This window comes from Aureibaculum koreense (assembly GCF_034296135.1).
Lineage (GTDB): Bacteria > Bacteroidota > Bacteroidia > Flavobacteriales > Flavobacteriaceae > Aureibaculum.
This window is the reverse complement of sequence record NZ_JAXKVV010000019.1, coordinates 1-57,671: the sequence shown is the minus strand read 5'-3', so window position 1 is coordinate 57,671 and position 57,671 is coordinate 1. Positions and strand designations below refer to the sequence as shown.

Here is a 57,671-nt window from a genome sequence, read left to right as displayed (position 1 = left end):
GTTTAGAATAAATGAACCCGTTACTATAATGGAAATGCCACTTCCACATTCTTCTCCAAAATCGTAGGAATTATTATTTCTTCCTTGAGCATAGATGTTTAAGTGTGGATGGATTCTGTTGATTTCAAGAGTTTCCGCAGTTGCAGTTGTTTTTCCATTTTCTACCATGGCTGTGACCTCATTTATGGCATTAGTGTGCTTACATTCAGTAAAACAAAATGTTAGCATTAAAATAAACAATATGTTCTTTTTACACATTTAAGTCTTGATTATCTGAGGAATATTAATTTGTCTCACTAAATTTCCTAGTACCATTATTAGTTCTAATTTCACTTAATAACAATTTTAGCTCTTGAACTCTTTCAGGATACTGTTCTGCCAAATTATTTTTCTCGCCAATATCTTTTGAAAGGTCATATAGTTGAGGGTTGCCCGATACGCCCGGATTAATTCCTTTTTCATAGACCCAATTTGGAAATCTACCTTTTAGTGGAGGTATATATTTCCAGTTATTTTTACGAAGTGCCAATACAAAGGATTCTTCAAGCAATAGTTCCCTGCCTTCTCTCGATTTGCCCAAAATTACTTCTGACATATCCCAGCTATCTAATGCTTCTGTATCTGTCAATTGGTAGTTTACTATTTTTGCCAAGGAGGCATAGATGTCTACCTGAGACCACAATGCTTCAGATACTCCCGATTGTATTACAGAAGGCCAATAAGCTATTGTGGGCATACGGGTGCCCGCTTCTAAGACACTGTATTTTCCACCGTTAAAAGGGCCACCAGGTTTGTGGTCCCCTAATTTTTCGACCGCCTCATCTTCGTAACCGTCATTTAAAACAGGCCCATTATCACTAGAAAACAATACTAAGGTGTTTTTATCTAGTCCCAGCTTTTCCAGATGCTTTATAATTTCACCAGTACACCAATCCATTTGTGCAATTGCATCACCACGAACCCCCATAGCACTTTTGCCCGCAAAACGGTTATTTGGAACTCTTGGTACGTGAATATCATGGTAGGATAGATACAAAAAAAACGACCGAGTTTTATTCTGCACAATGAATGACTTTGCTTTATGTACCAAAACATTAGGTAGTTCTTCGTCTACCCACCAAGCCTCTTTACCGCCACTCATAGAACCTATTCTACTTATTCCATTGATAATTGTTCCGCTATGATGCAGGTCAGCTTTTTGTTTTAATAGTTCAGGAGCGTTTTTTCCAGTTGGTAAGACACCTAAATCTTCTATATAACTTACCTTAATAGGGTTATTAGGATTCAGGTTTACCACTTTTTGATTTTCTACAAATACAGCGGGAACTCTATCACCAGTGGCGGGAATTAAAAAACTGTAATCAAAGCCTACCTCTTTTGGGCCAGGCTCTATGGCTTCGTTCCAATTGATATTGCCATCTCCCAAGCCCAGATGCCATTTGCCCACGACCCCAGTCTTAAAACCTGCCTTTCGCAACATGCCTGGTAAGGTTTGCTTCCCTTGTGCAATTAATAAGGGGGCATCGCCAGCCAAAACCTGTGCTTTATTCCGAAAGGCATAACTTCCTGTCAATAAGGAATACCTAGATGGTGTACAGGTGGCTGCCGTAGAATGGGCATCTGTAAATCTAATGCCTTTTTTTGCTAACCTATCAATATTGGGGGTCTCAACACCCTTGGCTCCATAACACCCTAAATCACCATACCCTAAATCGTCTGCATAAATAATGATGATATTGGGTTTTGAAATTACTTCTTCTTCGTGTTTTGATTCTCTTTTATTGTGCTTACAACCAATACTGAATAAAACAATTATTATGATTAAAATGTGTCTCATCTTAATACCTTACGTATTTATCAAACACTGTAATTGCAGGCATTACATCTCCTTCAGGGGAAAAAAAGGTTCTTGTTGAGAATCCTTTATTGGGTGCTGCAGGTTCCCACCAGAACAGACCTTTTCCTCTGCCATCGGACACATTTAAAATTATTTTATTTACAGCTTCCAAAAATTCTTTTTGCCCTTGTGGTGTTTCAGGAAAAGGTGCTTTTTTGTCCTTATACTCCTGCCGCGCATAATTATAAGCTACCTCCACAACAACAATATCTTTTTGATATGTATTGGCTGTAAAATTTAGGCATTCCCTAAAGTCCAGTAAACTACCATGCCACCATGGATAGTAAGACTGACCTATCACATCGAACTTTATACCATAAGTTTCAATCTTGTCAAAAAAGTATTTAGTAAAGTCCTTATCGCCCCCTTTGTCAATATGAATCATGATTTCTGGGCAAGGGTTGTTACCGCAACTAGCATAAACGCCGTTAATTCCCGATTGCAGCAAGGCTGCAAAACCATCCCAGTTTTCCGGTAATTTACCAAATGGCCATAACATCCCATTACTGATTTCGTTACCAACCTGCACCATATCAGGAAACACACCTGCATCGCGAAAAGCGAGCATCGTAGTTTTTGTATACTCAAAAACTTCTTTTACTAGCTCCTCACCTGTTTTTCCTTCCCAAGCTTTAGGTGTATACTGCTTTGCCAGGTCTGCCCAAGTATCTGAATAATGATAATCCAATAAAAATTTAAAGCCCTGCTTTTTTGCTTCTTTTGCCAGTTGAATGGTATAATCTAGATCATTAGGCAAATTATATTGACCTATATTAGGGTTGTGAAATAATCGTAATCTGATCCAGTTATATCCATGTTCCTTAAAGATTTCTAGAAAAGGTTTCTCTGCGCCATCTTCTTTAAATTCAAATCCATTCTCTTTAGCTTGTTTTGCAAAAGATAAATCTGCACCAAAAACGTAGTTTTGTGTATAGCAGGCTTGAGTGACCAAGAGAAATAGGATGCCTCCAAATAATAGATTTTTGTTCCTCAAATGACTTGATTTTTTGACTGTATTTGTTTTCATTGTGGTTTTATTTATTTTTGAACCTTCCTTGATTACATCCTCTTTTCTGTGACCAGGAAAAATATCCATTTTATTAATATTCTTGTAATAGTTTGCGCTCACAACCGTATTATGAGGTGCATATAATTTAAAATCGACTTGCCATTCTTCGGGCCATGCGGGTAGTACCCGTATGTCGTTACCATCAGTCTGCAGTACCATTTCCTGTAAGCCAATCATACCTGAGCCGCCCCAGTTATGGTCTGGGACTCAATCGCGCCCTGAACCCCAAAATAGGGCCAATTTTGAATCGCTTTCCAAAAGCAAATAAGTGGCGTTTTTGCAATGGGTTATTCGAACTGTGCGTTTCTTTCGATCATCTATAAACTAGCCAGGCTGTTGCCTTGCAATCTTTATCTGCTTTCAACTGAATCCAATGGGCACTAAACCCTTCAGGGAATTCATAACTCACAGGTTCATTAGCTTTTACATCGAAAGTTTTCCATATCATAGGTTCCCGTAAGTAGTGATTAACATGAATAAGCAAGGTAAATTGTACATCCTTGTCAGTCTCTAGTCGCAACGATTTTTTATGATAGCCTGTCATCAAATATCTATCTGATAATTCATTGCCCTTTATTTGTGTATCTTTCCACGGGCCTCCTTCTCCTACTGGTTTCCCAAAATTCCATATATCGTCAATACCTCCAAACCATAAACTTGTATTTCCATCTTCTGAGCTATAAATATGTTCAGATGCCGGTGTATGGCGTTTTACACCGCTTAAAACCAGTAATCCGTTCCATGTATTGTAGTCTGAAATTTGCTTGTTGTGCGTGGAAATGGGCCGCATCATATCATACAAGGGCTCTTCGCCTACTTTAAAGAGCGGTAATTCATAAAAAGTACCTGCTATATTGGCCAGTTCTCTTTCGGATTCCACCTCTCTTACACTTCGCACGGCACTGGATGGAAATTTTGAAGTATAATTGCTGTGCCCTTTAGGCAATCTCAATCTACCCATTTTGGTTTCCAACACCACGGAAGCCTTGTCTTCGAACCAAATAGATTTTAAGTTAAGAGCTCTTTTTGAGGTACTGTCCTTTATACCTTCTACAAATTCGAAATCAAACTTGGTAAATTCTTGTCCTTTGGTTGTTTTGAACGACTTGTTTGCTATTTCTCTCGAATAGACACTTAAATTGAAATCCGTCTTATTACTGTATAGCATGGCATGGTTTACTTCGCCTTCATAAGTAATATCTGCCAAGCCTGAAAACAAATCTCTTTCTTCTGATGAATGTTTTGAATCATCATCTGTAAAATGAAATGCCGCGGTTAGTTTTGAAGCTGTATTTGAAGATAGTCGAATCCATTCCGCTTTTAAATCTTTATCAAAAATATAGTACCGGTAAGCTCCTGGTTTTATTTGGATAGTTTTATATGTTTCCCAATTATTATTGCCTTTCGAGTCGATTTCAAAGGTGATTGTTATAGCATTTTTACCATGGTTTTTTAGGTGTACCATTCGGTTGTCAAAATCCGCTATTAAAAACGGTTTGGACGAATCATCCGCTTTCACTTCCTCATTCAGCCATATAGCTCCGTATGCACTTGAAGGCCCCCAATTGGAAAGTTCTTCGTAACTGCCAAACCACAGATTGGATTGTGGTTGTCCTGCCAAGGGGTTTCCTTGTATACTGGTCTCATCGGTTGCCAATACGATTTGATTATTCCAAAATAAAAAGTCGGGAATATACCTTAAATGTGAACCTATAGGTTTGATTCCCGAAGTATTGGATGCAGAAAATGTGTTGGGGAAATCATAGAACATTCCGTGCATGTCCATAAGCATTCTATCGTTTCCTACCTCCCTTATTCTAGGCCATTCTGTAAACCAACCATGTGGCGGATCGTTATTATATGTGGCTTTAGGCAATAAGTAGGTGTGCCATTTACCCTTATCCAATACTTTTAATTGAACTGCTTTTTTGTCCCAACCCATGGCCCATAATGGCGAGGTATCATTTGGTACCGCATTAATGCCGTTCTTGGTAGTGACATCTGTAAATTGTTTTCGTTCTATCAGTTTAAAATTATCCCCATCAAATTCAGCTAAAGCTCCCAGATTTTCTGGTCCAAAGACCCCCTCCTTGCCTATTTTCCATGTGTCCACCCATTGGTAATGTTCGCTATCCCAATCGTCCGTATCGGTAGTTACCCTTCCTTCGTTGGCGTGCTCGCCGTTGTTGGCAAGTACCAGTTTTCCTTGACTGGTATATGCTCCTTTTCCGTGCCAACCTGGCAAAGGATCTTGAAATAGTTTTTTAACGGCTAGTGAATATACATTGACTTCATACAACATCCCTTCCATATCATAATAATAGACTAGATTTTCAGGGTCTTTTAGATGACGTGCAATGGCCGTTAAACGCCCTTCCATATTTTTTATGGGAATGACTCTTATATTTCCCGTACCGTCAATAACATATGGCCCAATGAGTAGTTGGTTCGATTCTTTATGCACCATTCTGCACGCTGGGGTGCCACCAATGCTACCCTCAAAAACCTCCATATTCTTGTCCTTATCAATGATATAGAGTTTGTGCTCACTGCCCTGTGGCCTGTGTGCCGCATAATTGACCACATACAATTTGTTGTTCCAAATAGCCATGGCTCCAATGCCACATTCTTCTCCAGAGCCATAGGTGCCATCTGCTCTTGCGTGGGCATAGGTTGTTAGGTGCGGATAGATGCCACTGATTTTTCGGGTTCCGGTTATCGAAGTCATTTCTCCGTTTTCAACCTTCACTATTGTTTTGTTTTGTTTTGGCTCTGAATCACAGGAAACCATCAATACTATTGAAATGATGGCACTCATTTTTTTTAGTTCTCTTGTAATAGTTTTCTTCATATACTTAATCTTTATACTTTATTTCTTTTATTTGATTTAATGATTGTTTTAATTCCAAATTTATCACTATTGGGGTTTCTACACCAACAGCACTGTAACGACCTAAATCTCCATAGCCCAAATCATCGGCATAAATGATGATGATAATGTTGGGTTTTGAAATTACTTTTTCATCGTGCTCTGATTCTCTTTTTTCGAGTTTACCAGCAGCTATGAACAAAACAATTATTATGATTAAAATATTTCTCATGCTAATGCCTCACATACTTATCAAACACTGTAATTACGGGCATTACATTGCCGTCTGAATCAAAAAAGGTTCTGGTTGAAAACCCCTTAGAGGGCGCAGCTGGCTCCCACCAGAACACCCCTTTGCCTCTGCCATCAGGCACATTTAGAATAATCTTGTTCACTTCTTCTAAAAATTCTTTTTGCCCTTCAGGGCTTTCTGGAAACGGTGCTTGCTTATCTCTATACTCTTGGGGGGCATAATTATAAGCTACCTCTACAACAATGATATCTTTTTGGTATGTCTTAGCAGCAAAATTTAGACATGCTCGTAAATTCAATAAGTTACCAAGCCACCATGGATAGTAGGATTGTCCAATAACATCGTATTTAATTCCATAGCTGGCAATCTTATCAAAAAAGTATTTTGTAAACTCCTTATCCCCACCTTTGTCTATGTGAATCATAATTTCCGGACAGGGATTATTACCGCAACTTGCATACACACCGTTAATTCCTGCTTGTAACAAGGAAGCGAAATTATCCCAGTTTTCGGGCAATTTGCCAACAGGCCATAGCATGCCATTGCTAATCTCATTTCCTACTTGAACCATATCTGGATATACATCTGCTTCGCGAAAAGCAATCATAGTTGCTTTTGTATACTCAAAAATTTCGTGTACCAATTCTGCTGGTGTTTTTCCTTCCCATACTTTTGGTACTGATTGTTTTGCTGGATCCGCCCAGGTATCTGAATAATGATAATCAAGTAAAAATTTAAACCCTTGTTTTTTTGCTTCTTTTGCTAATGTAATAGTATATTCAAGGTTATTAGGCAATCTTGTCGGTGTGTGAAATAGTCTTAATTGAACCCAATTGTATCCATGTTCTTTGAATATTTGAATGCAAGGTTTTGACTCTCCATCTTCTTTGAATTGAAACCTATTATCTTCCGCTTCTTTGACGAAGGATAAATCGGCCCCTATCATATAATTTTGGGCATAGGATGCTTGGAAGCTTAGTTGAAAAAGACAACTTATTAGAAATAGAATTTTGTTGAATGAATTGTTTTGCATTTTGCACATGTCTTTTAATTTTTATTCACTTTTTTTGCTCGTATTAATTCCGCTTTTCTTGCTTCCCATGGCTTTCTAATAAAACTCAAATCTCCCTGTAGAAATCTTTTATGTTGCCAAACATCTTCATCTGGGTGTTGGCGTCTGAATTGGTCAACTTCTAGTTGCTTTTTTGTAAAATAACTATCCAACTTATTAAAAGTATTTTTATCCGATAATGGGTCTGCCGTGGTTTGCATCCACTTTGTCAATGTGCTTTGCAACTCTGTAAGTTTTTGTTGGTATTCTGGTGTCATTGCCAGATTTACTTTCTCGTAAGGGTCGTTTTCCAAATTATATAATTCATATTCCGGTGGGGTATTGAACCGTTTATAAATGGTATGGGTATCTTCGCCAGCTCTACTTTTGACGGCCGTATATACATCAGGGCTTCCTTCGGCGTGTACACCTCCTTTTAAATTTGTATTTGCTTTTAAATTCCATATCAACTTGTAATTACCCTTTCTCACCATTCTGGAAGGCCAGTAGTCGTCTATGGTGGTATGGGCGAAGTATTCTCCAAAAACGGCTTCGGGCCAATCATTGTCATCTTGAAATGTTTTTAACAGTGAATTTCCGGGCAAGTACTCTGGTTGTGGAATGTTTGCCACATCCAGAATGGTAGGGAACAAATCCACAAAGGATACCAGGTTCTCTTTTACTGTTCCCTTAGGGAGCAGGTTTTTCCCAGCTAAAATAAGGGGTACACGCATTCCCAACTCATACACAGAGCATTTGCCCCTGCCATAGGGTGGGCCGTGGTCTGCAGTGAGTATGATAAATGTATTGTCTAAATCGACGCCTTCCTCCTCCAGGACTTCAAGAAAGAGGCCTACAGCCCTGTCTGCCCTCTGTATGGCGTTGTAGTAAGCGGATACATCGTCCATTAACACATCGGTTTGGGCAATAGCTTCCCCGAAGGATGGTATGGGTTTTACGTCCTCTTTAGTCAGTATTTTATAAGGACTTCCCTCATAATCAAGCCTTATTCTGTGCTTATTCAGACCTTCGTCGTTGTCGTATAAAAAGGGGCGGTGCGTATCATCTGTTTGTGCCTGAAAGAAAAACGGTTTGTCCTTTGGTCTTGTTCTTAAAAAACGCCTTAAAAACTCGGCGCCTTTCACACCGTCTTTTGGGTGGCTATTCTCACGCTTAAAGCTTTCCTTACCATAATGTTGGTCAAAAGGCATTGCATTTTCAGGGTTGACATGTATTTTATAGTTAAGCCCTGTGTAATAGCCTTTTTCTTTTAATATGGATATGATAGAGGGTGTGCCTTCGTGCAAGTGCCCACCGTAGGAATCTGCCAGTAACATATGTCCGTTTTGATGCGGGTAGAGGCCTGTAAAAAAGCTTGACCTTGACGGACTGCAAGTTGCCTGAGCCGCATAGGCGTTTTTATATATGGCACCTCGGCTTGCCAACGCATCTATGTTTGGAGTAGCTACGGTACGGTCTCCATAGGCGGGTATTTGAACACTCATGTCTTCTATCATAAAAACGATGATATCGGGTTTCGTTTTTTCTTTTGATGCTTGTGGCGAACATGATACTTCAAGTAATAAAAGCAATACGAAAAATGTATAATTCAATATGTGTTTCATTCCTATTCTGATTTATTTCTAATGGCTATGATGTTTTCTTTTCTTTGGGAAGGAAAAACATCTATATATTCAGTTTCTCCATTGAAGCGTCCATTAACGACAGTATTATAAGGTGCATGCAATTTAAAGTTCACATCCCATTCTTTTGGCCAAGCAGGCAACACTTGTATTTCCTTGCCATCAGTCTGTAAAAGCATTTCTTGTAAACCGATCATTCCTGAGCCGCCCCAGTTATGGTCAGGTACCCAATCGTGGCCCGGGCCCCAAAATGTGGGAAACCGTCTTTCTGAATCTTGCATTTTTTTAATGGTCAGTTCTTTGGCTTCTTCCACCAATCCCAAACGGGCACAGAAGATATTGTCTTGATGCCAGCTCACATAGTTTTTTTGTATGGGGTCGTCCATACCATATATCCAAGTATCGACCGCCACCTGTAAATCTGGTTTTGCAATGCCATAGATTGGGTATGGGAATACAGGATACAGCTGTGGGATTTCCTGATTTGAAAAGTATTCCCATGATTCTGCCGGGGCGATGGTTTTATGCCCATTCATTTCACGAAATGAAATTGAAGGGATTTGTTTTAAAAATTTCTCATAGTGTGCTTTTTTTTCCTTTGATAAATAAGAATCGGGCAACTCAAGTAGTCGTTCTGTAACTGTTTTTAAACCAGCTAGGGTTTGGACAGGATTTTTGGCGACTTTATAGGTTTCGCAGGCCGTACCGGGGTAAATGACCAAATGCCCGTTTTCGTCCAATTCCTTCCCATTCAATCTTTTGTTCCAGTAACGGTAGTGTTCATCAAAAAAGGTGAGCGAGCTTTCTATAAGGGGCATATATTGGCTTATATCTTGTCCTGTAAATTGTTCTGCATCCAGAATCATCAAACAGAATTCCAGCACGGTATCGTATTGGTCCGATACCCACGGGTTGTTCAAATAGCCTACATCTTCAATTTTAAGGGAATCACCATTCTGTTTTTTTAGATAGCGTTCACTGTACTTTTCCTTTCTAGGCCCTAAACCTTCTTTTCCCCATTCGTATTGGTAAATACCTGCATAGGGCAACCCGAATGTTTGAGGATGTTCGGGAAAGGCTGCTCCTTTATGCCCCCAGTAATGCTCCGTTTTTAATTCTACATTTTTCAGAATGTCCTTATAAAAATCGAATTGGGTTTGCATCATCTCAAAATCCCCTGATTTTAGCATGGGCCAATACACCAAACGTTGGTTCTGAGCTGTAAAACTACCGCCGCCCCATTGTCTAAAATCCGGGGTGGCATTGGGGTAATAGTCCAATACCAAATGGGGGTCGTAGGTAAACAGTCCTCCATTAAATTTTGTTGGATATTTGCCATAGGCATTACAACCCAACATATAGCGGAACAGTTGATAGTTTCTACCTACTTGCCAACCGTTGTTTTCTTCTTTGTTTTTTACATTGGCATTGATAACGATATGACTTCTGTCCCAAAATTGTTGCCACCAATCTAGGTTTTTTTGCCACTTTTTTGATTTTGACTTACTTTCTTTTACCAATGCTTCCAGTTCATTCTCCCAATCTTCAACGGTTTCTGCATTTGCCGTATGGAATTGAACGGTTATGGCCTGTTTGGTTTGTGGTGTATCGCTTTCTAATGTCCACCCCGTAAAATCGGTATTCAGGTAACGTCCCGATACGGTTTTTGAAAAGGACATATTTTCTCCTTGCATACTACCTCCAAAGGTCAAATTTTTTTGTGGGTTCCATAACTGGTCCTTAATCGAGTCAAGATGTTGTTGGTTCACTTCTTTATCGAATACCAAATCATCATCTCTGTTGCGATGGTACCAAATCACTTCATTGTCGGAATGCCTTATAGAATCTCTATGGGTGATAGCGGTAACTTGTTCGGGCGTGGATGCATTAAAACTCATACACTGCATGCGTTCGTTGGCCTCTAGATGGTGGTCTTCCGTTCTCCAGGTTTCATAGGTGCTTTTCACGGTAACGGGTACAGAACTTTCTATATCTACATGAATTTCTGGACGAAACACTTCTACCCATAATTTTAGGGTGGCTTCCAGCTCATTGTTTTTTCCAGTGATATATACACAACCTTCACGAAGGTTGAGTTCTTGTTTAAAAACCACTTCTTCTCCTGTAAAAGGGTTGGGGTCTAATTGAATTCTGGTACGTCCTAACTTGAGCATGGTATTATTCTCATCAAAAGTCCCACTTCGGGACATATAAAAAAGAACATCCCCATTTTCAACCCATACGTTGCAACCTATATCGCCACCGCCCAACGGCATGGATTCTGAGGAGTTTTTGCTTTGGCTGTTCCAAACGACATTATATTGGTCTACGTAATCGATGTTGACTTTGGCCGATTGTTTTTGGCACGATGTATATAAGAAAAGTAATATAATAATGAGTATTCTTTCCATATTATTATTTCTATAATGTTATTCCTTATTATTTTTCAATGCTATTCCTTTCTTCTAATAATTCGCTTGTACGTTGTGCCCGAGCTGCATTTATGGGGTAAAAATACACGGCAACAATGGCCAGTACTGCCGTAAGCGTTGGTGCTCCTGCTAAAAATAAACGCATTCTTGTAAATGTTTCCGGGGTTTGGTCACCTCCCAAATCAGGGTTAAAGGCGGCGAATGACAATGCCAATCCTGTACCCAAGTAAGCTAGGGATACCATCATTTTTTCCAACCATGAAAAAACAGCTCCAAAAATGCCCTCTCTTCGTTGCCCATGCTGCAGTTCGTCTTCATCACAAATATCGGCCATCATTGAACCGAGCATAATTTTAACCGCCACCCACATGGGGCCACATAACAAAGGGTCTATTAGAATAATAGGGTCCAATTTTAGAATGGTAAAACCAAGGTTGATATCGTAAATGGTATGCCCCGGTGTGAATATGAACCACTTCATGATACCTCCAAAAGCCATTAGCGAATATACAAAAAACAAGGCTCCTTTTTTATCGAACTTTTTAGCCAAAAACGAAATGACCGGAATAGAGATAAAGCCTATTACCCCATAACCTGTGGTGAGCAATGCTTTTTGTACCAATCCGTCGCCCAAATTACCATCGTTCATAAAATAGATAAGAATATACTGGTCAATCCCCATGGCTAAAACTCCAGAAAGTACGTTGAGCACCACAATGATGACCAATAACAAAAATGGTTTACTGGAAAAGGCTCCTTTAATACTGTCCCAAAGTTTTACCTCTTGTTTTTTCTTTGCTTTGGGTTTAAATCGTTCTTTAACGAATATTCCCGGCAAAGCTCCAGCCAGAGCCATAAAAACAACGCCTACGATTAGTGCCATAGCAATGACACCTTCCATATTCAAATCGGTTGCCCCAACGACAAGTACAAGACCTATTGAAGTGGCCAAGGGCAACATCCAACCTCCCAATAATTCCCCAAGTTTGTGAAAAAACGCCATAAAAGACATGACCCGTGTACGCTCGTGGTAATCTGGTGTCATTTCATACGACAAGGCAGTTAGGGGAACTGAGAAAATAGTATAAGCTGTAAAAAACAACAATTGAAATACAATAAAATAGGCCAGTTTTTCGCCCTCACTCCAATGCTGTGGCGCCAACCAAAGCAATGCAAAAAGAATACCCATTGTGATGGCCCCTAATATGATAAAAGGTTTTCTACGGCCCCATTTTGATTGGAAATTATCGGATATTTTTCCCATAATGGGATCGGTAATGGAATCCCAGATTCTAGGCACCATAAGTGCTATACCTATCCAAGCCGCATTAACCCCCAGAAGAATATTGTACACGGGATACGCCAAAATACTAATAGAGGCATAGCCGAAGAACATGGATAAAGCCCCAATACCCAAAGCAGTTTTTTCATAGAAAGGAACTTTTTCTATTTTTTTTGAAATATCAATTTTTTGCTGTTTTTTCATAAAAATTGCTATTTAATTTCTACCTCTAAACTTTGGACTGTAAAGTTTTCAGATTTAGCAAAAACTTTTATTTTGCCTTTAGTTTTTCCAGCTTTTAAAAGTATAGTCGCTATACCTGCCTCTGCTATACTTGGATTACCTCCTATTAATTCGACGTCTCCCTCTACAGTAAATGTTATTTTATTTTTAGCGGTTGGCACATAATTTCTTTCAATGTCTAATATTTTAGCATAGATAAATACAACATCATTACAGTTAGTCTCTAGTGGTTTACCGGATTCATCTACAGTTAATTCAATTTTTGCAGGTTTTCCTGGTGTACTCACACTAGTTTCAGCTATCTGCTTTCCGTTTACAAAACCTTTTGCTATTAAAGTTCCCTTTTGATAAGGCACTTCTTCAAAAGTAAATGGAGGGTGTTTTAGATTACTGGAATTTCGGTCGTCATCCGGTTGCTTGCGTTCGATCACTTTGTCATTCAACCAAAGCTCTACTTCATCACAGTTACTGTAAATCTTGACATCGTTAAACTTAGGGTCGTTCCAATAGTTGGCTATAAATAGTACGGGACTTTCTTCATCCAACGCTTGCTGGCTACTATAAAAATAGTACACAAATTTGGGCAGTCGAAAAATATCCATGATACCAGAACTCTCCAAGTCCGGAGCATAGCCCCTATTGTAATCGTACATTAACCAATTGGCATCGCCCGCGGCCGAGTTGTAGAGGTTATCGTTATGAGACTCTTGGTAATTCAAGGCTTGTTGTGCTAATCTTTTCTGTCCATCTCCTCTTAATTGACGAGAGGTTCGCTCATTTTCTTTTAAATCACTAAAATCTCCTTGATTAAATCCTGCATTTTGTGCGTAATATTCCCAATCTCCATATTCAGCGATAAATAGAGGTCTGTTTTTATCATAATTTTTCCAGTAATATGGTGCTTCTGCGTGTTGACGTGCGGGTATAAATACATCGTAGGCATGGTCCAACCAACCGCAAGAATAGGCTTGGTCTCCAGGGTATTCTTCATGAACAATTGCATGGGCTTTTTCCATAAAGGCTTCGGTCATTTCAGATTCGTTTAAAGAGGCTTCCCATAAAATAACGGAGGGGTGATTCCTGTCCCTACGAACCATTTGACGTATGTCCTTATAACAATTTTCCTGAAAGGTTTCTTCTCCAAAAAATTGCCATCCAGGAATGGCATCCATTACTAAAACCCCTAACTCGTCGCAAGCATTCATAAAAGATTCTGCCTGTGGGTAGTGCGATAATCGTACAAAATTAAAACCTGCTTGTTTTATTTTATAGGCATCGCGGTACTGGGCATTGTCTGATAAGGCGTAACCTATATATGGGTATTCTTGATGGCGGTTGGTACCAATTAAGTTGTACTTTTCTCCGTTTAGATAAAAGCCTTTGTTATCGAATTTTATGGTACGGATTCCAAAAGATGTTTCTACTTCATCTACTAGATTTCCTCCTTTTAACAGCTCAATTTTTATCATATAAAGAGAAGGAGATTCAGGAGACCATAATTTAGGGTTCTTTATTATTATTTCTTCAGAAAAGCTTCCTGTTTCCATTATACCTACTCGTTTTGGTTGGCTTACGGCAGATGCTACCAGATTTTGTAAAGCATCATAAATAGAAATTTTTGTTTTTAACAATTCCCCTGTATCAGATTCATTCAAAATATCTGTTCGTATTTTAAGTAGGGATTCTTCTGTGTTTGCGTTTAGGATTTGTACAAAAACGCCTCCTCCTGCTACTATATCAGCTTGAATAGGGTTGGTAATATGGATTTTGTTTTTTATGATGAGATGTACATTTCGGTACAGGCCACTAAACCAGTTAAAGTCTAAATTTTCAATAGGTCTCCCAGGTGGGACTTGCGAGTTGTTTTCATTGTTTAATTTTACGACCACTGTGTTTTCTTTTTCAAAGAAAACTTTGTTAGTTAAGTTGACATAAAAGGGCAAATAACCGCCTTTGTGATGTGCTATTTTTTTTCCATTCAACCATACGTCTGCCACTTGCATAGCACCTTCAAAATACAGGGCTATGTGTTTTTCTTTATTTTCGGGAGCTATAGTAAAGTTTTTTCGGTACCAACAGGTTCCCAGCCATTGTTGCTCTTTAATTACCAAAGGTTCTATATGTGCTGTATGGGGAAGCGATACATTTTTCCATTTGGTATCGTTAATAGCATACGCATAAAGTTTTGCATCAACAACACCTTCTTGTTTTTTAAATTTCCAATTGTAATTAAAATTAGTAAGTATTCTTTTTTCGCTTTCTTGAGTTTTAGTTATACAGTTAAAAACCAGTAATCCCATGAGTAATAGTAATATTTGTTTGTTAATTGAATTGTTATACATAAAATTTGATGCCTTCTTTCATTGTGCCCTTTTTATTTTAAAACCACTTTTTCAAGCACAATCCCTAATTTTCGATTACGTTTATTTTCAGGAATTGCTTCCCCAAAAGAAATTTGAATGGATTCTATTTGATTGCTATCAAATGAATCCTTTTTACCTCCTATATTTTTCCAGTAGCAATGTATGCTGGATGTGGCCTAGGTAATAAGGCTACCTCGCTTTTTTTTAAGTTCAGCCATATTTCCGCCACTTGCATGGCAGCTTCAAAATATAAATCTACACACCTATTTTTGTGCTCTTGACCAACTTTAAAGATTTTCGAACACCAACAATCACCTTGACATGGCCCTTTTGTTATTTGAGGTTCGATATATAGAGTTTTGGAGAGGGATATATTTTCGTAACCAATGTCAGAGAATGAAAAATGTTCAGTGGGCGTTTCTTTCGTAAACTTCAAAACGTAGTTAAAGTTAAGTACAGTTCTACACTCTTTTTCGTTTCTACTTTCATTTGCTATAGGAGAATTGAAGGAACAGGAACTACTCGCGAGTTCTGAAATGATTTGGTTTTTCATTTTTGTACAAATATTAAGGTTGATGAGTTATTGGTTAATAGCTTTAAGGAGTCATTATTCCGAGCGATAAGTATTGCATTATATCCATTCTTCTTGCGACCGATTCTTATGATTTCGGCATTTCTTACATCACCTTTTATATAGAGCCCAGATTTTTGTGCTGGAATAGTTTTGAAACCGCCCTTTCCATCACCTTTCATATAATGTCCATAACTTGCGTCATTCCTTGGTGTTTCTACTTCTGAAGCATAGAGATTTCCTAACAATACCAAATCTTTATTGCCATCTTTATCAAAGTCTTCTACTAAAATTTTATTAATAGAAGATATTTGTACTTCATTTTCAAAAGGCGTGAATTGAAACTGTGTATTGTCATTATTTTTAAAAATACCACTTGCAAAATTGGTGGCTTCGTATTGTATAGATTTACTCAAAGCCTCTCCGTAAACGTCTTTTAATTCGGCTTTTCCGAAGGCATCGTAGGTTTTAAATTTTTCTTTGATAAAGGGCATTTGTTGGGAAGAACATTGTCTTCCTCTTAATGGAAATACTTTTTTATCTTCATGATATGCCAATACAATATCTTCTGAATTGTTTTTATCAAAATCATTCAAATACATATAGAAAGGAGCTTCTTTCGAGGCTTTGTATTTATAGTTTAAACCTAAATTACCTGCGATAAAATCGGTATCTCCGTCATTATCAATATCATCTGCCACAATACTATACCACCAACCTTTGTTGGATGCTATTCCTAATTGTGCTGTTTTTTTAACAAATCTGTTGTCTTCATTTTTAAAGAAATCTACCGTTCCCCATTCATTGGCTACTAGAAGGTCTAATATGGAATCTTTGTCATAATCTATCCACAAAGCATCTGTTACCATGGTATAATTAACCAAATCTGGAGCTATATTTTCCGTTTTATCCACAAACTTTATTTTCCCATTTTTACTTTGGTTTTCCAAAATGAAGCTTTTAGCATACTGCCCGTAGTGCATTGGTTTTACTCGGCTACCCACAAATAAATCTAAATCGCCATCGTTATCATAATCACCCACTGTTACTTTTAATCCACTTGTTGTAATTTTTGGAATTGTATTTAACGTTTTTACGAAATGCCCATTCCCTTTGTTTTCATAGAAACGGTCTTCGTAGTATTTTGAATTTGGAGTTGCTTCATTTCCACCGCTTACTACATATAAATCTTGGTCTCCATCGTTATCTGCATCAAAAAACAAAGCTCCTGTATCTTCGTGTTTTTTATCTTTTTCAAAAACTGTAGTTATAAATTTTTTAAATGCCCCGTTTGTAGTTTGCACATATAAAACTCCCTCTTGGTCTTTCGGGCCTCCAATGTAAAAATCATCCAAACCATCATTGTTTACATCGGCAACACTCAGTCCAGGCCCCATTTGAGACATTTTGTGCGGTATTAAAGATTCTGCAGCAAAATCGTTATAGATATTCTCTTGATGTTTAAATTTGATTCTCGAAATTTCTGTAATATCTTTAAACAAATAATTTTGTTCATTTAAGTTATGTTTAGTTAATTTTTCTGTTGGATTGTAAGAAATTTCTAGGGTTTGATTTGCTTTTATTTTGTATTGATACTGTAAACTACCATCGGGCCACCTTATAATAAGGGTATCAATTTTTTCATCTGTTCCTAATCCAAAATGTAAATTATCTGCCATTGCAGACTGAAATCCTCTGGAAAAATAGTTTTCTACTATTTGTGATACATTATTGGTTTTGATTTCTACCCTTGCCCCAATGGCATCTTTATTATGTTTTGTACCTTCTAATTTTATTTTTATGAAGTTATTAAACCCTTCTGAATTATTTCTATAAATAAGTGCTTCATCATCTGAATTGTTGACTACAATATCGATATCGCCATCATTATCAAAATCCGCATAGGCCGCCCCATTTGAACTTGTTGTAGGCTGTTTAAATTGAATGTCTTGAAAAGTTAGATCTTTATTATTCAACATAAAGACATTTTTTTGTTTTCTAGACGGTAGTTTATCAAACATATCCTTCATATAGGCTTCTTTATCCAGTTTTCCTTTTTTGATAGCTTCTTCTTGTTTCTTTTTTTTATAAATGGCAAAATCGTTATTTCTAAAATCTCTCTTAATACCATTGGAAATAAACAAATCTCGATAACCATCATTATTCATATCAATAAATAAAGGAGACCAACTCCAATCTGTACTGCTCACGCCTGCTAATTGGGCTATGTCAGAAAACAAAGGCGTTTTAGTTTCATAACTTACTCCATTATTTATTTGCAAAGCATTATACATATATTGATGGTGTAGCCCTAGCTCGACAATATTTTCAAACTTTTTGGTGTTCATGCCACTCATACTGGTTTTTTGAGAATAGTTGTCTTGTGCCATCATATCCAAAGACATAATATCTAAGAACCCATCGTTGTTGACATCTGCCATATCACTCCCCATAGAAAAATTAGAAATATGGCCAAAAGCTTGTAAAGACACTTCTTTAAAGGTTCCATCTTGATTGTTTAAATAAAGATGATCCTTTTCTGAATAGTCATGCGATATATATATGTCTGGCCAACCATCATTGTTAACATCTCCTATTGAACAACCCAAGGCAAACCCCAATCTATTATTAGTAATATTAGCTTCTAGAGTAGCTTCTTTAAAAATTCCATTGTCATTTTTATACAATTTCTCTCCAGTGTCTTTTGATTTCTGTGAAATCAAAAAAGGAATCTGTTTATCATTATAAACATCTAGTCCATGATTTATTAAAAAAAGATCCAAATCTCCATCTAAATCATAATCAAAAAAGTTGGCTTGACTGGATTGTGAAGAAATATCCAAACCGTATTCTTTTGCTTTTTCTTGAAAATGTGGGAGGCTTTTTTCGTCTATTCCAAGGTTAATTAGCAATTCATTCTTTCTATGCTCAGGATTTGAAATTCTTCCTGATTTAGAGATGTAAATATCCATTAAGCCATCATTGTTAATGTCCAAAACGGTTACTCCTGTTGGCCAACCAAAACCCCCTTTGGTATTCGATTTATTAGTTATATTTTGAAATTCCAAATCACCTTTATTAAGATACAGTTGATTTGCTCTTTTGTTACTTACAAAATAAATATCCTGAAGGCCATCATTATTAAAATCAGCCGTGGCAACTCCGGCTCCGTTGTAATAATACTCATAGAAAAAACCATTCATATATGTAGTCTCGTCCAATAAGTTATTAAATTTAATACCGGTATCATTTTCTGTTAGCACAGAAAACAATTGATGCATATCGTTATGTCTGGAAGATTTATTATCCAGATTACAAGAAACTAAACAGAAAAAAAAGAATATGTACAGAACGTATTTATTCATATTACATAATTACATTTAGAGAGTTAAAGTGATTACTTATGTAAAATTAGAGGGTTCATCCATTACTGTAATGAAAAAACCCTCTAATCTTAAATTATAAAATTTAGAAAAAAACTTATTAATAGGTATTTTGGTCTAATCCTTCAATTTGTAATACTTCAGTTGCTGGCTTAGGCAACCAACCATAATTTTGATTGATATGAGGATACTCATCACCCTTTACTTCTACCAACATCTCTTTTCGTACCAAATCGAACCATCGCTTATCCTCAAAAGCCAACTCCCAAGCTCTTTCTTCAATAACCGCTGTGTCAAAATCTGCGGGCCCAACTGATGGCCAATCTACAGAAGGATTTGCAGTATTAATAGGTAAATTATTAGCTCTTCTCCTTACTTGATTTAGAGCCTCTGCACCTAATGCACTACCTGTCGCTTCCGCATAAATTAACAACACCTCGGCAAAACGCATATGCACATAAGATGCTGTACCAGAATTAGCTGCACCAGCCAAATTAGTATCATCAAAACCAATTATACCAGCTCCACCATCTCTAAATTTAGCTACATAAGGTACTGAAACATCTGCTGGAAAAGAAGTGCCATCTGGCCAGCTTGTAGTAAAAGACACATCTTTTCTATAACTTACTGGAAATTTATTAAAAAAAGCTGCTTCACTATGCCAATTACCCCAACCCCCTTCTTTTGGGTGACGTGTTGAATGATGAAAATGACTTCCAAAATCTGTAGGCCATGCTCCTGGAACTCCTTTGAAAAAGAAAATATATTCTGAATTTGTCAAGTTATTAGCCTCCAACCATAAATCTTTAAAATCACCTTCTAAAGTATATATACCAGAATCTATTACCTCTTTTGCAGCTGCCGCTGCCAACGGTAAAGTAGAGGCATCTTTTAATGGCCAACCAGCCATTGTTAAATACACTTTTGCTAGTAAGGATTTTGCAGCCCACTTGGTAGGTTTAATTCTCTCAGGAAAACTTGCTGGCAAACCTGCTTCAGCATCTTTTAAATCTTGAACTATTACTGCATAAATATCTGCTATAGGAGACTGCCCTACTTTATCTGCATTGCTCACATTCTCAGTTGTAATAATAGGTACTTCTCCAAAGTATTGTGTTAGTTGGAAATAAGCGAAAGCTCTCCAAAATTTTGCTTGTCCTACCAATTCCCCTAATTTTTCTGCAGGGATTCCATCTGCATTATCTGCATTACTAATTAATGCATTCGCATTTCCTATCATAGCATAATGTATTCGCCAAGCACCTGCAACCAAACCACTATTTGGATCTGGGTTAAATCTTTCGTAAGGAGAAAAATCCGTCGCTGTACTTCCTACATCATCAGCCCCTCCGCCAAGAGTCGCCATCATTCCAAAATCAAATGTATAGCCAGACCAAGCTTGCCATGCGGGTGCTGTTATTCCAATCAAAGCAGCATCAAAATCAGCTTCTGTCTTGAAAAAACTCTCTGGAGCTAATGCTCCCTCTGGAATTTCATCTAAATCAACACAGGCACTAAGAATAATTAGTGAAAATGTTGTCAATAATGCGTATTTAAAACTTTTTTTCATCTTTTTATTTTTTAAAATTTAATATCTAAACCTAATGTATATATCTTTTGAGATGGAAATGAAGCTAAATCAATTCCCGCAAATCTATCTACACCTGTACTTGCTTCTGGGTCATATCCAGTATAATCTGTAAATGTAAATAAGTTAGTTCCTGTAAAATAAATTTTAGCAGAATCAATTCCTAGTTTAGAAGTAGCATCGTTAGAGAGGTTATAACCTAATGTAATATTCTTCACTCTAATATACGAAGCATCTTCAACCCATCTACTTGAATTACGAATTGGAAAAGCATTAAATCCTTCAAACGATGGCACATCTGTATTATCATTAGTTGCCGACCATCTATTAAGAATTCGAGTACTCGTTGCATCGGAATCATTTGATGTAGTTTCCACTCTTAAACGTGCCACATTAAAGTTCTCTTTTCCTTGCACCCCTTGAATAAATACATTTAAATCGAAATTCTTATAACTAAATGAATTCGTCCAACCAAATGAATAGTCTGCTTGAGCGTTACCTATATTTACAATATCTTTCGCATCAATTATATTATCTCCATTTTGATCTACAAATTTAGGTGCACCTGGGAAAAATGGAGTACCTCCAGATGAAAAAGTAGCAGCTTCAGTAGCTTCAGACGTTGACCAAACCCCTGCGTATTGATAACCTCTAAACAATCCTAATGGTTGTCCTTCTTCTAACCATATAGAATTATCAAATCCTGGTACACCAGCACCTCCAACTACAAGTTCTGTAACCTCTCCTAAATCGACAACTTTATTTCTGTTTTTTGTATATGTTACTCCTGTATTCCATCTAAAGTTATCACCTTGAACGGGAGTTGCTCCTATATAGATTTCAATACCTTTATTTTCAACTTTTCCAATATTTCTTAATATACTAGTTCGTGCAGATGTATTTGGTAGTCCTGCAACTTGTAACAGATCTTCTGTTTGTTTGTTGTAATATTCAACCGTTGTTTGAATTCTACCGTTTAAGAAATCGGCTTCTAACCCAATATTTGTTTGTGTTGTAGTCTCCCATTTTAAATCAGGGTTAGGAGCTCTAGAATCAATATTTACACCTGTTGATGTGTTAAGTCCATCTATAGGAAATGCAGCAAGACCTCCTGCATTTAATCTCGACAAAGAACCATAAGGACCAATTGCTTGATTTCCTACTTGACCCCAACTGGCTCTTAATTTCAAATTTGTTAACGTTTCGTTGTCCTTTAAAAAATTTTCATTGGACACATTCCAACCTAATCCAACAGACGGAAAAAATGCTCTTTTATTGTTTTTACCAAAAACAGATGAACCATCTGATCTTGCTGTTAAGGTTACTAAATATTTACTATCATAACCATAATTTACTCTTCCCACATAAGACAACAAGGTTCTTTTGCCTCTTGAAGAACTTGAAGGAAAAAATTCACTTGCCACTCCAACATTATTAAATGTCCCGGAATTCAACAAAGGTCCTTGTACTGAAATAGAAGAATTATTGAATTCTTCAAACTGCTGTTCAACCACTCCTGTTACTGTTAAATCATATTTTTCTGCAAATGTTTTTTGATAGGTCAATATGTTGGTATTTTGCAAAGTCATGGATCTTCCGTTCACAATTCCTGCAGTTTCTTCACCGTAATTTTGAGCTACTTTCGCATTATTAAATGAGTTACGTTCATAGTCATTTAATCTATAACCTCCCATTATATTTAGAGTCAAATCATCTGTAATCTTATAAATAATACTTGAATTTATAGATGTAGTATTATCAAAAAAATCACTAACTGGTTCAAGAGCTTGTCCAACTGGGTTAAGGTTAATTGTCGGGCCATAACCACCTCCTGGAAGCGTATAGTTTCCATCTGCATCATAAACAGATTTTACTGGTGCCCAAACTTGAGCGGAATAAATAGAGCTGCCTCCAAAACTGTTTTGAATTGTTGGGTTATCTATTTCTTTAGATAGGTATGCTTTAACATCAACGCTTAATTTCTCATTTACTTTAATATTTAAGTTTGGTCTAAGTGCATATCTATTGTAAGATGACCCTAATACAATTCCTTTTTGGTCAACAATTTCACCAGACACATAATATGACACATTTTCATTTGCCCCAGAAACACTTAATTGGTGGTTTTGTGAATAACCCGTTTTAAATATTTGGTCTTGCCAATCTGTACCTCCGTCTGCTTTAAACCCAGCTATTTCAGAAGCTGAAAAAACTTCAGATCCTCCTGTAGCTAATCTGTGTGCATTTACGGTTTCTGCATATTGTCCTGCATTCATCAAACTTAGCTTTTCAGCTACATTATGCACCTTTAAAAAACTGCTATACGCGACCGTAGGTTTACTAATATTTGTACCACCCTCTTTTGTAGTAATTAAGACCACACCATTAGCTCCTCTAGACCCATAAACAGCTGTAGCTGATGCATCTTTTAAGACTTCAATAGATTTAACATCATTTGGATTCACTTGATTCAATGCCCCTCCTACGAAACCATCAATAACAACTAAAGGATCGTTACCTCCATTTATTGAATTTGCCCCTCTAATTCGAATGGTAGTCTTTCCATTTGGAGCAGCATCATTATTTTGCACATCAACCCCAGCTATACGTCCTTGTAAAGCCTGATCTACACGAGCTACCGGCAACTCTTTAAGTGCTTTAGTAGAAATTGAAGCTACTGCTCCTGTGACATCGCTTCGTTTTTGTTTACCATAACCTACAACTACTACTTCATCAAGTGTGTTTGATTCTTCCAACTTTACAATAAGTGATTCCTTTCCATTAATACCAACCTCTTGTGCCGAAAAACCGACAAACGAAACGATAAGTATAGCATTCGGGTCACTAACCGTTAAAGAAAATTTACCATCAAAATCTGTTGTTGTGCCATTGGTAGTTCCTTTCTCGATGACATTAGCTCCGGGCAAAGGTTCTCCAGCACCATCGACAACAGTACCCGTTATTGTATGGTCTTGGTTATTTACTTTAGGTGAAATAGTATTCACCTCAGCATGTACGCTCAATACCGAAAAAAAGATAAATAAGGCGGTAACACCTTTTATTACATTTAATTTTCGAAAAATAAGGATTTTAAGTTTCATTATTCTCATTAGTTTCATATTTAATTATTTGTTAGTAAGTTTCTATACCATACTTATTCTTTTCTACTATTTTTTTTGGAAGCTCATTTCATATTTATTCTTATATTTTAGGGGTTAATAGTTTTTTTTATTCAACATTTTTAATGACTATATTTTAAATTTTAAGATGTCAATTAATTTTAGATATATTTATTTTATATTCTGACTCTTTAAAAGGGAATAAAAAATTAATTAAATTCCCTTTAAAAACTAACTCAAAATATTATATGACTCAAATTCAGTTCAAAATTTTTTTATACATTTTATGATGAATTTAGATATTGCAAGAAAGTAATTACTCTATGCTTTTTGGGGGTAAAAATTCGTTTTAGAAGGGGAATAAATTCGTTTTAGGAAATATCTAATTGCCTCCAATACCTGCCAGGAAATTAAGAATATAGAGTTATATGAGGTTAAAAGTATTCTAACAATGTTGACACAACTATAAATGAAGAAATAACTGATTTATTTCAACAATTCCTTGACACTGTAAATATTATTGAAATACTCTACTGTGCTATATATCTAAAAAGTTTCACTCTGTTATGGATTCTAATTAATGCCAGTTATTCTATTTCTTAATAAAATCTGAGGGATTTTTTCCGAAACGAATTTTAAAGAGTTTACTAAAGTATTTCCTATCTGAATAACCAACTTTGTAACAAGCATCGACCACAGAATAAGATTGTTCTTCAATTAGTTTTTTAGCTATTTTTAATTTATAATCTCGAACAAACTCCACTAGACTTAAACCCGTAAGAGCTTTTATTTTTTTATAAATTACAGAATGGCTCATTGCTAATTCAAAAGCCAAATAATTCGCATTTAATACATTTGAATCTATATTTTCATGAATGATATGAGTAAGTTTTTCTAAAAAATCCTGATCTCTTTGATTTATAGCAAGTCCATTGGGTAAAATAAGTCCATCAGCACTAAATCTTTTACGTAATGCTGCTCTATTTTTTAACAAATTTTTTATTCTAACTCTAAGTATAGCTTCACTAAATGGTTTTGTGATGTAATCATCTGCACCAGTATCAAAGCCTTGAATCTTGTGCGTAAACGACGCAAGTGCTGTCAAAAGTATTATCGGAATATGGCTAGTTTTAACATCCTTCTTAATTTTATGTGTGAATTCAATTCCATCCATAACTGGCATCATCACATCACTTATAATTAAGTCTGGCATTTCCTTTAAAACCAATTTTAAAGCTTCCTGCCCATTAGACGCCTCTAGTATTTTACATTTATCTGAAAACATTTCCACCAAATAGTTTCGTATATCATTATTGTCTTCAACAATTAAAAGCGTTTGATTTTTAATTTCAGAAATATCAGCTAAAGCTGCAATATCTTCTTTAGTACTATAGTCTTCAAAATAGTTTTTAATAAGTTCACTATCACTACTATCTTCAGTAATAATAGATTCGGAATTGAAATGTTCCTTTCCTTTTAATAGTTTTACAACAAAAGTACTTCCTTTTCCTTTTTTACTTTGAGCAATTATTTCACCATGATGCAACTTTACAATTTCTTGAGAAATAGAGAGACCTAATCCAAATCCAGATTCTTGAATACCCGTTGAATTGTCAATTTTATAAAATCGGTCAAACACTTTAATTAATTGATTTTTAGAAATCCCGACACCTGTATCAGTTATTGTTAAAAGCACATGATTTTCTTTTTCTGTTAGTGTCAATTTTATAGTTCCTCCTTCTTCCGTAAACTTAAAAGCATTTGATAATAAATTATATATCACTTTTTCCATTTGATTTTTATCAAACCATAAATGTGAAAAAGGCAATAGTGTTTCAAAACTATACTCTATGTTCTTTTCAATTCCCTTTTCTGTAAATGCCAAGTAAATTTCATTGGAAAACTTAACCCAATCATTTTGAGTAACTTTTAGTTTAATCTCATTATCCTCTATACTCCTAAAATCAAGCAATTCATTAACTAAATTTAGTAAATGATTGCTATTGTTCTCAATTATGTTAATTGGTTTTAACTCTCTATTATCTGAAACTGCTTTTGCATCAATGAGTCGCTTTACCGAACTCAAAATTAAAGTAACTGGTGTTCTAATTTCATGTGATATATTGGTAAAAAATCGCTGTTTAAAATTATAAAGTTCTGTGTCTTTTTCATGAGTGAGTCTTTGTAATTTTAAATTAGTTTTCAATCGCTCCCAAGCAAGAGTATATTTCCTAAAAAGATATAAAAGTACTATTGTTATGATTCCATATATTAGAAACGCCCACCATTCTAACCAAAATGGTTTTAAAATTTTAAGTTTCACCGAAGTATTTTCTTCTGTCCAATTGCTACCTAAAGTTTTACTCTTTACTTTAAAAGTATAATTACCTGAAGAAAGATTTGTATAGGTTACTGTTCTATCTTTACCTATATACCTCCATTCTTTATCGAAATTTTCTAATTTAATGGCATATTCACAATTTGTTGAAGATGGGAATTGCATAGCTGCAAATTCAAATGTAATAACATCTAAATCATGTTTTAAAGTAATATTTTCTGTAAAAAGAATATCTTTTTTTAAAATCTCGTTTTCTCCAATTGGGACTTCTTTATTAAAAAGTTTAAAGCTGGTGAGTTTTACATTTGGATTTATATTTTCAGTAAGTATTGTTTCTGGCTTAAACATTATTACGCCTTTAGAGCCTCCAAAATATAATAGTCCATTTTCATCTTTAAAAACTGCATTTATGTGATACTCTCCTGAAAGATTTGTGAAACTTTTAAAACTATCAGTATTATAATCATAATTAAAAATTCCTTTTTTAGTGCTAAACCAAATCAATCCATTATTATCTTCTATGATTGCTGTTATTGTTTGATAACGGATATTTTCATTTTTTTCAAAACGATTAATCTTCCCTGTTTTTTTATTATATAAATTAATACCTTCTCCAGAAGTTCCTACCCATAAGTTATTTTTGGAGTCTTTTAAAATACTATATACATAATCGCTACTAATTGAGTTTGAACTGCTCTCTGAATATCTATAGTGTTTAGATTGTTTTGTTCTAGTGTCAAACAAATTGATACCTCCTCCAAAAGTTGCTAACCACAAAGAATCTCCTTCTTTTTGTATAGATATTATATTATTATTACTAATTGAAAGTGAATCTTCTGGTTGATTTTGAAAACTTTTAAATGCTTTATTTTTGGTATTAAAGTAGTTTAGTCCCCCTCCCCAAGTAGCCACCCATAAATTCTCAATATCATCTTCAATAACATAACGAACATTATTATAACTCAGAGATTTTGTGTTTTCTGGTTCGTGAATGTATTGTAAAAAAGTCCCTGTTTTAGGATTAAAATTAATCAATCCATTTACAAATGTACCTATCCAAAACGTTTGATTACTCCCTTTTTTAATGTGTTGAATATAGTTGCCACCAATCGATTTTTTGTTATCCTTACCATACCGTTCGATAGTCGTTCCGTTATCTTCTATAATGCTAAGCCCTTCACCATCTAAACCTAATAAACATTGGGTTCTACTTTTATAAACTGATAAAACTGGTGAAGGTGCTTCTCCTTTTACAGTACCCGTTAAAAGCTCATACTCATTATTTTGATTTAAGACGTTTATTCCATTCCAAGCAGTACCTATCCAGATATTAGAATCTTCATCTTCCATAATGTGATAGATGGCATTACTTGAAATTGACGATTCTAATTGGGAATTGTATGTATAATTATAAACTTGGGGGTTTTGAGAATTTACATCTTCTAATTTAAAAAGACCATTTCCATCAGTGCCTATCCAAATTGAACCATTACTATCTTTTTTTATACATCGAACAATATTGGTAACTTCTTCCGATTTAAGCTCTTTTTTTAAGAACTGTAAACTATTTACATCAAAAACAAGTAAACCTTCTCCATTGGTGCCGATTAAGATTTTATCTTTATCTAGCCCCGCAACAACATGAATAAAATTTGAAGATATTGTCATTGTTGGTTTAATATGTTTAAAATCATGTGTTTCCGGGTTAAACCTATTTAACCCTCCTCCAAAAGTTCCAATCCAGAGAACACCATTTATATCTTCATAAATACTTCTAACATCATTATGACTAATTGATTTGGTGTTATTATCGTGTTTATAAGTAATAAATTCGTTATGTATTTCGTCATACAGCGACAAACCGTTTTGGGTGCCTATCCAAAGATTTCCTTTGGAATCTTCAAATATTGTATTTATTTCATTAGAAGCAATTGATTTAGAATTGTTAATACTAATTTCATAAGCTATAAAAGTGTCTTCAGAAGCATTGTATAAATTTAGCCCTCCTCCTAATGTTCCTACCCAGATTCGTGACTTACTATCTAAAAATAAGTCCGAAATATTATTAGCATTAAGTGAGCTATTTTGCTTATTGTAAACTTTTATTGTATACCCATCATAGCGGTTCAATCCATTACTGGTTCCAATCCAAACATACCCATTTTTCTCTTTTATAATGCTACCGACTCTACCATTCGATAAACCACTGTACTGATCTATTTTTTTAAAGGTAGGCTCTGATTGTGCAAAGCAAGTTGGATTTAAGAAGCACAACAAAAACACAAACCAAATGAAATATTTCTGATTAGTTTTTAACTTATTGTAAAAATTAAAATTCTTAATGCTTTTCAATTGTATTTCTTAAAAAATAATATTATCAAAAATAATATTAATTATTAGAAATTTATGAAATAAAATGAAATCATTCATTTAAAGAATATTTTTTACAGCCCTATAAGCCCTTTCAAAATTCAATCTTAAGTCATCATTAGAATATTTTATTTTCGGATAATTGTATTGGATCTTCTGTTTTTTACTAAATTCTATTATCACCTAAATTAAAAATATTTGTTCCTGATTCAACTGCTAATTAATGCCGTTAAAGCTTATATCTCAAAACCGTCTTCTACAATAAGGAAAAAGATTGGTGAACAGACAAATTTTATTTTGTTTTTACCGTTTAGGACGAAGAAAAATGTCAGCTTAACAGATTATATCTAGTTAAGTTAATGGAACTTATATAAAATTGGCTAGAATTTATTCTGAAAACAAGGCAAAAATTCTAGCCATGATTTTTATGAAAGAACGTTATGAATTCTATCAGGTCAAGTCATCAACACTTGCCTTAGGTGCATTTGTTTTTACGGAAGCAATTCCATTTTCCATAGCACTTGCTGAAGAGTACATTTCACTATTTCCAATAACTTGTCCGTTAGATGCTTTTAAATTAAAATAAGGACTTCCGCTTTTAGAAGTCAGACGTTCATAATTTTTATCATCCTGTGAATTATTTCTTACTGACTCAATCCCATTAGTACACCCAGATTTTGCTTTGTAGCCTTCACTAGCCAAAATGTTTTGTCCATTTCCTGCTTTAAGTCTAAATCTAAACTCACCACGCTTGTCATTGTAAATTTCAAATTTTGCCATTTTTTAGTATCTTTTAAATTAGCTATAAATTTAATAAATTTATTTATAACATTAAAAATGACAAAATTTATTAAAAAATATTGATGCTACTCATAGTTTCTTATCATAAGGTAGACAAAATTTAAAATAATGTTATAAAAAAACCCCGATAGCAGTCGGGGTTTAACATTTATTATGTGTGAATTAGAAGAGGGCAGCAACTCAAATGAACAAGGCATTATGTGTTGTACAAAATATCGCGATTTTGAAACCCGACAGTCCTTCTAACTGTAAATATAAGAAAAAATATTAGAACAAACCTTTCAATTATATTTGTACATCTATTCCGACAATACACTGTCATATTCCATTTTTACAATGAAGTGAGAATATTTATTTGAAAGCCTATTTCATAACAATAACACCTATGATTCAATCAATTTTTAAACAATCATTGTACTGGTCCAATACATTAGTTGGTAATGATTTTAAATAGATTTGTGTAGTTGATAGTCTTTCATGACCCAGCATTGCAGAAATGACTTGTAATGGAACTTCCTCTAGCATTGCTTGCGTTGCAAAACTATGCCTAGAAACATAGGAAGTTAAATTTTCCTCAATATTACACCTTCTAGCTATTTCCTTTAATCCCTTATTATAACGATGACGTTCCCACTCAGCATCTAAATATTGCAGCTCAGGTTTATCTCTTTTAATAATTGAGAAAACATATTCATTATCCGATTTATTTTTTAAATAGAAACTTAAAATTGTTTCCAGTTGTTCAGAAATTTTAATATCATATTGTTTAAATGTTTTCCTTCTTTGGTATTTTACCCTACCGTTTTTAATATTTTCAACCTTTAAGAAAGCAAGGTCGATAAATGATATTCCATATATAAAATATGAAGCCAAAAAATAATTTCTAAAGTGAAACAAGCTGGTGTTCTTATCAAGTATCAATTGTAATATCTTTCTTAAGGATTTTAAATCAATTGCTCTTTTTTTTGTTGGTGTAGTTCGTATTTTATAATTAATAAAAGGGTATCTTTCTCGGTCAACCAATCCGGCTTTAATGGCTTTATTATAAATAGCTCTTATTGTTCTCATATATGAAGCAAGACCATTTATAGCATTTCCTTTTGCTAAAAAATCACGTTCCAGTCTTAGAAGAAAATCATAATTAAGTTCATTTATTTTTAGATCGTTGTTTTTATTATATCTTTTAAGCGTTCCAAGCACACCAGAATAATTCCTTGCATTTCCATATCGCCGTGCAATTTTTAGATTCTCTACAAGACTATACCCAAATTCGAAAAAGGACTCATATTTGTTCTTTCGAACAATTTTATCTTTAATTTGTGTTATTGACAGAAAGTCTATTTCACCTCTATCAAATAGATTATTAATTATATCATTAGCTCTTACTTTTTCTTTGTCTAGTATATTATTAAGTTTATTAACTGACGTTACCCCTTTAAAAGATTTCTTTATTCTTCCATTTTTTATATCCCAATCGTTTTTAGGAATGGAATGACCTAAAGAAATTGAGGTTGTTTTTCTGAAATGACACAATCGTAAAATAATCGGATATGTATTATCTGATTTTTTTCTTCTTAAGTCAATCGCTAATTTCATACTGGTATTCATGATTATCAAGTTATAAAATTTGCACGCAATTTGCACGCAAATTATTGTTATCAAATGATTTCAATGAATATCAAAATTTATTAAACTACTGATTTTTAATTATTTAAAACTCTAGTTAGACAACTTGATTCCTCTTTTTTGATGCTGTTAATCAGAGGGTCCTTGGTTCGAGCCCAAGAGGGGGAGCTTCTTAAAACAAAGGCTTTACAGAAATGTAAGGTCTTTTTTTATGTGCTGGGTACAACATAGGTACAACATTTAATCCTATAATCTTTTCATTACCAATTTATTAATAAGATACCAAGCCTATTAAGTGATAATAAAAATGCAATTATGAATAATTCTAATTTAATCAAAAACTCCAATCCCAATCTATATTTTCTGACCTTGTATTTGGGTTTTGTAAACCTTTGGTTAATTGATAAACATTTTTGACAATATAATTCGTCAGATTAGATATTCTAATTTTACCTTCATTCTCAAAAGGGTTACCTAAATCAAATATCCCTTTTAAAAAAGTATAAGTAAATACTCCATTTTCCCATTCGGCCCCCTCAAAAGCATATTCTTTATTTCCAGATGCAGCAATTATAACTGCACCTGTCATATTATTGAGATTAGAAAAAAGCATTTGATTATATTTTTGTATTTGCAAGTCATTATTCTTACCAATCGAAGAGCCAATTGACCCTTTCGTTGTGTAGGTAACCACATTTTCGTCTAAACTTTCTTCAAGACTAATTCCATACTCACTTAATGATTCTCCACTATGACAAGCATCCATTAAAACCAATCTTTTTCTAGCACTAGAGCTATTAAACAACATTTCAATATCATTAAAGTCAATGCCTTTTTGTGATGGATTTTCAAAGTCAATATCATTTGTCCCAAAGTAAAAATCACCCAATTCATCTATTAATCCATGACCTGAAAAAGATAAAATGACAACATCGTTTTCATTAGCTTTACTAATTGTTTTTTTTAATTTTAAAAAATTTTCTTTCGTAACTTTTTCATTTAAAAGAGTATCTATTATTATTCTTTCTTTATACTTAGATTTCATTTTTTTGGCAATGTCATTAATATCTTTTCGTGCATAAGTCAAATTCATTGAAGTGTCTTTATATTTTGAAACACCTAAACCAATATAATATATTTGGCTAACTATTTTTTTTGTATTCTTGATTGAAATAGTTTCAATCAAGCTTTCTATATTTTTACTATTAATCGCACTAATACTAATTGTATTTTCACCAAAGTGCAATGGCACATCTAAAGAATCATTTTCTATTCTATGATTATTCTTTACAGAAATATTATGTTTGATAGGCACACCATTTACGTTAACTTTAATTTCTTTTAAGATATCAAGACCAGCGTCAACAGAAATAAACAATTTCACAACATCCTTACTAACAATCGGATTAATATCATTTTTATTGGAAATTATTATTTCTGGCAACTTCAAATTTGAAAAATTAACCCCATTATGGAAACCGTACTTTTTCAGTCTAATTCTACTGATGTTTTTAAGAACCTTTAACATATTATCATCTGAAACCTTCAGTCTTTCTAAAACTATATCCGGTCTATTAAATATTAAGTCAAAACTTCTTAATGAAGTGGCTTTATCATTATAGACAAAATGACTATTCTTTATTACCTCTTTATCACCCATATAATACCCGTCCGGTGTAAACCATAAAATAGCATGTTGCTTATCTCCAAAACCATTTTTTAAACTAAATATTTTACCTGTTACAACAAGCTTTAGTGAATTATTACTAATCACCCTAATTTCTCCATTTTCTAATAAAATAAATATTCTATTTGAAAATTCATCTATTGAACTTATATTCGATCCAAAATTGAAATTTGCTGAGGGTAAAGTTTCGTTATTTTTCCATATATGTATATTATGATTTAATGAAGGAGCAATAACGTAGTTCTTTAAAAGATAAACATTATGCATCACTGGGTTTTCATTTATAGATTTAATCTCTTTTTTAACATTGCCTGTGTAAGGATCAATTATTGAAATTCCATTTGAAAAACTTATATCAGAATTATAATGTGATTTATATAAATTACCTTCCTTATCTATAGCACTTATTACCCCATCAATTTTATTTAATAAAGTTTGAGTTAAGGAATCATAAATATAAGTAATATAAGTTCCTTTTTTTGTCCTCATAGGTATTCCAAATTTATCATTGGACTGTGAAAAAAAAGGATTAAAAGTTAATTCATTATTTTTTGTGTCAGGTAAACTTATTACATCTAATTTTCTTTTTTTTGTATTAAAAAGGAAAAAATTATTCTTTAACTGTTCCGAAGTGAAATCAAATATAATTATGTAATCTCCGTTTTCACTTGTCTTATAATGAAAATTTTTATCCATTTCATATTCATTACTCTCCCATAATGGTTTAAAATTTTCGTCGGCTGCAAGAAACTTAAATTTCATTTTATTTATTCTCCCAAAAGATTTCTTGTAAAAAAGAATCTCTTCATCATTAGTATTAGTGAATACAAAATAATCATCAATTGAATTATCTCTGCTTAGATAATTAACTCCAATTCGGTTATCATTATAATTTAAAGGTCTAGTATCCAGCCAATCATAGTATTGATTATTGATGCTAAGCCTTTTTGAATTAATATTAATTGAATTTAATTCCGAAAATTCTTCATAAGTATTTATCCCTGATTCAAAATGCTTGACTTCTTGAGTGTCTAAATTTAAAAATCTCATACCTGTTAGATCATGTAACCCCAAATCATTAACAATATGCCCATTTGCTCTAGGCAAATTAAGGAGCACGGCAAAAGGATTATTATATACTCTGTATTCATTGACATTGTCAATATTTATTTTAATTATTCTGCCATGAATATCTTCAATTTCGTAATTTTTATTTGTTGAAATATCTTCTAAAAAGAGATAAACATAATTTCTATTAATCTTTATGTCGTAAAGATTGAAGTTGCTTAAATCTTGGTTATTAAATGAAAAAAGTGCTTTTTGCTTGTGAAAATCTAAACTATTGGAATAAAGTGTATCATTCTTCATATAGAAGAGATTTTTTTCTTGCCTAGAAAAAAATGTTTTACTAACTTGTTCTAAGTTATACTCTCTTTTTAAGGTTCCATTTTCAGTATTATAACTAACTATACTATCCTTTAAGACCTTTTCAAAATATTCATTTTCAATTGATCTAGAATCTATCTTTAAATGCCCATATTTATAATCAACACTTTCATGTGAAACAATTAATTTCTTATTGTGTTTAGAAATTTTTAACAAAGCTCTATCTCTATTTTCTCTTTTGCTGAATGTAAATAGTTTTTTGACAGTTAGACTTTCATGTTTAATCTCCCAAATACCATTTTCTCTATCCGAACACAACCATGAATTTAAGTTTTCAAAATATTCACAATCACATTTATACCTATTATTAAACTCTTCTGATTCACTCTTATTTAATGGGTTAGATATTAATAATCCTGATTCAAGATTTAGCTTTCTTATTATTAAATTTTCTTCATCTTTGTATTCAATTATTATAGCTTCAGAATTTTGTAAGAAAACATCGATTGAATTTTCAAAACTGTATTCATGTAGTAATTTTTTCTCATTAAAAGACCAGATCTGGAGCACATTTTCTTTATAAGAAAGAAATTTGTCATTTTGAACTTGAGAAAACGAACTGCCTTTTAAATTATTAAATTGTAAATAGACTTTATCCTTACTAAAAAGTTTCTTTTGTGAAAGTTGAGCTTGTAATTCACATTTATAAATAAATATTAATACCAAAACTATAATTACATTTTTCATTGTATATAGAATTATTATTTAACAATTTCATAAACAAACTCTGTAGTATAGACTTTCATGCTTTTTGACGTTTTAGTGCTTTTAGATCCTCTGGAATGAGAATATGTACCTCCCATAAATTTTTCTAGAGGATTACTACTGCTTCTTGTCTTCGAACCAAATTGAAAGTTAATAGGAGTAGGTGTGGCAAACCCTTTAAGTATTAATCTTTCATAAGGAGGTCCGAAAGAGTAATAACAATCTTTAAATAACATTGTTTTTCCTGGTGCTAATAAACGCTCATTATTGTTTAAATTACAATCACCAGTTGGCATAAATGGATTTATCTCTCCTTTGCTATTTACTTCTATAATATTGAAGTAAATAGGTGTGTTACTTCTATTAGTTACTTGTAAAAAAACAAAATCTTTTTCTGCTTGAACTTCAAAAATACCAGCTTCATTTATATAAGTATCTTCTGGAAGAATAGCTTTCAAAGATTCCACTTTTTCTTTAATTTCATCATATTCAACATCAACAGGAATCAATTTGAACTCAAACTCATAATCATAGTTTTTCATACTTAGTCCTTTAATATATTGCCCTTGTGCAAAATTGAACAGTTTTTCTTGAATACTTGAAAGTAAATCTTCTTCTCTTTGTTTTACCAATTTATCTATTTGCATTTTATCTTTAGCGATGTTAAATACTACTTCTCCTTTTTTATCTTTTGCTAAAATAACATCAGATTGAAGTGTATCATTAACTACTTCGCCTAAGTTATTTTTATTTAAAAAACTAGAAATACCATCTTTTAGTGATTCATCTTGTATCGAACTGTCAAAAAACACCTTTAAAGATATATCACTGTATGACGGCTGATCTACAAAAACCCAATATTTTTTTTCATTGCTATCCTTAATTTCCCTATCTAACTTTATACTAGATTCATTATATTTTGTATTTGTTATAGTTCCTTTTGCAATTATATTATCTTCTTTTACGTTTGTCGTTCCTGAAGGCAATAAAAAAATAGTAGTATTTTTAAACAATCCTTGTAATTTACCAGCCCTTATGTTAATTACATTTATTCTAGGGATCGAAATAACTTCGAAATAAGGTTGTTGAGTAACATATTCTCCTTTAAAAAGTTTGTAATCTACATCACCTTCTACTGTAGGTGTTTGTCTAGGCGATATAACATTCATTATAACCTGAATTTTAGAAAACAATTGTCTATAGGTAAAATCGTTTCCCAACTCATTCATCGCTTTAGAAAAAGAATAACTCAGAGAGCCAACGCCTTCATGTTCATAATTTAATTCATTAGCTGAAGCTCCAGAAATAAGAATAAAAGGTGATGAATTTGAAGATAATTTCACTTTTTCAAACATATCGCTACCCTTACTAGTTCCATTTTTTTTAGGAGTCCAACCATCAGGAACAAAAGCCGACATACTACCTCTAGCTTTCCCTCCTCTTGTTGTTGAACCAGAATGGCAACTATCAAGTAAAAATAGTATTTGTCCTGTTTTACCCAACTTATTCCTCAAATTTGCGATAATTACACCTAGCTCGTCATCGCGAAGGTGATTTTCACCTTTATATTTATAGGTGTATTTTGCCCAAGCGTCATATGGTATAATAGCCTCATCCAATCCATCTATTTCATCTCCATTTTCGTCTATTATCTGTTGACCGTGTGCCGAAACATGAAAAACAATAATATCACCTTCTGAGGTTTTATCATATAATTCTTTCAAAGCCATGAGAATAGCTTGCTTGGTTGCCTGTTCATCTATAAGGATAGTAATATTAGATTCATTAAACCCTTGACTCAAAAGAGTTTGCTTTATTAGAGGTACGTCATTTTTAGAGCTAATATTATTCCATCCTGTTTTAGAAGGGTAATCACCGACAGCAACAATTAGAGCATATTTTTCAGAAGCATGAGATATTGAAAAGAAAAACAAAAGAATAAATAGTGTAAGGTTTTTCATAACAAAAATTTAAATTATTTAACATCAAATAGGCTAAAGGAAATACCAAAAAAGTATCCAAAGTCATAAACGTTTTTGGTAACCTTATCAACATCATTAAAAGCGGTAGAATCTCCTATTTGCAACCCATTGGTTAACCTTTTTACGGGTCCATAAGCGACTCCACCAGACAAAGACAACCTACTTTTATTACCGAAGAATAAAGATGGTCCAATCAAGAAGTTAATTCCACCAATCTCATCAGAAATGGGTATAGACAATCCAAAGCTTCCACCTATGTTAAAATTTTCACCAGCTACAGGGTAAAAATTAATCATTGTACTCAAATTAGGAACAAAATAATCATTGCTATCCGCCCCAATAGTTTTAGATTCACTTATATAAAAATCTTTAGAATTAGAACCAAAATTATTCAATGTAAGAGCAACGCTAGTATTTATTTTAAAACCACCTTTAGAGAACAGTTTTATATTCCTAGTTTTTAAAGTAGATTTATTTTTATCATCATCGGCTTCCTTCGAAAAATCACTTTGAATGAATTTTAGCTCTATATTAACTTTATCAGCTAGAAGTTGATAATCATATGTATTTACAAATGATGCCGCATCTAGTTTGCTATAAAGTGATCTAATTTTATTTAAATTTTCATTAGATTTACTTTTAGAAACCCCAAGTGAAGTACGAATACCTTCTAAGTTTAATATTTTAGAATTCATTGAAACTATATCTCCTCTTGATAAGGCTGCTTGGTCATCAGCATTCTTCTCTAAATCGCTTATTATTTGAGAAATTTCACCACTTAATTCGCTACTATCCTCAAGAACAATTTGCTCTAGCTCGGAAAGAAAGATGTAAAAATTATCTTTAGGATCTGTGGCCAACCTAGAATCTTCGATGCTATTAGCTGCACTTATTAGATTATCATATATATTATCCTTGTCAAAATTGGGATTTATAAGGTTGGAAACAAAAGTATTTTTAACAGCTGAGATATTAGTTAATATACTATTTAATTGAGAAAATTTATTATCAATGTTTGTTCCTCTTGAACTTAAACTCTTTCCAAAAATACTGTCCGTAGGTAATTTATCAAGATTCAATTTAAGATTATCTCCTGCAAAAGACCCAATTCCACCGAGAAGAGATGAAAAATTAAAGCCTTGTCCTGAGTTATGAATTTCTTCTTCTTTAATATTTGATATTACATCAACTGCAAACGGATTTACATTCTGCAACTGAATTTCTATCAAGCTATTTCTTTTTATTCTGGGTTTTGCTAAAGTGTCATCTACTTGATTTAATTTATTTAAATGATAATAATTCACATTTTCACTTTTATAATCATATACAACTCTATACTTTTCTTGTGCTAAACATAAAAAAGAAGTTGACACAAAAAATAATACAATAATCGTTTTCATAGGGCTGGGTTGTTGGATAATCAATTGACATTTCTTCTTTTCGAAGAAATATTCTAGCTAAATATAAACAAAAAAATTAAATCACTTTAAATCAGGCAACTGTCACCTTAACAAACTAGCTTTATATTTTATACAGTACCAAGTTTAGGATTAAGGCAAGAGTAATTACCATATATTGATATTCGACCTTCAAAATTTCGTTTTTCTTTTAACTTCATTTATTTGTATATTGTAGCAAGTTACTATAAATCTATTTATCATGGAAAAATTATCAGACATAATAAGAGACATTATCTATCGCACCTATTTATACCCAAAATTAATTTTCGAAAATAAAATTGATAGACACTTTAAGGAGAATCTAAAAGATAAATCAAGTATTATTTCATTTTTACTTTTAGTCATTACTTTAACTTATGTACTTCCAATGTTTATTTTACTAAATGATTTAAGTATTGAAAGCAAATCCATTTATAGTATTTTATACCTATCAATTTGTTTTTTCGGTCTTATTGGAGCTAGTGGATTTCTAGATGCTAAAAAAATGTTAGAGACCAAAATACATAAAAATGACGCGAATAAATTAAAATACATAATTTTCAAAACTAATTTAGATTTAGAATCTATAACTTCAAATTTGGTAAATAAATACATTTTTGAATGTAATATAGTAGATCTTAAAAAAGCACTAACTAACGAAATTCCCACATTTAAAATTAACAATATTTACATTGGTGGTAGCGGTAAAGTATCTTACCATGCAATCTTTTTTCTTTTTCATTATTTAATTAAAGGAGGTATTAATGATTTAAGTCCCAAAGCCCTTGACGAATTATTTAATTACATCACATCTAAATTTCTTAAAAATGGTGAGACAATTAAAATTGAAAGATTAAAACAATCTTACGATAATTGGCTTCTAAAAAAATATTGCTCAGACAATGCACGTTTTTTTGTAAAAGATTACCTTTCTTAAACTAACATTAAAGCCAGTTCAGCCAGTTTTTCCTAAAAAACCTATTGTCATTTGTTTACTTTTGACTTCGAATTCAAACAGTAAAAAGCTTTTTACTCATTATTAATTTTAAAATTTAAAAATTATGAATGAGCAGAAAAATGTAGTAGGTCTTCTTCAAGATATTAAAGGCTTACTTGCACGTAATAAAAATGTATTTAATGTAGATGACCTTTCTGATTATACTGGCTTATCGAAGAGTAAAATCTACAAACTTTCAAGTCTTAAATTAATTCCTTCAGGAAATAATAAGCACATTCGTCAATTATTTTTCAATAAAAAGGAAATTGATGCCTGGTTACTTGGTGAACCTAATTTATCAGATGATTTTATTGAACAGAAATTCAATGAACAGCTATTGAAAAACAAAAGATAGTTGCCATGAAAGAATACAACAAAAATCTATATAGGGTTAAAGACCAAGAAAAAGACACTATCTATGATACTGTTCTAAAGTATTTAGATAAGAAATACGATATATTATATAATGAAATTTCCCACGATTTTCAGATTTCTCTAAAAAACTCAAAAGATTGGCAGTATCTAAATGTTAACTCACTTATCATTGAGTTAGCAAAAGCTAGAAACGAAATTAGTACGGCCAAACTAGAAATTTTAATTCGTTCAGAATATATACCTAAGTATAATCCCATCAGAGAATATTTTGAATCATTACAAAAATGGGATGGTCAAGATTATATAAAAAAGCTGGCATCTTATGTACCTGTGTATGAAAAGGAGGCATTTGAGTATCATTTAAAAAAATGGTTAGTTAGAGCTGTAAAATGTGCCTTAGAAGACAAGTATTTCAATAAACAGGCTTTTATTATCTCACATGTGGGGCAAAATTCAGGAAAATCAACATGGTGTAGATTTATTTGTCCACCTGAATTGTCAGAATATATGGCTGAAGATATTAGCAACGATAAAGATGCTAGAATTCAATTGTGTAGAAATTTCATCTACAATCTCGATGAACTAGCTGTATTGTCTAAAAAAGATGTAAATGCCTTAAAAGCATTCTTTTCTAAAACATTTATAAATGAACGCTTACCATATGACAGAAAGAATACTACACTACCACGAATATGTTCTTTCCTTGGATCTACTAATATGTCTTCATTTTTAAATGATGAGACTGGCTCAGTACGATGGTTATGTTTTGAATTGTTGGACAAAATAGATTTTAGCTATTCAAAAGAAATAGATATTAAAGATGTTTGGACGCAGGCATATCATTTAGCATATCATGACCCTAATTTCAATCCTGAACTAACCTTAAATGATATTAAGGAAAATGAAGAACGAAATAAAAAATACACCAAACTTACTACTGAACAAGAGTTGGTTATAAAGTACTATAAAAAATCTAATGAATTGGATGATTTTGTTACCGCTTCAGACGTGTTAGTTTCTTTGACATGTCTTAACGTAAGATTAAATGCAATTAATATCGGAAGAGCATTATCAGGGTTTAAGTTTCAAAAAGTTAAACATCCTAAGAGACAGGTTTACGGTTATTTAGCTAAACCCCTTTATAAGGATTCACCTTGGGAAATGGAATTTTCAAAAACTAAATATTAAGGTACCTATTCACTTAATTTATTCAAAACATGGTAAATGCTAATGACAGCACAAGGTAACTTATATATAATCATACTTACCTAATAGTTACCATACCTACCTTTTTGGTAATTGAGGTAAGATAAAATTAACATCTATTTATTAAGTAAACCCTTAAAAATAAAGGCTTAGGTAAGTAGGTAGCAGATAATCTAAAAAAACAAACACCAATGAAAAAAGAAAGAACCATTTGTGATAAAGTCCGAAATCTTAGCATCGTTGACACTCTTGCTAAATTTGGACACTATCCCAAAGGAACAACGGAAAAAGAAGCGTTGTGGTTTCTAAGCCCTTTCAGGGACGAAACCAAAGCCTCTTTTAAAGTATCAGTAAAGCAAAACTATTGGATAGACTTCGCAACATTCGAAGGAGGTAACGTAATAGATTTGGTTATTAAGCTAAAACAATGTAGTGTAAAAGAAGCCATAGTTTTCCTTTCAAGTAATATTAATGATTTTTCTTTTCATCAGCCAGCGATTTTTGAGAAAGAAAAAGGTAAAATAGAAATTCAACAAATAAAATTGATTCAGCATTTTGGTCTGATAAAATATTTAGAATCAAGAAAAACAAATCTAAATATTGCCAAAACTTACTGTAAAGAAGTGTGGTATAAAAACAAAGGGAAACCCTTTTTTGCAATTGGCCTGCAAAATCATTTAGGTGGATGGGAACTAAGAAATAAATACTTCAAAACATCTACTTCTCCAAAAACCTATAGTTATATTAAACAGAGTAATGACAAGGTATTACTAACCGAGGGTATGTTTGACCTTTTCTCACTGGCTTCAATTTTAAAAGAGGGCATAAATGACTATGACATAATAATATTGAACTCTATTGCATTTGCTAAGCAAATAATCACAACTATTAAGGAGTACAGAGATATTGAACTTTACCTAGATAATGATAATTCCGGAAATGTAACTACCAAATTTATTATTGAAAATATTCCATGGAGCATAGACAGAAGATTCATTTATAAGGATTTTAAAGATGCAAACGAAAAATTAATGTTATGGACGTAAGATATGGTGAAGATCCAAGATATAATAAGCGTAGAAATCAAAATTTAGATCGAAAGTTGGAACTTAAGCAGAAAAGAGAGCTTGAACGTAAAAGGCAACTGCAAATAAGAAAACAAAATGAAATTAACCTTAAAAGAAATTTCACTCTCGATTTAGACTTAAATCTAGAAAATGATTTTTTAGAACTGAAGTTAGAATCTGGAGAAAGTGTTTTGTCGGACGTTGGGGCAAGATGTGTTTTTGTTGCCACAAAAACAACCTTGCCTGCTCCCGATGGTCGCAGGGTCAAAAAGTCTTTTAAAGGTAAAAGTCAAATCATCAAATTTAGATGCACCAATTTTGAGAAAAAATTTTTAAAAGTAAAAGCTAAAAAATGCGGATTAACTTTAAGCGAATATATTCGAAAAGTTGCCTTTGAAGAAAAAATAATAGAACGATTAACCGATGAACAAATCGACATTTATAAAATGCTAGTAAACTATCATAATAATTTCAAGTCAATCGGTAATATGTATAAAAAACGAGATTCCAACCTTTCCGAAAAAGTACATCAATTGGCAGATGAAATCAGGTTACATCTTAAAAAGTTTAGAAAGTGATTGGAAAAGGTAAAGCGATATCGCAAACAACTGCTTCTATCTCCTATGGTTGGAATCAGGAAAAAGATGCCGAAGTTATTTTGAAGCAACATTTGATTGGGGATTCTCCTTCAGAGATTTCGAAAGAATTTAAAATAGTTCAAGACATGAACTACAGGTGCAAGAAAAATACGTTGTCTTTTATTATTAGTCCAACGATTAAAGACGGAGAAAAATTAAAAATAAAAGACTTACATGAAATAGCTCAAAAATTTATCGCTCAAATGAAATTGGGCGAACGGCAAGCTATCGCTTTTGTCCATCAGGACAAAAAGCACAAACACATTCATTTATATGTCAACAGGATCGACTTCAAAGGAAAAGCATACAATGACAGCTTTGTCGGAAAAAAAAGTCAATTAGCTGCTGAAAGAGTGGCAGAAGACATGAAGCTGACTACCGTTAAGCAGGTGCAATTTGAAAAGGAATTTCTTCTTAAAGATGTGCGTAGAGAAATTAAACGGCGACATGACTTGACGGTCAAGCAATTTGCTCCAAAATCTTTTGATGATTATATTGAATGTATGAGGGTAAATGGTGTAACCGTTATTCCTTCAGTAAATAAAGCGAATACGATACAAGGCTTTAGGTTTGAGTTTGATAATTATAATCTCAAAGGAAGTGAAGTACACCGTTCAATGTCTGGTGCTAAGATAGGTCAACAGCTTTATTCAAACTCAAAATCATTAGATAATGAAATACCACCGTTGAAAATTTTGAATAATAACATTTCATTAGCACCAAAACTGGCACTTGATATTACTAAAAAACTTAAAAAAAAATAATTGAACACACGATAGATAAAGGAATAGGAATCTAAAAATAATATATTATGACAAAAATAAATGAATACATGGAACTTCTGGTATCTGAGATGGAAGAGTTTAGAGGAGATATTAATAGGCTTGAAGCTATAAATAAAAATGTAAAGAATTGAAAATTGGCTTTGACTTAGCTCCTGCCAAATCAATTTTAAATGAGCATATAGTAGAGATTGAAAAACTTCAAAACTTTCAACAGAATCAATATGGAAGGCTTGAAAGTTTGTTTAAAAGAGCAGGTGTTTATCCAAAATGGGCAATTATAATTTTTATAGTTTCAATGTTATTTTCATTGGTATCGATCTTATATGCATATCATACAAAATCAAATTCTAGTAAAGTGGAACAAATTGGCTTTGAAAAAGGAGTAGCTGAATACGACAATCATATCGAAGCATTTTTCTCAGAAAATGAGAAAGCAAGAAAAGAGTATGAAATATGGAAGAATCAAGAATTAAACAAATAGTTTAAAATTAGTTTGCAATTAACTACATATTTTGTAGTTTTACGCAAACTAATTTAAATGACTGGCCAAGCTATTTCTGAGTATCTTCATGAAATCCAATCTCAAGGAAGATATGCCTTTAGCTTACAGGAGTTAAGGGAGAAATTTGGCAAAAAAAACAATAAAGCCATATCACAAAAATTACATCGACTTAAAAAAGAAAACAGTATAGCTCAAGTTCGTCAAGAGTTTTATGTAATTGTTACCCCAGAATATTCGCATCAAGGTATTTTGCCTACCACATATTATATAGATGATATGATGAAATTTCTTAAAAGGGACTATTATCTCGGGTTATATTCAGCAGCTGCATTACATGGAGCTGGGCATCAACAGCCTATGGAATCACAGATATTGATTCATAAACCACCTATTAGAACTATAAAGAATAACAAACAGCATCTTAGTTTTTTTACTAAAAATAGTTGGCATAACGACTGGCTTGTTAAAAAAAAGACAGATGCTGGATATATCCAAATTTCATCACAAGAATTAACGGCTATTGATTTAGTTCACTATCACAAACAAATTGGAGGGTTAAATAGAGTTATTCCTATTCTAGTGGAGCTAACCGAAAATATGAAATCTCAAAAATTAAATACTATAACTAAGGAAACCGCAATGCCAACTGTTCAGCGTTTGGGATATTTATTAGACCAATTCTCAGAAAATAAACTTTCTGATGGTCTTTTTAAATTTACAAGGCAAAACAAAACGAATACAGCCAAACTTTCTCTTTCTCATAACAATGGTAATGAAGTAAAAGACGAGAAATGGAATCTCATCATTAATACAGAAATTGACTTTTAATGATACCTAGAAGATATATAACAGAGTGGAAAACTAATGCACCTTGGCCTAATGATGCACAAGTGGAGCAAGACTTAGTAATTGAAAGAGCTTTAATAGAATTATTCTCTGATAATTTTCTAAAAGAACATTTGGCATTTAGAGGGGGAACGGCACTACATAAAATTTACCTAAAACCACAAGTACGCTATTCTGAGGATATCGATTTAGTTCAAATTAAGGAAGGTTCGATTGGCCCGATTATTCAAGCTATTAGAAAACAGCTTACTTTTCTTGGGGCTAAAATAAAGACTAAGCAAAATGAAAATATGAATACCGTTTCATACCGGTTTGAATCAGAAATTGCACCAGTTATTAATTTAAGATTAAAGATAGAAATTAATACTAGAGAGCATTTTTCCGTAATGGGCTATACAGAACTCACCCATAAAATGGAAAATGGATGGTTTTCTGGTAGCTGCACCATGAACTCTTTTACTATAGAAGAATTACTTGCAACTAAACTAAGAGCTTTATACCAAAGAAAAAAAGGAAGAGACTTATTTGATTTGTATTATGCGATTAGTGAACTAAATGTTGACACCCAACAATTAATCGATAGTTACAAAAAGTATATGGATTTCTCTAAAGGACAATCACCTACACAAAAGCAATTTTTAATGAATATGGAAGAAAAAATGGAAAACCCAGACTTTGGAGGGGATATCTATGCATTGTTAAGACCAGGTATTGAATATGACCAAAGGGAAGGTTATGAGCTAATCAAAGAACAATTAATCTCAAAAATATAAGAAAAAAGTGTATTAATTTACCAATAGCAAAATGAACCAAAACGAAGACTCTAGAGTAAAACTTCCTGCAATATTGCACCTTACGCAATTAGGGTATAAATATATTTCGTTAAAAACGGCAAAATGGGATATTGACACTAATATTTTTACTGATATATTTTTAGAGTCTGTAGGTAGAATTAACCCAAACTTAAGTGAACCTGATTTGAATAGGTTATATCTTGAGGTTAAACTGTCTTTGGAGAATGAGGACTTAGGAAAATCATTTTTCGATATGCTTACACAACGTTCTGGTATTCGTTTAATCGATTTTGAAAACTTAGGCAACAATTCCTTTAATGTGGTTACTGAACTCACTTACAAAAATGGTGAAGACGAATTTAGACCAGACATAATTGCATTAATTAACGGAATGCCTTTGGTATTTATAGAAGTTAAAAAACCAAATAACAAAGATGGTGTTATAGCAGAACGCAATAGAATAAACAGGCGTTTTCAAAATAAAAAGTTTAGAAAGTTTGTGAACATCACTCAGTTTATGATCTTTTCAAATAACATGGAGTATGATCCAGAAGAGATTGAACCTTGGCAAGGTGCTTTTTACGCTTCACCATCTTATAAAAAGCCCATTTTTAATTATTTCAGAGAAGAAATTGGTTTTAATTTAATGAATGAATTACAACCATTAGATGAGTCGGTTCAAGATTTTTTATTAAAAGATACCAATTACCAAACGCTAAAAAATAGTCCTGAATTTAATACCAACAAAAACCCTGAATCACCAACCAATAGAATTTTAACATCGCTTTTAAGCAAAGACCGATTGAAATTCATGTTGCAGTATTCCTTAGCATATGTTAGGGAAACAACTGGTTTGCAAAAACATATTATGCGATACCCTCAATTATTTGCTACAAAAGCCATTGAGGACACATTAGATAACGGCATTCGTAAAGGTATTATTTGGCATACACAAGGAAGTGGAAAAACAGCATTGGCATATTACAACACCCATCATTTAACGGACTATTACCAAAAGCAAAATAAAGTTCCAAAATTTTATTTTATTGTGGATCGTTTAGATCTATTAACACAAGCTAGAGATGAGTTTACTGCAAGAGGTTTGAAAGTACATACTGTAAATTTAAGAAATGAATTTTTAAAAGACCTACGCAAAAAAAGTGCAGTAAATAATGACAAAGGAATCAAAGAAATTACGGTTGTAAATATTCAGAAATTTAAAGATGACACAAAGGCGAGTAATGAAACCGATTATGACATTAATGTACAGCGGGTTTATTTTCTAGATGAAGTACATCGTAGCTACAATCCCGAAGGTAGTTTTTTAGCCAATTTAGAACAGAGCGATAAAAATGCTATAAAAATAGGATTAACAGGAACTCCATTAATTGGTGATACCTTAAAATCTAAATACCTGTTTGGAGATTATATTCATAAATATTATTATAATAAGTCCATTGCTGACGGTTACACGTTAAAGCTCATAAGAGAAGAAATTGAAACGGAATATAAAATTCTATTAAAGACTGCCCTAGATAATATTGATGTCAAAAGAGGAGACATCCACAAAAAAGAGGCATACGCCCATCCTTCGTTTGTCGAACCGATGTTGGATTATATTATTTCTGATTTTGAACAGTTTAGAATCAGAAATTCAGACCCAACAGTTGGTGCTATGGTTATTTGTGATAGCAGTGAGCAGGCAGTACAATTACACGCCATATTTAATAAGAAATATGATGATGATTCAATTGATTTATCACAAGCAGCTGAATCAAATGCATCGTATGGCGATATTTTAAAAGAAGAAAGTCAAGTCAAAAAAACAGCTTTGATTTTATATGATTCTGGAAGCAAAGACGAATTGAAAAAATGGAGAGATGATTTTAAAGCTGGGAAAATAGATATTTTGTTTGTGTATAATATGCTTTTGACTGGTTTTGACGCTAAAAGGCTTAAAAAACTATATCTAAGTCGTATAATTAAAAGTCATAACTTATTGCAAGCCTTAACTCGTGTTAACAGAACCTATAAAGATTATAAATATGGTTATGTAGTTGATTTTGCTGACATTTCTAAAGAATTTGATAAAACCAACCGTGCCTATTTTGATGAGCTTCAAGAAGTATTAGGAGACGAGTTGGAGAATTATTCCAATCTTTTTATGTCTCGTGATGAGATGGTAGAAAAAATTCAACAGATAAAAGAAACGCTTGCCGATTTCGATTTAAAAAACTCAGAGAATTTTTCTAATCAAATCTCTCAAATAACTAATCGTAGCGAAATGCTTAACATCAGAAAAGCATTGGAAGAAGCCAAATCCTTATACAACGTTATCCGTTTGGTTGGTGAATATGAATTGTTAGCTACGCTAGACTTTAGAAAATTGGGTGCATTACGCATTATGTCTTATGACAGGTTAGCCTTATTAAATGCGAAAGAAGCTTTAAACAATAGCGAAGAAGTTTCAAATTTATTGAATATAGCACTTGAAGATGTACTCTTTCAGTTTAAAAAAACAGGTGAAGCCGAAATGGTTTTGGGTGATGCTTTAAAAGATATTTTAAGAAAAACCCGAGAAGCATTAGCCAATAATTTTGATACCAAAGATCCTGAATGGTTAAGTTTATACGACGAATTAAAACGCCTCTTCAAAAATAAAAATTTAAGTGAAGTTACCCAAGAAGATATGCAGGCTAATATGAACTCATTAAAACAAATTCATGAAGCTATTACAGAGCTTAACAGAAAAAATGCTCTGCTACAAGATAAATATGAGGGAGATAAAAAATATGCACGGGTACAAAAGCGTTTATTAGAAGCAGGGAAACCTTCAAAAGTAAAATCCGCTATTATTGAAGCCCTTCAACATATTAAAGAGCAAACAGACCTTAGCGTATTGCAACGCAACGATATATTAAACAATGAAAATTATTTTACTAAACAAGTGGCAAGGTTGGTAGATAAAGAATTTGGCAATACATTATACCAATCTTTAGATTACGATACCACTATGTTTATTAGCAACATAATAGTTAAAGAATATTTAGACGAATATTACGACAGAGCAGTATGACAGCAAACAAAACCACTCAGCATATTATTCAAACCAAAGCACTTATTGACGATTTAAAAGCCGTTTGTGCTAATTATGGACTGGGTAATGATGGAAACGAATTTAAAATTATCACACAGATATTTTTATACAAATATTTTAATGATAAATTTACCTACGAGCTTAGAAAAGCTCGGCCAGAGATTTTTGAAACCGAAAATTGGGTAGAAACTTTAAAAGGATTGCCCAAAGATGATTATAAAAAATTGGAATTTCAATTAGAAAGTGATATTGCCATTTTACAGCCCCAACATTTAATTCCCTATTTATTTAACAGGCAAGACAAACCCGATTTTGCAAAACGTTTGGACGAAACACTTATAGATATAGCTGCCCAAAACAACAAATTATTTGCGGTGGCAACACCAGACGGTGTAAAAATTAAGCTATTTGAGCCTATTACAGAGTATGTAAGTAGCAAACGAGATGCTTTTGCAAAAGCATTGATTAATAAGTTGGTAGAAGATATTAACTTTGAGGATGTTATGAGCGAAGGTTTTGACTTTTTCTCTACAATTTTTGAGTATTTAATCAAAGACTACAACAACGATTCTGGTGGGAAATATGCAGAATATTATACACCACACGCCGTTTCAGAAATAATGGCAAAAATTCTGGTAACTGATGATTTGCCAAGTAGAAAAATACACGATCCCAGTGCGGGATCTGGGACACTGTTAATGACTTTGGCACAAGCTATTGGTGCTCATAAATGCACAGTGTATTCGCAGGATATTTCGCAAAAATCTTCCAATTTATTACGCTTAAACTTGGTGTTAAACGGTTTGATCCACAGTATTCAAAATGTAATACAGGGCAATACGATGACCAACCCATATTATCGTGATGAAAAATTCCACTATATCGTTAGTAATCCGCCGTTTAAGTTAGATTTTAGTGATGATATAGATGAGCTGAACAAAAAAGTAAACCAAGATCGTTTTTTTGCGGGCATACCCAATGTACCCAAGAAAGCCAAAAACAAAATGGCTATTTACAGTCTGTTTTTGCAACATATAATGGGCAGTTTACACCCAAAAGAAGGAAAAGCGGCCATAGTAGTACCCACAGGTTTTATTACCGCACAAGCGGGAATAGACAAACGCATACGCGAGCAAATGATAGCACGCAAAATGCTGGCAGGCGTAGTAAGCATGCCCAGTAATATTTTTGCCACTACAGGTACTAATGTCTCTATTGTGTTTTTAGATGTGCAAAACGATGGTAATGTAGTATTAATAGATGCAAGTAATTTAGGGAGAACCATAAAAGAAGGTAAAAACCAAAAAACAGTTTTAGAACCAAAAGAAGAACAAAAGATTATAGACACATTTGTCAATAAAAAAGCCGAAGATGATTTTTCAGTAGTAGTAAGTTCCGACGAAATAAAAACCAAGAACTACAGCTTAAGTGCTGGGCAATATTTTGAAATAAAAATTGAATATACTGACATTACCGCAGATGAATTTACTACAAAAATGAAAGGCTTTAAAAGTAATTTAGAAAACCTTTTTGCTGAAAGTAAAAGTTTGGAAAAAGAAATTCAAAATAATTTAAAAGAGTTGAGATATGAATAGCTGGCAACAAAAAAAGTTGATTGATGTTGCCAATATTAAACTTAGCAATGTTGACAAAAAAACTAAAGAGAATGAAAGAATTGTTCGCTTATGCAACTATACGGATGTTTACAAAAACTCATTTATTAATAAAGAAAGGGCAACAGATTTTATGATTGCGTCTTGTTCTGAAAATGCCTTTGAGAAATTTATACTGAGAGAAGGTCAAGTAGCTATCACCAAAGATAGTGAAAAGCCCGATGATATTGGAATACCAACTTATATTTCAGAGGATTTTAGTGATGTAGTTTTAGGGTATCATTTGTCACTCATCACACCATTTGAAGACAAATTAAGTGGAAGATTTCTAAATTATTGGCTGCAAACCAAGTTTTCAAAAAGATATTTTGAATGTAACGCAGGAGGAAGTGGACAAAGATGTACTTTAGTTTTAGATGTTATTAAATCAATACCATTGTACCTTCCTTCTCTAACAGAGCAGAAGCAAATAGCCAAAGTTCTTTCCGATCTAGAAGTAAAAATAGAAGTCAATAACAAAATAAACCAGGAGTTAGAAGCGATGGCAAAAACGCTTTACGATTATTGGTTTGTACAATTTGATTTTCCTGATGCCAATGGTAAACCATATAAGTCATCTGGCGGTAAGATGGTATATAATAAGGTGTTAAAACGGGAGATTCCTGAGGGATGGGAAGTCAAGGAATTAGGTGTTATTTCGGAAATTAAGAGAGGAAAATTAGTTACAGCAAAAACAGCAGATTTGAATGGTAAATATAAAGTAGTATCTGCTGGAATCAATTATTCATACTTACATTCAGAATCAAATAGAGAAAAGAATACAATTACCGTAAGTGGTTCAGGTGCTAATGCAGGTTTTGTTAATTTTTGGAGAGAGCCGATTTTTGCCAATGATTGTACAACCGTTAGAGGAAACTCGGAGAACGAAACGCTAGTTATTCTGCAATTTTTAAAATTGCGACAAGAATATATCTTAAATCAAGCAAGGGGATCTGCACAACCTCATGTTTATCCAAAAGATTTGTCAATACTTAAAATATCGATCCCAAATAATAAACTTTTCACAACTTATGGAGAAAAAATAATTCCTTCTAATGAGTTAATAGCGAATAACTTGCGACAAAACCAAAAACTAACCGAATTAAGAGATTGGTTATTGCCTATGTTAATGAATGGTCAAGTTACGGTGGGTGAAGCTGAGCAGTCGGTTAACGAAGAGCTTGCAATGGTGGCAGAAGATGGGGTGTCTTATAATATGGAAGAAACGTTTAAGATGACCGTAGTACAACCAATTGATAATTCAGCTACAATTATAGGTACTCATATTATTAAAAAGCTGGAGAAAAGCCCAGGTATGGGACGTACAAAATTTCAAAAGGTATTGCACTTATCAGAATACTATTGTAAAAGAGAGTTAGGTGGTTTATATATTAGAAATGCCGCAGGACCACATAACGAATGTCTTTTAAATTACATAGAAGGCAAATTTAAAAATTACAATCATGTAAATGTTAGTTCAGATATTGTAAATGGACACAAGCATATTGTTTATAAAACCACGTCAAGTACGATAGAATCTGAAACCGCATATAAAGGTTTACCACAAAATTTTAGAGAACGATTAGATAAATTAATAGATTTACTTGCTCCGTTAAACTTAAAACAAACCGAAGCCATCTCTACTTTATACGCTATTTGGAATAATAGAATTATAGAAAATAAAGAGATTAATAACGCCACCCTAATCCTAAGTTTTTATAAGTGGAGTGATCGAAAAAAACAACAATTTATAGATCAGGACATTTTAAATGCATTAGATTTTATGAAAATGCACCAAATAACACCTATAGGTTGGGGGAATTATATTGCCAAAGAATAATAGATGACAAAAGAAGAGTTTTGGAAAAATTTTAATCTTGGAACTGAACTTCAAATTTCAGGAAATTTTATCTACAATGGTTTGTTGAGTTTTCATCAGATGCAATCTTTTTATAATGAGGATGAAATTTTCGACTTTCTATATAATATATCTATTGGAATTGAAAGGCTTCTTAAAATAAGTGTAATTTTAATTGAACACTCTGACATAAAAAATGCTATTGAGTTAGAAAAAAGTATTATTACTCATAATCATTTAGAACTATTAAAAAGGGTAAAGATAAAACACGAATTGACCTTAGCTAACACCCATAATGAATTTCTTCAATTACTTTCAAATTTTTATAAAACTATGAGGTATGATAGGTTTAATCTATCAAGTGTTTATGAGCTCTCTAAAGAAAAGAAAGGATTAATCACTTTTATAGAAAAAAATCTCGACATAAAAATAAGTAATGAATTCTTTAATGTTACCGCCAATGATGATCGAATAAAGAAATTTATCGGTAAAATAATTGGTAAAATAACTTCTCAATTATATAGTGTTCTCGTTAATGAAGCCCATAGGCTCAATATTTACACTTACGAGGTAAAAAATTATTCTAAATCATTTAAAATATTTTTAACAAAAGATTATACTTTTGAAAAAGCAGATTTAGTAAAAAAAGAAGTGTTACTTAACCTTATTCAATGTAAAAAACAGTCCAATTTCTATAATTTTATAGATAAAATTAAACCTCTTGATTTAAGTGATTATGATGAAAATTATCTTATTAAATGTCTTTTGGATATGCTAGAATCGGAAAAACTTGGAGATGAAGTTGATATGCTATACGAAGAAATTAAAAATAAAAAAGATCGATTTGAGAGACTAGAAATGTTAGGTTCAGACTTTTCTTTTGATTATTTTGATGATAGTGAAGAATAGTCATATGAGATTTATATCGCTATTCAATTGAGAATAAATAATGTAATATTTAATCCTAGTTGTAAAAGAGACCGTAAACTAATTATGCTCCACTCACAACAACATCTCAGCAGCTTCCTCTAAAACTACTGTATCTAAATCTTTGAGATAGGCTTGAGTAACAGCTAAATTTTGATGCCCCATAGATTCACTAATAATATCAGTTGCCACACCTTTTTGTTTAAGACAATTGGCAAAACTATGTCTCGCTACATAGCTACTAATGTTCTTTTTAATATCACATAATTCCGCAAGCTCTTTTAACTGCTTATTGTAAACTCCTAGCACTTTATGTTTTCTATTTGCAACTTGTATTGGCGTATAATCTTCTCTGTAAAGGAAAGGGAATACATATTTATTTCCATATCCATTCATTTGATAATAATCTAAAATATCTTGAACAGGTGGGAGAATTTTAATTCTAAAATTACCTTTAGTTTTAGATCTTACATAATGTATACAACCAGAATGAATATTGCTCCACTCCAACTCTACCATGTCTTTAAAATTCATTCCACGTGTATAAAAACTAAAGACAAAATAATTCTTAGTATTAATCAAATGAGGATAATCTTTTAAATTCAGATTGACAATATCCATGATTTCTTCAAAGTTTAAGGCTCTTTTTGCTGACTTTCCTTTAAGCTTTGAAATCTTATAGACTCTAAAAGGATAAAAGCTATCCTTTACCAAACCACGCTGAATGGCCATATTGAATATTGCCCTAATGGCTCTCATCTTAACACCAATACCGCCATCTGTTCCGCCTCTAGACCTTAAAAACACCTCATATTTATTTAAAAATGTAGGATTTAGTTCTTTGAAAGATAACTTTTTGAATCGATGAAATATTTTTACTGAGGTCTTAGCATCGTTATTGACTTTTGCATTTCCAATACGTCCCGCTTTAGTTTGTTCCTCTATAATTTCATCCCAAAATGCAAAGACATCATTTTTTAAAGGATTAAACGTAATTCTGAACTTGCTGTCAAAGTCTAAAATGGTATAGTCAGGATTATCAATTTCCAGCTCTGTTAGAATTTGTAAGGCTCTATCTTTGAATTTCAATAACAGTCTGTTTTTTTGGATATAATTCTCTTTTCTTTTATTAAAACTACCTATTGAAGATTTCCATTCATCATCTTTAGAACTAAATGGAGTTTTATAAAATTTGGAATCTCTATCCTTTGTTACTCGAAGATAAATTGGATATGTTCCATCCGATAATATTTTTCTCTTTAAAATAATCTTAACTGAAGCCATAAATTTTGATATATAAATTACTTGGGTACAACATAGGTACGACAAATGAGCTATTAAATGTAAATATTCTGCAACCAAATACAAAACAAAAAATCATAAAATACTGAAAATCAAAACAAAAGAAACTAAATGTAACTATATGAAAAACAAACTTTTAAGACTGTTAATCAGAGGGTCCTTGGTTCGAGCCCAAGAGGGGGAGCAAAGCGGAAAGCCACACCACATAAGGCTTTCCGCTATTTTAAAGAGTGCATTTCTCAACATTGTAGTTTAAAGGGTCAATAATTACGTCAATAATTTAAACTACTCCTCATGCCTAAAAAAAGAATCAGAATAGAACTGCCTAACAGCTGTTATTGTTCAAATCCGTCTATCTATCCAAAAAATTGGAAAACATGCGGAAAGTCCGCTTTAAGCCTTAAATGGCGAATACAATACTACTTTTATGACCCTTAGCTACCTAAACTAACAAACCCTATTGTTGTAAAAGGAATGAATATGATACGCTTGAAAGTAGGAGAAACACGACTAAAATAATTTATGATGATGAAATTGAAGCGTTAAAAGATGGTTACAATCCCTATAAAAGGAGTATTTTAATGAAAAACCAATTAGTTTTTAAATATTATTATGTTAATTTGTTTGTTTACCATAAATAAAACAAGTTTTTTGCAAGTAACAAGTTTTTTTGCAAGAAAACTGAACTTATTTTAATAATAAATTATAAATGACTGATTTTAAAGAAGATAAAAACAATATTATTTTTCAATTAGCTAAGGAAATTGCAATTAAAATTTCCAGTAGCTGAAATTTCAGCAAAAACAGGGTATAGTGAGGGTCAAGTGTCAAGATTAATTAATGCTAAAATACCAACTTCATCAAATTTTTTAAACAAGTTTCTTGAAAGTTTTAATATGGAAATGGAAAACTTTACAAAATTAACGGTTGGTCAACCAGAAATAGATTATGAAAAAGAAAATAATTCAGAAAAAGGCACACCATATTATGATGTCGATTTTACAGCTAGTTTTTTAGAGGTGGAAAACAGTCAGCAATCAAAACCCGATTCTTATGTGACCCATCCGTTTTTTGTGGGTTGTGATTTTATTGTAAGGGCTTCGGGTCAATCAATGGTAAAAGTTATAAAGCATGGAGACGCTATCGGTTTATTTAAATTGAGGACTGGATGGAGTTTTTACCTATGGGAGAAATTTACGCTATTGTTACTAGCAACGGATTCAGGATGATTAAAATTATATCGAAAGGTAAGGATAACGACCATTTTACTTAGATAAGCAAACCAACATACAATAAAAAGGACGAATTTCCGAATCAGCAAATTAAAAAATCAAAGATACTATCGATTTTTAAAGTTCAAGCATCTAGCCATTTGTTTTAATCTTAATAAAAGGCAATTTGATTGTATATTACCAAAACTAAACAATTAAAACCAATTAGCTATGACAACAATAGGAAGCAGATTAAAAGCACTTTTAGATGGAAAAGGGATAACCCCCTACAAGCTACATAAGAGAACTGGCGTAAGTCAGTCGGTTTTAAGTAGGATTATAAACAATAATACAACCCCTAATGAAAGTAATCTAAAAGCAATCATAGACTACTTCAAAGTAAATGAGGCTTGGTTTTTAACGGGAATTGAAATAGAGGAGTTAAAGAATACCAACGGAAATGTTTTTACAGAACTCCCAGATGGAAGCCTAAATATTACCACAAAATTATTATCGTTTGATGTTTATGCTTCGTATAAGGAAGTTTTAGAGAATGGCACTAAATTTGAAGATTTTGAAGAAGTTACCTTTAATGTGTCAAAATATGGTAGAGGTCATTATATGGCTTTCAAAATAGTTGGTCATAGTATGAATGGGGGTGGTATTGATGATACACCAGACGGTGCTTTAGTTTTAGGTAGGGAAATAGGAAGGCACTTACGGAAAGAAAGTTTCATAAATCATGATTATGGTTTTATAATACTTTCAGAAAGTGGAATTTATCATAAAGACATATCGAATCACAACCCAAAAACTGGTGAAATTACTTGTACTTCAAGAAATAAAAGTATTGAAATAGTGCAGAGTTTTAGCCTTAACCTTAATGATGTATATCAAATATTTAAGGTCATTAAACGAACTTTTTAAAGCCAATAATTCATAAAGAAAACGCCATTTGATTGAACATTACCCAAAAATAAACAACTAAAAACAATACGTTACATTTTGAAAAATTAAACTATTATCTCTGAAAATCAGAGGGTCCTTGGTTCGAGCCCAAGAGGGGGAGCTTAGTAATAGAAGGCCATTCAAGCAATTGAGTGGCTTTTGTGTTTTAAATACACTGCAAAGAACAACTACTAACTACTTTTATCAAGATCAATAGCTTTTTATTCATAGTTTTTTACTATAATTTGGGTTGGGAAGAGGCATTTGGGCGTTTATATCTTTTCGCCATTCATGTAATAATTGTTTTAATTCGTTCGCTTTTTCAGGAAGTGTTTCTGATAGATCGTTATTTTCTCCAATGTCGTTTTCAAGGTTGTACAATTCTACATGCATGTCTTCATAAAATTCTATTAGCTTGTAAGCACCTAATCGTACTGCTCCTGAGGGACGGCCACCCAAACCACCACTATAATGCGGGTAATGCCAAAAAATAGGACGCTCTTTTAGTTCTTTGCCATATAACAAAGGTTTCAAGCTATGGCCATCTATATGCTGATTAGGAATTGATTCTATTTCTGCCAAGTCTAGTAAGGTTGGATAAAAATCGGTACTTATTACAGGTTCATCGCAACTTGTGCCAGCAGTTACTTGTTTAGGCCACCGCACAATCATAGGTTCTTTGATACCGCCTTCATACAACCAGCCTTTTCCCGCTTTTAACGGGGCATTCGTTGTAGGGGTAATTGCCCCGCCCGAAGCCATTCCGCCATTATCGGAAGTGAATACGATTATCGTGTTTTTTGAGAGTCCTTCTTCATCCAAAGCACTCAAAATACGTCCAATATTTTCATCCAAACTCTCCACCATAGCCGCATAATGGGGTGCATTTTGACGATTTTTAAATCGCATTTGGTTATTCGTAATAAACTCTTCACCTTCATAATTCATCCTTTCAAGTTTATCTTGGTATTTTTTTACTTTTTCAGGTTTTCCCTGTAATGGTAAATGCACAGTATAGAACGATAAATAAGCAAAAAAGGGGGCTTCTTTATTTTCTTTAATAAATTGAATGGTTTCATTCGTCAATCTATCCGTAAGATATTCCCCATCAGAACTATCTTTTAGTTGCTTATTTTGGTATGGCGAAAAGTAGCCGCCACTTGGGGTTCCCGTACTATTTCCGGCAATATTATACCATTTCTGATTTAAAAATACTCAAAAAATGTTTTAGTGTATAATTGATAACTGGTGATAGATTTTATAAGTTCAGGAGTTAGTTGGTTTACCATCTCAGTAATTTTATCTTGTA

36 protein-coding genes and 1 pseudogene (1 of these 37 running past the window's edge) are annotated in these 57,671 nt (G+C 33.0%); 15 read left to right on the top strand and 22 right to left on the bottom strand.

What is annotated here, in order from left to right:
* The 20 genes from UMM65_RS13825 to UMM65_RS13730 form a co-directional block, all read right to left on the bottom strand.
* On the bottom strand, positions 1 to 258 hold the 5' portion of the coding sequence (locus UMM65_RS13825; protein WP_321977331.1) for a hypothetical protein. The gene continues 9 nt to the left of window position 1, outside the view; the window shows 258 of its 267 coding nt (coding positions 1–258); its start codon is at positions 256 to 258; its stop codon lies off the left edge, out of view.
* A 25-nt stretch (positions 259 to 283) separates the two neighbouring features.
* Complete coding sequence (locus tag UMM65_RS13820) at positions 284 to 1,837, bottom strand: sulfatase family protein (RefSeq protein WP_321977329.1); 1,554 nt, start codon at positions 1,835 to 1,837, stop codon at positions 284 to 286.
* Position 1,838: 1 nt separating this feature from the next.
* The gene (locus UMM65_RS13815; RefSeq protein WP_321977327.1) at positions 1,839 to 3,143 is read right to left on the bottom strand and encodes a glycoside hydrolase family 53 protein; all 1,305 of its coding nucleotides are present in this window, start codon (positions 3,141 to 3,143) and stop codon (positions 1,839 to 1,841) included.
* Positions 3,144 to 3,279: 136 nt separating this feature from the next.
* Positions 3,280 to 5,817, bottom strand: a complete 2,538-nt coding sequence (locus UMM65_RS13810; RefSeq protein ID WP_321977325.1) for a hypothetical protein — start codon at positions 5,815 to 5,817, stop codon at positions 3,280 to 3,282.
* Between the two features lie 4 nt (positions 5,818 to 5,821).
* Positions 5,822 to 6,067, bottom strand: coding sequence for a hypothetical protein (locus UMM65_RS13805; protein ID WP_321977324.1), 246 nt, complete (start codon positions 6,065 to 6,067; stop codon positions 5,822 to 5,824).
* A 1-nt stretch (position 6,068) separates the two neighbouring features.
* On the bottom strand, positions 6,069 to 7,034 hold the full coding sequence (locus tag UMM65_RS13800) for a glycoside hydrolase family 53 protein (RefSeq protein WP_321977322.1): 966 nt from the start codon (positions 7,032 to 7,034) through the stop codon (positions 6,069 to 6,071).
* Between the two features lie 101 nt (positions 7,035 to 7,135).
* Entirely contained in the window at positions 7,136 to 8,764 is a 1,629-nt protein-coding gene (locus tag UMM65_RS13795) for a sulfatase family protein (RefSeq protein WP_321977320.1), read from the bottom strand.
* Between the two features lie 2 nt (positions 8,765 to 8,766).
* Complete coding sequence (locus UMM65_RS13790) at positions 8,767 to 11,193, bottom strand: DUF5703 domain-containing protein (protein ID WP_321977318.1); 2,427 nt, start codon at positions 11,191 to 11,193, stop codon at positions 8,767 to 8,769.
* Between the two features lie 28 nt (positions 11,194 to 11,221).
* Complete coding sequence (locus UMM65_RS13785) at positions 11,222 to 12,700, bottom strand: MFS transporter (RefSeq protein WP_321977317.1); 1,479 nt, start codon at positions 12,698 to 12,700, stop codon at positions 11,222 to 11,224.
* Positions 12,701 to 12,708: 8 nt separating this feature from the next.
* Positions 12,709 to 15,081: a glycoside hydrolase family 2 protein gene (locus tag UMM65_RS13780; RefSeq protein WP_321977316.1), complete on the bottom strand. Its 2,373-nt coding sequence runs from the start codon at positions 15,079 to 15,081 to the stop codon at positions 12,709 to 12,711.
* Positions 15,082 to 15,241: 160 nt separating this feature from the next.
* A complete protein-coding gene (locus UMM65_RS13775; RefSeq protein WP_321977315.1) occupies positions 15,242 to 15,538 on the bottom strand; it encodes a hypothetical protein in 297 nt (98 codons plus the stop codon).
* A gap of 113 nt (positions 15,539 to 15,651) precedes the next feature.
* The gene (locus tag UMM65_RS13770; protein ID WP_321977313.1) at positions 15,652 to 19,038 is read right to left on the bottom strand and encodes a VCBS repeat-containing protein; all 3,387 of its coding nucleotides are present in this window, start codon (positions 19,036 to 19,038) and stop codon (positions 15,652 to 15,654) included.
* Between the two features lie 118 nt (positions 19,039 to 19,156).
* The gene (locus UMM65_RS13765) at positions 19,157 to 20,626 is read right to left on the bottom strand and encodes a RagB/SusD family nutrient uptake outer membrane protein (protein ID WP_321977312.1); all 1,470 of its coding nucleotides are present in this window, start codon (positions 20,624 to 20,626) and stop codon (positions 19,157 to 19,159) included.
* A gap of 11 nt (positions 20,627 to 20,637) precedes the next feature.
* Positions 20,638 to 23,745 carry a SusC/RagA family TonB-linked outer membrane protein gene (locus UMM65_RS13760; protein WP_321977311.1) on the bottom strand — a complete coding sequence of 1,036 codons (3,108 nt, stop codon included), beginning with the start codon at positions 23,743 to 23,745 and terminating at the stop codon, positions 20,638 to 20,640.
* Between the two features lie 610 nt (positions 23,746 to 24,355).
* Positions 24,356 to 28,453, bottom strand: a complete 4,098-nt coding sequence (locus UMM65_RS13755) for a hybrid sensor histidine kinase/response regulator transcription factor (RefSeq protein WP_321977310.1) — start codon at positions 28,451 to 28,453, stop codon at positions 24,356 to 24,358.
* A gap of 468 nt (positions 28,454 to 28,921) precedes the next feature.
* Positions 28,922 to 29,251: a YegP family protein gene (locus tag UMM65_RS13750; protein ID WP_321977309.1), complete on the bottom strand. Its 330-nt coding sequence runs from the start codon at positions 29,249 to 29,251 to the stop codon at positions 28,922 to 28,924.
* Positions 29,252 to 29,662: 411 nt separating this feature from the next.
* On the bottom strand, positions 29,663 to 30,868 hold the full coding sequence (locus tag UMM65_RS13745; protein WP_321977308.1) for a site-specific integrase: 1,206 nt from the start codon (positions 30,866 to 30,868) through the stop codon (positions 29,663 to 29,665).
* 364 nt (positions 30,869 to 31,232) lie between these two features.
* Positions 31,233 to 34,718 carry a caspase family protein gene (locus UMM65_RS13740; RefSeq protein WP_321977306.1) on the bottom strand — a complete coding sequence of 1,162 codons (3,486 nt, stop codon included), beginning with the start codon at positions 34,716 to 34,718 and terminating at the stop codon, positions 31,233 to 31,235.
* Positions 34,719 to 34,732: 14 nt separating this feature from the next.
* A complete protein-coding gene (locus tag UMM65_RS13735) occupies positions 34,733 to 36,697 on the bottom strand; it encodes a caspase family protein (protein ID WP_321977305.1) in 1,965 nt (654 codons plus the stop codon).
* Between the two features lie 14 nt (positions 36,698 to 36,711).
* Positions 36,712 to 38,118, bottom strand: coding sequence for a hypothetical protein (locus tag UMM65_RS13730; protein WP_321977303.1), 1,407 nt, complete (start codon positions 38,116 to 38,118; stop codon positions 36,712 to 36,714).
* Positions 38,119 to 38,377: 259 nt separating this feature from the next.
* On the opposite strand from UMM65_RS13730, the gene UMM65_RS13725 reads away from it, so the two are divergent.
* The 13 genes and pseudogenes from UMM65_RS13725 (at position 38,378) to UMM65_RS13665 (ending at position 52,883) form a co-directional block, all read left to right on the top strand.
* Entirely contained in the window at positions 38,378 to 39,094 is a 717-nt protein-coding gene (locus UMM65_RS13725; RefSeq protein WP_321977302.1) for a hypothetical protein, read from the top strand.
* 124 nt (positions 39,095 to 39,218) lie between these two features.
* Positions 39,219 to 39,509 (top strand): helix-turn-helix domain-containing protein, encoded by a 291-nt coding sequence (locus tag UMM65_RS13720; RefSeq protein ID WP_321977301.1) that lies wholly within the window; start codon positions 39,219 to 39,221, stop codon positions 39,507 to 39,509.
* 5 nt (positions 39,510 to 39,514) lie between these two features.
* On the top strand, positions 39,515 to 40,717 hold the full coding sequence (locus UMM65_RS13715) for a VapE domain-containing protein (protein ID WP_321977300.1): 1,203 nt from the start codon (positions 39,515 to 39,517) through the stop codon (positions 40,715 to 40,717).
* Between the two features lie 209 nt (positions 40,718 to 40,926).
* Complete coding sequence (locus UMM65_RS13710; RefSeq protein WP_321977299.1) at positions 40,927 to 41,781, top strand: toprim domain-containing protein; 855 nt, start codon at positions 40,927 to 40,929, stop codon at positions 41,779 to 41,781.
* Complete coding sequence (gene mbpA, locus UMM65_RS13705) at positions 41,772 to 42,380, top strand: mobilization protein MbpA (protein WP_321977297.1); 609 nt, start codon at positions 41,772 to 41,774, stop codon at positions 42,378 to 42,380. Before UMM65_RS13710 ends, mbpA begins: the two co-directional genes overlap by 10 nt.
* On the top strand, positions 42,377 to 43,204 hold the full coding sequence (locus tag UMM65_RS13700) for a relaxase/mobilization nuclease domain-containing protein (protein ID WP_321977296.1): 828 nt from the start codon (positions 42,377 to 42,379) through the stop codon (positions 43,202 to 43,204). Before mbpA ends, UMM65_RS13700 begins: the two co-directional genes overlap by 4 nt.
* 47 nt (positions 43,205 to 43,251) lie before the next feature.
* A pseudogene (locus UMM65_RS13695) lies at positions 43,252 to 43,706 on the top strand (DUF6730 family protein).
* A gap of 57 nt (positions 43,707 to 43,763) precedes the next feature.
* Positions 43,764 to 44,555 (top strand): type IV toxin-antitoxin system AbiEi family antitoxin domain-containing protein, encoded by a 792-nt coding sequence (locus UMM65_RS13690; protein ID WP_321977294.1) that lies wholly within the window; start codon positions 43,764 to 43,766, stop codon positions 44,553 to 44,555.
* Positions 44,555 to 45,346, top strand: coding sequence for a nucleotidyl transferase AbiEii/AbiGii toxin family protein (locus tag UMM65_RS13685; protein ID WP_321977292.1), 792 nt, complete (start codon positions 44,555 to 44,557; stop codon positions 45,344 to 45,346). The genes UMM65_RS13690 and UMM65_RS13685 overlap by 1 nt, the downstream gene beginning before the upstream one ends.
* A gap of 31 nt (positions 45,347 to 45,377) precedes the next feature.
* Positions 45,378 to 48,443: a type I restriction endonuclease subunit R gene (locus UMM65_RS13680; protein WP_321977291.1), complete on the top strand. Its 3,066-nt coding sequence runs from the start codon at positions 45,378 to 45,380 to the stop codon at positions 48,441 to 48,443.
* The gene (locus UMM65_RS13675; protein WP_321977289.1) at positions 48,440 to 50,059 is read left to right on the top strand and encodes an HsdM family class I SAM-dependent methyltransferase; all 1,620 of its coding nucleotides are present in this window, start codon (positions 48,440 to 48,442) and stop codon (positions 50,057 to 50,059) included. The genes UMM65_RS13680 and UMM65_RS13675 overlap by 4 nt, the downstream gene beginning before the upstream one ends.
* A complete protein-coding gene (locus UMM65_RS13670; RefSeq protein ID WP_321977288.1) occupies positions 50,052 to 51,956 on the top strand; it encodes a restriction endonuclease subunit S in 1,905 nt (634 codons plus the stop codon). Before UMM65_RS13675 ends, UMM65_RS13670 begins: the two co-directional genes overlap by 8 nt.
* Positions 51,957 to 51,959: 3 nt before the next feature.
* Positions 51,960 to 52,883, top strand: coding sequence for a hypothetical protein (locus UMM65_RS13665; protein ID WP_321977287.1), 924 nt, complete (start codon positions 51,960 to 51,962; stop codon positions 52,881 to 52,883).
* Between the two features lie 93 nt (positions 52,884 to 52,976).
* Here the strand turns inward: UMM65_RS13665 and UMM65_RS13660 are convergent, their stop codons facing one another.
* Positions 52,977 to 54,185 (bottom strand): site-specific integrase, encoded by a 1,209-nt coding sequence (locus UMM65_RS13660; RefSeq protein ID WP_321977285.1) that lies wholly within the window; start codon positions 54,183 to 54,185, stop codon positions 52,977 to 52,979.
* Between the two features lie 782 nt (positions 54,186 to 54,967).
* Here UMM65_RS13660 and UMM65_RS13655 point away from each other — a divergent pair.
* Both UMM65_RS13655 and UMM65_RS13650 read left to right on the top strand, forming a co-directional pair.
* Positions 54,968 to 55,432, top strand: a complete 465-nt coding sequence (locus tag UMM65_RS13655) for a hypothetical protein (protein WP_321977284.1) — start codon at positions 54,968 to 54,970, stop codon at positions 55,430 to 55,432.
* 213 nt (positions 55,433 to 55,645) lie between these two features.
* A complete protein-coding gene (locus UMM65_RS13650; protein WP_321977283.1) occupies positions 55,646 to 56,341 on the top strand; it encodes a helix-turn-helix domain-containing protein in 696 nt (231 codons plus the stop codon).
* 246 nt (positions 56,342 to 56,587) lie between these two features.
* On the opposite strand, the gene UMM65_RS13645 is transcribed toward UMM65_RS13650, so the two are convergent.
* Positions 56,588 to 57,550 carry a sulfatase gene (locus UMM65_RS13645; RefSeq protein ID WP_321977340.1) on the bottom strand — a complete coding sequence of 321 codons (963 nt, stop codon included), beginning with the start codon at positions 57,548 to 57,550 and terminating at the stop codon, positions 56,588 to 56,590.
* Positions 57,551 to 57,671: the final 121 nt, after the last annotated feature.

Excerpts from the sequence above, each read along its gene's own strand:
- UMM65_RS13745 (WP_321977308.1), bottom strand. The coding sequence starts at position 30,868 with ATGAAATTAGCGATTGACTTAAGAAGAAAAAAATCAGATAATACATAT.
- UMM65_RS13785 (WP_321977317.1), bottom strand. The coding sequence starts at position 12,700 with ATGAAAAAACAGCAAAAAATTGATATTTCAAAAAAAATAGAAAAAGTT.
- UMM65_RS13770 (WP_321977313.1), bottom strand. The coding sequence starts at position 19,038 with ATGAATAAATACGTTCTGTACATATTCTTTTTTTTCTGTTTAGTTTCT.
- UMM65_RS13720 (WP_321977301.1), top strand. The coding sequence starts at position 39,219 with ATGAATGAGCAGAAAAATGTAGTAGGTCTTCTTCAAGATATTAAAGGC.
- UMM65_RS13650 (WP_321977283.1), top strand. The coding sequence starts at position 55,646 with ATGACAACAATAGGAAGCAGATTAAAAGCACTTTTAGATGGAAAAGGG.
- mbpA (WP_321977297.1), top strand. The coding sequence starts at position 41,772 with ATGGACGTAAGATATGGTGAAGATCCAAGATATAATAAGCGTAGAAAT.
- UMM65_RS13685 (WP_321977292.1), top strand. The coding sequence starts at position 44,555 with ATGATACCTAGAAGATATATAACAGAGTGGAAAACTAATGCACCTTGG.
- UMM65_RS13670 (WP_321977288.1), top strand. The coding sequence starts at position 50,052 with ATGAATAGCTGGCAACAAAAAAAGTTGATTGATGTTGCCAATATTAAA.
- UMM65_RS13790 (WP_321977318.1), bottom strand. The coding sequence starts at position 11,193 with ATGGAAAGAATACTCATTATTATATTACTTTTCTTATATACATCGTGC.
- UMM65_RS13680 (WP_321977291.1), top strand. The coding sequence starts at position 45,378 with ATGAACCAAAACGAAGACTCTAGAGTAAAACTTCCTGCAATATTGCAC.
- UMM65_RS13725 (WP_321977302.1), top strand. The coding sequence starts at position 38,378 with ATGGAAAAATTATCAGACATAATAAGAGACATTATCTATCGCACCTAT.
- UMM65_RS13760 (WP_321977311.1), bottom strand. The coding sequence starts at position 23,745 with ATGAAACTTAAAATCCTTATTTTTCGAAAATTAAATGTAATAAAAGGT.
- UMM65_RS13675 (WP_321977289.1), top strand. The coding sequence starts at position 48,440 with ATGACAGCAAACAAAACCACTCAGCATATTATTCAAACCAAAGCACTT.
- UMM65_RS13810 (WP_321977325.1), bottom strand. The coding sequence starts at position 5,817 with ATGAAGAAAACTATTACAAGAGAACTAAAAAAAATGAGTGCCATCATT.
- UMM65_RS13710 (WP_321977299.1), top strand. The coding sequence starts at position 40,927 with ATGAAAAAAGAAAGAACCATTTGTGATAAAGTCCGAAATCTTAGCATC.
- UMM65_RS13820 (WP_321977329.1), bottom strand. The coding sequence starts at position 1,837 with ATGAGACACATTTTAATCATAATAATTGTTTTATTCAGTATTGGTTGT.
- UMM65_RS13660 (WP_321977285.1), bottom strand. The coding sequence starts at position 54,185 with ATGGCTTCAGTTAAGATTATTTTAAAGAGAAAAATATTATCGGATGGA.
- UMM65_RS13780 (WP_321977316.1), bottom strand. The coding sequence starts at position 15,081 with ATGTATAACAATTCAATTAACAAACAAATATTACTATTACTCATGGGA.
- UMM65_RS13690 (WP_321977294.1), top strand. The coding sequence starts at position 43,764 with ATGACTGGCCAAGCTATTTCTGAGTATCTTCATGAAATCCAATCTCAA.
- UMM65_RS13800 (WP_321977322.1), bottom strand. The coding sequence starts at position 7,034 with ATGATAGGGGCCGATTTATCCTTCGTCAAAGAAGCGGAAGATAATAGG.
- UMM65_RS13750 (WP_321977309.1), bottom strand. The coding sequence starts at position 29,251 with ATGGCAAAATTTGAAATTTACAATGACAAGCGTGGTGAGTTTAGATTT.
- UMM65_RS13765 (WP_321977312.1), bottom strand. The coding sequence starts at position 20,626 with ATGAAAAAAAGTTTTAAATACGCATTATTGACAACATTTTCACTAATT.
- UMM65_RS13795 (WP_321977320.1), bottom strand. The coding sequence starts at position 8,764 with ATGAAACACATATTGAATTATACATTTTTCGTATTGCTTTTATTACTT.
- UMM65_RS13805 (WP_321977324.1), bottom strand. The coding sequence starts at position 6,067 with ATGAGAAATATTTTAATCATAATAATTGTTTTGTTCATAGCTGCTGGT.
- UMM65_RS13735 (WP_321977305.1), bottom strand. The coding sequence starts at position 36,697 with ATGAAAAACCTTACACTATTTATTCTTTTGTTTTTCTTTTCAATATCT.
- UMM65_RS13815 (WP_321977327.1), bottom strand. The coding sequence starts at position 3,143 with ATGATTGGCTTACAGGAAATGGTACTGCAGACTGATGGTAACGACATA.
- UMM65_RS13730 (WP_321977303.1), bottom strand. The coding sequence starts at position 38,118 with ATGAAAACGATTATTGTATTATTTTTTGTGTCAACTTCTTTTTTATGT.
- UMM65_RS13740 (WP_321977306.1), bottom strand. The coding sequence starts at position 34,718 with ATGAAAAATGTAATTATAGTTTTGGTATTAATATTTATTTATAAATGT.
- UMM65_RS13715 (WP_321977300.1), top strand. The coding sequence starts at position 39,515 with ATGAAAGAATACAACAAAAATCTATATAGGGTTAAAGACCAAGAAAAA.
- UMM65_RS13665 (WP_321977287.1), top strand. The coding sequence starts at position 51,960 with ATGACAAAAGAAGAGTTTTGGAAAAATTTTAATCTTGGAACTGAACTT.